General features: G+C 51.8%; 71 protein-coding genes (2 of these 71 cut by a window edge). 7 read left to right on the forward strand and 64 right to left on the reverse strand.

The genetic code is table 11. The annotated features are described in order from the left end of the window. The 23 genes from ACW44H_RS08745 to ACW44H_RS08855 all read right to left on the reverse strand — a co-directional run. On the reverse strand, positions 1–479 hold the 5' portion of the coding sequence (locus tag ACW44H_RS08745; protein ID WP_457508523.1) for a hypothetical protein. Its footprint begins 145 nt before the window's first position; the window shows 479 of its 624 coding nt (coding positions 1–479); the start codon lies at positions 477–479; its stop codon lies off the left edge, out of view. After that, on the reverse strand, positions 480–863 hold the full coding sequence (locus ACW44H_RS08750) for a hypothetical protein (protein WP_457508525.1): 384 nt from the start codon (positions 861–863) through the stop codon (positions 480–482). Beyond that, entirely contained in the window at positions 863–4,075 is a 3,213-nt protein-coding gene (locus ACW44H_RS08755) for a tape measure protein (protein WP_457508527.1), read from the reverse strand. The genes ACW44H_RS08750 and ACW44H_RS08755 overlap by 1 nt, the downstream gene beginning before the upstream one ends. Next, complete coding sequence (locus ACW44H_RS08760) at positions 4,072–4,278, reverse strand: hypothetical protein (protein ID WP_457508529.1); 207 nt, start codon at positions 4,276–4,278, stop codon at positions 4,072–4,074. Before ACW44H_RS08760 ends, ACW44H_RS08755 begins: the two co-directional genes overlap by 4 nt. A 134-nt stretch (positions 4,279–4,412) precedes the next feature. Beyond that, a complete protein-coding gene (locus ACW44H_RS08765) occupies positions 4,413–4,742 on the reverse strand; it encodes a hypothetical protein (RefSeq protein WP_457508531.1) in 330 nt (109 codons plus the stop codon). An 85-nt stretch (positions 4,743–4,827) separates the two neighbouring features. After that, a complete protein-coding gene (locus tag ACW44H_RS08770; RefSeq protein ID WP_457508533.1) occupies positions 4,828–5,355 on the reverse strand; it encodes a hypothetical protein in 528 nt (175 codons plus the stop codon). 11 nt (positions 5,356–5,366) lie between these two features. Beyond that, entirely contained in the window at positions 5,367–5,759 is a 393-nt protein-coding gene (locus ACW44H_RS08775; protein ID WP_457508535.1) for a phage tail terminator protein, read from the reverse strand. A gap of 12 nt (positions 5,760–5,771) precedes the next feature. Further along, the gene (locus ACW44H_RS08780) at positions 5,772–6,257 is read right to left on the reverse strand and encodes a hypothetical protein (RefSeq protein ID WP_457508537.1); all 486 of its coding nucleotides are present in this window, start codon (positions 6,255–6,257) and stop codon (positions 5,772–5,774) included. Further along, on the reverse strand, positions 6,233–6,589 hold the full coding sequence (locus ACW44H_RS08785) for a hypothetical protein (protein WP_457508539.1): 357 nt from the start codon (positions 6,587–6,589) through the stop codon (positions 6,233–6,235). The genes ACW44H_RS08780 and ACW44H_RS08785 overlap by 25 nt, the downstream gene beginning before the upstream one ends. A gap of 37 nt (positions 6,590–6,626) precedes the next feature. Beyond that, entirely contained in the window at positions 6,627–7,340 is a 714-nt protein-coding gene (locus ACW44H_RS08790; RefSeq protein ID WP_457508541.1) for a hypothetical protein, read from the reverse strand. After that, the gene (locus ACW44H_RS08795; protein ID WP_457508543.1) at positions 7,333–8,115 is read right to left on the reverse strand and encodes a hypothetical protein; all 783 of its coding nucleotides are present in this window, start codon (positions 8,113–8,115) and stop codon (positions 7,333–7,335) included. Before ACW44H_RS08795 ends, ACW44H_RS08790 begins: the two co-directional genes overlap by 8 nt. A 3-nt stretch (positions 8,116–8,118) precedes the next feature. After that, positions 8,119–8,559, reverse strand: coding sequence for a hypothetical protein (locus tag ACW44H_RS08800; protein WP_457508545.1), 441 nt, complete (start codon positions 8,557–8,559; stop codon positions 8,119–8,121). A gap of 80 nt (positions 8,560–8,639) precedes the next feature. Next, the gene (locus ACW44H_RS08805) at positions 8,640–9,530 is read right to left on the reverse strand and encodes a major capsid protein (protein ID WP_457508547.1); all 891 of its coding nucleotides are present in this window, start codon (positions 9,528–9,530) and stop codon (positions 8,640–8,642) included. A 16-nt stretch (positions 9,531–9,546) separates the two neighbouring features. Further along, positions 9,547–10,449 (reverse strand): DUF6651 domain-containing protein, encoded by a 903-nt coding sequence (locus ACW44H_RS08810; protein WP_457508549.1) that lies wholly within the window; start codon positions 10,447–10,449, stop codon positions 9,547–9,549. Positions 10,450–10,503: 54 nt separating this feature from the next. Next, complete coding sequence (locus ACW44H_RS08815; RefSeq protein ID WP_457508551.1) at positions 10,504–12,009, reverse strand: phage portal protein; 1,506 nt, start codon at positions 12,007–12,009, stop codon at positions 10,504–10,506. 76 nt (positions 12,010–12,085) lie between these two features. Beyond that, positions 12,086–13,330, reverse strand: a complete 1,245-nt coding sequence (locus ACW44H_RS08820) for a terminase large subunit domain-containing protein (RefSeq protein ID WP_457508553.1) — start codon at positions 13,328–13,330, stop codon at positions 12,086–12,088. After that, entirely contained in the window at positions 13,330–13,944 is a 615-nt protein-coding gene (locus tag ACW44H_RS08825; protein ID WP_457508555.1) for a hypothetical protein, read from the reverse strand. Before ACW44H_RS08825 ends, ACW44H_RS08820 begins: the two co-directional genes overlap by 1 nt. A gap of 305 nt (positions 13,945–14,249) precedes the next feature. Continuing rightward, a complete protein-coding gene (locus tag ACW44H_RS08830) occupies positions 14,250–14,519 on the reverse strand; it encodes a hypothetical protein (RefSeq protein ID WP_457508557.1) in 270 nt (89 codons plus the stop codon). Beyond that, positions 14,516–15,418 (reverse strand): hypothetical protein, encoded by a 903-nt coding sequence (locus ACW44H_RS08835; RefSeq protein ID WP_457508559.1) that lies wholly within the window; start codon positions 15,416–15,418, stop codon positions 14,516–14,518. The genes ACW44H_RS08830 and ACW44H_RS08835 overlap by 4 nt, the downstream gene beginning before the upstream one ends. Further along, complete coding sequence (locus tag ACW44H_RS08840) at positions 15,408–15,836, reverse strand: hypothetical protein (protein WP_457508561.1); 429 nt, start codon at positions 15,834–15,836, stop codon at positions 15,408–15,410. Before ACW44H_RS08840 ends, ACW44H_RS08835 begins: the two co-directional genes overlap by 11 nt. Beyond that, positions 15,833–16,486, reverse strand: coding sequence for a nucleotide-binding protein (locus ACW44H_RS08845; RefSeq protein WP_457508562.1), 654 nt, complete (start codon positions 16,484–16,486; stop codon positions 15,833–15,835). Before ACW44H_RS08845 ends, ACW44H_RS08840 begins: the two co-directional genes overlap by 4 nt. A 7-nt stretch (positions 16,487–16,493) precedes the next feature. Next, entirely contained in the window at positions 16,494–17,225 is a 732-nt protein-coding gene (locus ACW44H_RS08850) for a ParB/Srx family N-terminal domain-containing protein (protein ID WP_457508564.1), read from the reverse strand. Then, positions 17,182–17,841: a ParB/RepB/Spo0J family partition protein gene (locus tag ACW44H_RS08855; protein ID WP_457508566.1), complete on the reverse strand. Its 660-nt coding sequence runs from the start codon at positions 17,839–17,841 to the stop codon at positions 17,182–17,184. The genes ACW44H_RS08850 and ACW44H_RS08855 overlap by 44 nt, the downstream gene beginning before the upstream one ends. Positions 17,842–17,952: 111 nt before the next feature. Here ACW44H_RS08855 and ACW44H_RS08860 point away from each other — a divergent pair, with 111 nt between their 5' ends. Then, the gene (locus ACW44H_RS08860; protein ID WP_457508568.1) at positions 17,953–19,551 is read left to right on the forward strand and encodes a DEAD/DEAH box helicase; all 1,599 of its coding nucleotides are present in this window, start codon (positions 17,953–17,955) and stop codon (positions 19,549–19,551) included. 11 nt (positions 19,552–19,562) lie between these two features. Next, on the forward strand, positions 19,563–19,844 hold the full coding sequence (locus ACW44H_RS08865) for a hypothetical protein (protein ID WP_457508570.1): 282 nt from the start codon (positions 19,563–19,565) through the stop codon (positions 19,842–19,844). Positions 19,845–20,159: 315 nt separating this feature from the next. Here ACW44H_RS08865 and ACW44H_RS08870 read toward each other — a convergent pair whose 3' ends face one another. Continuing rightward, positions 20,160–20,420: a hypothetical protein gene (locus ACW44H_RS08870; protein WP_457508572.1), complete on the reverse strand. Its 261-nt coding sequence runs from the start codon at positions 20,418–20,420 to the stop codon at positions 20,160–20,162. 143 nt (positions 20,421–20,563) lie between these two features. Here ACW44H_RS08870 and ACW44H_RS08875 point away from each other — a divergent pair, with 143 nt between their 5' ends. Next, positions 20,564–21,214 (forward strand): hypothetical protein, encoded by a 651-nt coding sequence (locus ACW44H_RS08875; RefSeq protein ID WP_457508574.1) that lies wholly within the window; start codon positions 20,564–20,566, stop codon positions 21,212–21,214. Between the two features lie 154 nt (positions 21,215–21,368). On the opposite strand, the gene ACW44H_RS08880 is transcribed toward ACW44H_RS08875, so the two are convergent. The 6 genes from ACW44H_RS08880 to ACW44H_RS08905 all read right to left on the reverse strand — a co-directional run bounded on the left by ACW44H_RS08880 (position 21,369) and on the right by ACW44H_RS08905 (position 28,506). Next, the gene (locus ACW44H_RS08880) at positions 21,369–24,095 is read right to left on the reverse strand and encodes a DNA methyltransferase (RefSeq protein ID WP_457508576.1); all 2,727 of its coding nucleotides are present in this window, start codon (positions 24,093–24,095) and stop codon (positions 21,369–21,371) included. A gap of 1,503 nt (positions 24,096–25,598) precedes the next feature. Beyond that, on the reverse strand, positions 25,599–25,898 hold the full coding sequence (locus tag ACW44H_RS08885) for a hypothetical protein (RefSeq protein WP_457508578.1): 300 nt from the start codon (positions 25,896–25,898) through the stop codon (positions 25,599–25,601). Positions 25,899–25,954: 56 nt separating this feature from the next. Further along, positions 25,955–26,758, reverse strand: coding sequence for a hypothetical protein (locus ACW44H_RS08890; RefSeq protein WP_457508580.1), 804 nt, complete (start codon positions 26,756–26,758; stop codon positions 25,955–25,957). 488 nt (positions 26,759–27,246) lie between these two features. After that, complete coding sequence (locus tag ACW44H_RS08895; protein ID WP_457508582.1) at positions 27,247–27,549, reverse strand: hypothetical protein; 303 nt, start codon at positions 27,547–27,549, stop codon at positions 27,247–27,249. A 354-nt stretch (positions 27,550–27,903) separates the two neighbouring features. Continuing rightward, the gene (locus ACW44H_RS08900) at positions 27,904–28,137 is read right to left on the reverse strand and encodes a hypothetical protein (protein WP_457508584.1); all 234 of its coding nucleotides are present in this window, start codon (positions 28,135–28,137) and stop codon (positions 27,904–27,906) included. Positions 28,138–28,173: 36 nt separating this feature from the next. Beyond that, positions 28,174–28,506: a hypothetical protein gene (locus ACW44H_RS08905; RefSeq protein WP_457508586.1), complete on the reverse strand. Its 333-nt coding sequence runs from the start codon at positions 28,504–28,506 to the stop codon at positions 28,174–28,176. 271 nt (positions 28,507–28,777) lie between these two features. On the opposite strand from ACW44H_RS08905, the gene ACW44H_RS08910 reads away from it, so the two are divergent. Continuing rightward, positions 28,778–29,050 (forward strand): hypothetical protein, encoded by a 273-nt coding sequence (locus ACW44H_RS08910; RefSeq protein ID WP_457508588.1) that lies wholly within the window; start codon positions 28,778–28,780, stop codon positions 29,048–29,050. Between the two features lie 1,243 nt (positions 29,051–30,293). Here ACW44H_RS08910 and ACW44H_RS08915 read toward each other — a convergent pair. From ACW44H_RS08915 to ACW44H_RS08960, 10 genes are all read right to left on the reverse strand, one after another. After that, positions 30,294–30,707, reverse strand: a complete 414-nt coding sequence (locus ACW44H_RS08915) for a hypothetical protein (protein WP_457508590.1) — start codon at positions 30,705–30,707, stop codon at positions 30,294–30,296. Between the two features lie 136 nt (positions 30,708–30,843). Beyond that, positions 30,844–31,497 (reverse strand): hypothetical protein, encoded by a 654-nt coding sequence (locus ACW44H_RS08920; RefSeq protein ID WP_457508592.1) that lies wholly within the window; start codon positions 31,495–31,497, stop codon positions 30,844–30,846. Positions 31,498–31,675: 178 nt separating this feature from the next. Beyond that, positions 31,676–31,945, reverse strand: coding sequence for a hypothetical protein (locus ACW44H_RS08925; RefSeq protein ID WP_457508593.1), 270 nt, complete (start codon positions 31,943–31,945; stop codon positions 31,676–31,678). An 891-nt stretch (positions 31,946–32,836) separates the two neighbouring features. Beyond that, complete coding sequence (locus ACW44H_RS08930; protein WP_457508595.1) at positions 32,837–33,178, reverse strand: hypothetical protein; 342 nt, start codon at positions 33,176–33,178, stop codon at positions 32,837–32,839. A gap of 86 nt (positions 33,179–33,264) precedes the next feature. Further along, positions 33,265–33,543 carry a hypothetical protein gene (locus ACW44H_RS08935; RefSeq protein WP_457508597.1) on the reverse strand — a complete coding sequence of 93 codons (279 nt, stop codon included), beginning with the start codon at positions 33,541–33,543 and terminating at the stop codon, positions 33,265–33,267. Between the two features lie 194 nt (positions 33,544–33,737). Further along, complete coding sequence (locus ACW44H_RS08940) at positions 33,738–34,181, reverse strand: hypothetical protein (RefSeq protein WP_457508599.1); 444 nt, start codon at positions 34,179–34,181, stop codon at positions 33,738–33,740. Then, positions 34,178–34,576 carry a hypothetical protein gene (locus ACW44H_RS08945; RefSeq protein ID WP_457508601.1) on the reverse strand — a complete coding sequence of 133 codons (399 nt, stop codon included), beginning with the start codon at positions 34,574–34,576 and terminating at the stop codon, positions 34,178–34,180. Before ACW44H_RS08945 ends, ACW44H_RS08940 begins: the two co-directional genes overlap by 4 nt. Next, a complete protein-coding gene (locus ACW44H_RS08950) occupies positions 34,573–34,812 on the reverse strand; it encodes a GrxA family glutaredoxin (protein ID WP_457508602.1) in 240 nt (79 codons plus the stop codon). The genes ACW44H_RS08945 and ACW44H_RS08950 overlap by 4 nt, the downstream gene beginning before the upstream one ends. A gap of 13 nt (positions 34,813–34,825) precedes the next feature. Further along, positions 34,826–35,065 carry a hypothetical protein gene (locus tag ACW44H_RS08955; protein ID WP_457508604.1) on the reverse strand — a complete coding sequence of 80 codons (240 nt, stop codon included), beginning with the start codon at positions 35,063–35,065 and terminating at the stop codon, positions 34,826–34,828. A 12-nt stretch (positions 35,066–35,077) separates the two neighbouring features. Next, the gene (locus tag ACW44H_RS08960) at positions 35,078–35,476 is read right to left on the reverse strand and encodes a hypothetical protein (protein WP_457508606.1); all 399 of its coding nucleotides are present in this window, start codon (positions 35,474–35,476) and stop codon (positions 35,078–35,080) included. 63 nt (positions 35,477–35,539) lie between these two features. Here ACW44H_RS08960 and ACW44H_RS08965 point away from each other — a divergent pair, with 63 nt between their 5' ends. After that, positions 35,540–35,905: a RyR domain-containing protein gene (locus tag ACW44H_RS08965; protein ID WP_457508608.1), complete on the forward strand. Its 366-nt coding sequence runs from the start codon at positions 35,540–35,542 to the stop codon at positions 35,903–35,905. A 185-nt stretch (positions 35,906–36,090) separates the two neighbouring features. Further along, positions 36,091–37,614, forward strand: coding sequence for a B12-binding domain-containing radical SAM protein (locus ACW44H_RS08970; RefSeq protein WP_457508610.1), 1,524 nt, complete (start codon positions 36,091–36,093; stop codon positions 37,612–37,614). Positions 37,615–37,740: 126 nt separating this feature from the next. On the opposite strand, the gene ACW44H_RS08975 is transcribed toward ACW44H_RS08970, so the two are convergent. From ACW44H_RS08975 to ACW44H_RS09055, 17 genes are all read right to left on the reverse strand, one after another. Beyond that, positions 37,741–38,043 (reverse strand): hypothetical protein, encoded by a 303-nt coding sequence (locus tag ACW44H_RS08975; protein ID WP_457508612.1) that lies wholly within the window; start codon positions 38,041–38,043, stop codon positions 37,741–37,743. A gap of 167 nt (positions 38,044–38,210) precedes the next feature. Then, positions 38,211–39,059 carry a hypothetical protein gene (locus tag ACW44H_RS08980; protein ID WP_457508614.1) on the reverse strand — a complete coding sequence of 283 codons (849 nt, stop codon included), beginning with the start codon at positions 39,057–39,059 and terminating at the stop codon, positions 38,211–38,213. 93 nt (positions 39,060–39,152) lie between these two features. After that, complete coding sequence (locus ACW44H_RS08985) at positions 39,153–39,458, reverse strand: hypothetical protein (protein WP_457508616.1); 306 nt, start codon at positions 39,456–39,458, stop codon at positions 39,153–39,155. Positions 39,459–39,483: 25 nt separating this feature from the next. Continuing rightward, positions 39,484–40,038, reverse strand: coding sequence for a 3'-5' exonuclease (locus tag ACW44H_RS08990; protein ID WP_457508618.1), 555 nt, complete (start codon positions 40,036–40,038; stop codon positions 39,484–39,486). Between the two features lie 15 nt (positions 40,039–40,053). Further along, the gene (locus tag ACW44H_RS08995; protein WP_457508620.1) at positions 40,054–40,485 is read right to left on the reverse strand and encodes a hypothetical protein; all 432 of its coding nucleotides are present in this window, start codon (positions 40,483–40,485) and stop codon (positions 40,054–40,056) included. Between the two features lie 89 nt (positions 40,486–40,574). Continuing rightward, complete coding sequence (locus ACW44H_RS09000; protein WP_457508621.1) at positions 40,575–40,937, reverse strand: hypothetical protein; 363 nt, start codon at positions 40,935–40,937, stop codon at positions 40,575–40,577. Between the two features lie 9 nt (positions 40,938–40,946). Then, positions 40,947–41,561 carry an AAA family ATPase gene (locus ACW44H_RS09005; protein ID WP_457508623.1) on the reverse strand — a complete coding sequence of 205 codons (615 nt, stop codon included), beginning with the start codon at positions 41,559–41,561 and terminating at the stop codon, positions 40,947–40,949. A 9-nt stretch (positions 41,562–41,570) separates the two neighbouring features. Then, positions 41,571–42,065: a dihydrofolate reductase gene (locus ACW44H_RS09010; protein WP_457508625.1), complete on the reverse strand. Its 495-nt coding sequence runs from the start codon at positions 42,063–42,065 to the stop codon at positions 41,571–41,573. A 68-nt stretch (positions 42,066–42,133) separates the two neighbouring features. Next, the gene (locus tag ACW44H_RS09015) at positions 42,134–42,388 is read right to left on the reverse strand and encodes a hypothetical protein (protein WP_457508627.1); all 255 of its coding nucleotides are present in this window, start codon (positions 42,386–42,388) and stop codon (positions 42,134–42,136) included. Next, positions 42,388–42,861, reverse strand: a complete 474-nt coding sequence (locus tag ACW44H_RS09020) for a hypothetical protein (protein ID WP_457508628.1) — start codon at positions 42,859–42,861, stop codon at positions 42,388–42,390. The genes ACW44H_RS09015 and ACW44H_RS09020 overlap by 1 nt, the downstream gene beginning before the upstream one ends. Positions 42,862–42,949: 88 nt before the next feature. After that, a complete protein-coding gene (locus ACW44H_RS09025; protein WP_457508630.1) occupies positions 42,950–43,246 on the reverse strand; it encodes a hypothetical protein in 297 nt (98 codons plus the stop codon). Next, complete coding sequence (locus ACW44H_RS09030) at positions 43,230–43,565, reverse strand: hypothetical protein (RefSeq protein ID WP_457508632.1); 336 nt, start codon at positions 43,563–43,565, stop codon at positions 43,230–43,232. The genes ACW44H_RS09025 and ACW44H_RS09030 overlap by 17 nt, the downstream gene beginning before the upstream one ends. A 291-nt stretch (positions 43,566–43,856) precedes the next feature. Continuing rightward, the gene (locus tag ACW44H_RS09035; protein ID WP_457508634.1) at positions 43,857–44,552 is read right to left on the reverse strand and encodes an HD domain-containing protein; all 696 of its coding nucleotides are present in this window, start codon (positions 44,550–44,552) and stop codon (positions 43,857–43,859) included. After that, a complete protein-coding gene (locus ACW44H_RS09040) occupies positions 44,549–45,064 on the reverse strand; it encodes a hypothetical protein (RefSeq protein ID WP_457508636.1) in 516 nt (171 codons plus the stop codon). The genes ACW44H_RS09035 and ACW44H_RS09040 overlap by 4 nt, the downstream gene beginning before the upstream one ends. A gap of 27 nt (positions 45,065–45,091) precedes the next feature. Continuing rightward, the gene (locus tag ACW44H_RS09045) at positions 45,092–45,361 is read right to left on the reverse strand and encodes a DUF7352 domain-containing protein (RefSeq protein WP_457508638.1); all 270 of its coding nucleotides are present in this window, start codon (positions 45,359–45,361) and stop codon (positions 45,092–45,094) included. Between the two features lie 101 nt (positions 45,362–45,462). Further along, positions 45,463–45,858 carry a type II toxin-antitoxin system VapC family toxin gene (locus ACW44H_RS09050; protein WP_457508640.1) on the reverse strand — a complete coding sequence of 132 codons (396 nt, stop codon included), beginning with the start codon at positions 45,856–45,858 and terminating at the stop codon, positions 45,463–45,465. Next, positions 45,855–46,103 (reverse strand): type II toxin-antitoxin system Phd/YefM family antitoxin, encoded by a 249-nt coding sequence (locus tag ACW44H_RS09055; protein ID WP_457508642.1) that lies wholly within the window; start codon positions 46,101–46,103, stop codon positions 45,855–45,857. Before ACW44H_RS09055 ends, ACW44H_RS09050 begins: the two co-directional genes overlap by 4 nt. 327 nt (positions 46,104–46,430) lie before the next feature. Here ACW44H_RS09055 and ACW44H_RS09060 point away from each other — a divergent pair, with 327 nt between their 5' ends. Then, positions 46,431–46,931 carry a hypothetical protein gene (locus ACW44H_RS09060; RefSeq protein ID WP_457508644.1) on the forward strand — a complete coding sequence of 167 codons (501 nt, stop codon included), beginning with the start codon at positions 46,431–46,433 and terminating at the stop codon, positions 46,929–46,931. Positions 46,932–47,160: 229 nt separating this feature from the next. Here the strand turns inward: ACW44H_RS09060 and ACW44H_RS09065 are convergent, their stop codons facing one another. The 7 genes from ACW44H_RS09065 to nrdA all read right to left on the reverse strand — a co-directional run. Then, on the reverse strand, positions 47,161–47,658 hold the full coding sequence (locus ACW44H_RS09065; RefSeq protein WP_457508646.1) for an RNase H family protein: 498 nt from the start codon (positions 47,656–47,658) through the stop codon (positions 47,161–47,163). After that, entirely contained in the window at positions 47,655–47,855 is a 201-nt protein-coding gene (locus ACW44H_RS09070; RefSeq protein WP_457508648.1) for a hypothetical protein, read from the reverse strand. The genes ACW44H_RS09065 and ACW44H_RS09070 overlap by 4 nt, the downstream gene beginning before the upstream one ends. Continuing rightward, entirely contained in the window at positions 47,845–48,237 is a 393-nt protein-coding gene (locus ACW44H_RS09075; RefSeq protein ID WP_457508650.1) for a hypothetical protein, read from the reverse strand. Before ACW44H_RS09075 ends, ACW44H_RS09070 begins: the two co-directional genes overlap by 11 nt. Before the next feature lie 98 nt (positions 48,238–48,335). Next, positions 48,336–49,415, reverse strand: a complete 1,080-nt coding sequence (gene thyA / locus ACW44H_RS09080; RefSeq protein ID WP_457508652.1) for a thymidylate synthase — start codon at positions 49,413–49,415, stop codon at positions 48,336–48,338. A gap of 178 nt (positions 49,416–49,593) precedes the next feature. Further along, positions 49,594–50,382, reverse strand: coding sequence for a pyrophosphohydrolase domain-containing protein (locus ACW44H_RS09085; protein WP_457508654.1), 789 nt, complete (start codon positions 50,380–50,382; stop codon positions 49,594–49,596). A 139-nt stretch (positions 50,383–50,521) separates the two neighbouring features. Then, positions 50,522–51,682, reverse strand: coding sequence for a class Ia ribonucleoside-diphosphate reductase subunit beta (gene nrdB / locus ACW44H_RS09090; protein WP_457508656.1), 1,161 nt, complete (start codon positions 51,680–51,682; stop codon positions 50,522–50,524). 25 nt (positions 51,683–51,707) lie between these two features. Beyond that, positions 51,708–53,438 carry the 3' portion of a class 1a ribonucleoside-diphosphate reductase subunit alpha gene (gene nrdA, locus ACW44H_RS09095; RefSeq protein ID WP_457508658.1) on the reverse strand. 639 nt of this gene lie beyond the right edge of the window, so the window shows 1,731 of its 2,370 coding nt (coding positions 640–2,370); its start codon lies beyond the right edge, outside the window; it ends in the stop codon at positions 51,708–51,710.

A 53,438-nucleotide genomic window follows, 5' to 3' on the forward strand; every position in this document is an offset into this window, starting at 1 on the left:
CGATCTTTACGCTGAGTCCGCCGCGGTATTCGCTGAGCAAGCGGGTTTTCCATGCCGAGCGTGAATGAAACGGTATAGCCACCCGTGTCAGCGCTGGCGGTGCGCACAGAAAAGGTCTCTGCGAACTCAGGCGGCTGGTTCATATTGCCGGTGTTGAGGAAGAACAGCTTCACCTTGAAGCCCACGCCACCTCGATACATCTGCATGTAGCGGATAATGACCCCAGTGCGATCAAAGAATGACAGCGACGCCTCGGAAGGGCGGTCAATTTCACTCTTGGTATCGATGTTGAAGTCAGTAGTGACGTAGATTTGACCTTTGTAGTTGATGTCTTCGTTGCCATTACGGCAAAGGTGGATTGTTTCGATATGATTCCCGGTGCGGTGATCAATGACGTCAATCGCAAGCATAGGAACGAACGCCTCCAGGGAGGCGATTCGGTTTTTATCGATAACGGTGGCGATGGATAAGTGCTTCACTTACACCTCTCTCAACTTGATGCCGTGGACGTCCCACCGCTTGTTCAGGCCGTTGCCTTTGTAGACAAAGGACAGCGGTTCCTTGAACTGCACTAGGATCAACTCGTGCGTCTGGGGATGAACGTAGAAGAAGGGCAATAGTGTTCCGCCGACGTCTTCCTCGAACTCCTGAAGTTGCTGTTTCTGGCTGTCTTTGAGGTTGGTAAACGCGGTATCAAACAGCCGACGCCGCTTTTGCTTATTGCGAGGCCGAGAGATCGTGTAACCCGCCTCGCTTTTATTGCCTACCGTGTTGTCTTCCTTCGACTCTTTGAAGTGAGCAGAGTCTTCCTTGGTAAGAATCGCGTTGACGCCGAAGTTCGGCATGGTTGGATACTGACTCATTATTTGAACGCTCCCTTCATTGAGTCACGGAAGCTGCCGGGGCGATTAACCGCCTTTAGCACCACATCAAGAACGTAGGATTCGCCATCAAAGCGACCACCGGCCTGTTCAGCCTCAACGGGCTGGCCGGATTGGTTAATCAGGTTGAATTGGATGTTGGGCGCACCACCGCCACCACCCTGCATAGTGACCGGGATTGACCGACCGTCTGGCAGTGGGACGTAGGCTTCTGGCGTGCGACCTTCACCGAAGATGGAAATCTGCGGAGAGTTGGCAATGCCGCCCTTTTCGTAGCGGTTGAGAGCAGCCGGCCCCCACTGAGTCATGATGTTGCCGTTGGCACTGGCAGTAGTGGGTAGGGTGGTGGAAATTTGCGAGGCAAACCCCTGGGTATAGCCCGACGTGGAGCCAAACATGCCGGAAAGCGCAAACTTACCCATGTTCATCACCTCGCTCATAGGCTGAACCAGTGACTTTTGCAGCTCTATCCGAAGCATCTGCTCAAGCACATAATCAACCAGATTGCCAAACTCGAACTTGCCTTCTTTGGCAAACCGCACGATCTCATCGATCGCCGTGTCCGAGGCGCCTTTCCACATGGAGGCCCAATCAGCTTTGAACTCGCGCATTTCACGCATCATCGACGCCCAGCTAGATTCGGCATCGATCACGATCTGGTTCATCGACTCGGCATGGTATTCCTGCAAAGCAGCGGCGTATTGCTGAACCTGTGCGGGGTCAACGCCAGCCACCTTCATTTTTTCCAGCAGCTCTTCGTATTCCCGAACCTGCTCGGCCAGTTCCAACTTCTGAACGCGCATACGAGCAAGACGACCTTCTTCAGTCTGGCCAAGTGCGCTGGCTGTCTGACTAAGCATCTGCATGTAAGCCTGCTCGCCACTACGCTCAGCTCTTTTCAGACGCTCCAGGTTGCCAAGTTCAGTAGCAGTCTCACGCGCTTGGTTTGCCAGTTGGTCGAACATACTGGCTTCACTGGGCTTAATGGATTCGCGAAGCTGGCTGATGCGCTCTTCCAAGCCCTCAAGGTGCGGGTTTGCTTCGTCTGCTTTGGCCTGAACCTGCTCCATACGAATCGCAAAGCCATTGACCAAGCTCTGCATGGCCTCAAGGGCGCGCTTTGACTCCTTGACCGCTTGAGGCACGCCACGAGGGGGCTTAACGATGAATTCGTTGGCCATGTTCGTGGTGACGATCGACTCCGCCTTGATGCTCTCGATCTCGGTGCGTTTTGACTCAAGCGCTAAGAGGGCGGCTTCAATTTCAGCGAGTTTTTGTTGGCCGATCTCGGTAGAGACATTGCCTAAACTTCTGCGACGCTCTTCTAGCAGCCGCTCTTCACGGTCGATAATTTCACGCTTCTGGTTGTAGGCGGTCTCAATCGCCTGAACGACCTGATTGTGAATATCTTGCAGCTTGGAGGCGTCGCCATTGGCTTCCACGCGCATCTGCTCAAGCTGAATGCGTGTAGCGTTGTATTGAGCGCTGATGGGGTCGAAGAACCCTTGAATCATACGGTCAGTGGTGGCCTTCGAGCCTTCCACCAAACGGAACTGAATACCTCGCTGACCTTCCTCGATGGCAACGCCGTATTCGTTCAACTGATTCTTGATCACGCCATTTCGAGCCATCATGGCTTCGACGGTAGACTGTGCCTCTTGGCGAATGGCGTCAGAGGTGGTTCTTCTGGCGGTGTGGATTGCCCTGGTCATTGCATCATGGTTAGAGGCGTATTCTGCCTGTAGCTCTTCGGATGAATCGCGCAGCTTATCGAGGTCAGCATTGGAGGCGATCATGCCCCGCGTGCGGATGATGCTGTCAGCCAAGCCATCGAGATCACCAGCCAGGCCGAGTAGGGCATAGCCAGCCGATGCAATGATTGAGATACCCATGCCGATGGGGCCAGCAAGGCTCATGAACGCCATGCCTAGCCGCGGCAGATTGGAGATCAGGTTGCCTGCGCGTGCCGTTGTCCGCGTGAAAGAGCCATCCAGGCTGCTGAGCTGGTTACGGAATTGCTCGTTGCGCTGGCCGACCTTATCCATGTGACTGCGGTAGTCACCCAGGGCCATACCCAGGATGCCAGTCGATGTGCCCATGCGACTCATGGCGGTGGTAATGGCAGCAATACCCATCGCGACACGGCTGGTCACGAAGTAGAAAACCATCAACTTGCCGACTTGCAGAATCAGCGATCGATTTTCATATAGGAATATCGCCATTGTCTTTAAGCCTTGAGACAGCTCAGACAAGGCGTTGCTGATTTCCGAAGCGAATTGCTTGGCCTCTGAACCAACCATCCATTGGGATAGCTCGTCCATCATTTGCTTCATGGTGTTGAAGTAGCTGGTTCCATCGCCGGTATCACCCGCGATGTCTTTCAGGAACAGCTTCCAGCGGGTTTCCATCGACTGAACGATACCGTTCCAGGTCGTCATCATACGGACGCCCGAGCCGTCGAAGGTCTGTGCCATTTCAGCCAGCATCTTACGAATGGCGGTCTGGGACTGGACGGTGCCGGTTTCAATTTTGCCGACCAGTTCAGCGACAGTCATTCCCATTGAACGCGCCATGATCTGCATGGCTGACGGGACGGCCTCACCGAGCTGTTGGCGTAGCTCTTCCATTGAGATAACGCCTTTACCCGTCATCTGCTGGATGGCTACTGAAGCCCGGTGGAGAATGTCAGAGTTGCCGCCGAAGTGGGCGACTGCATCCGTCAACGCCTTCATGCTGCCGTTCATCGGGTCCATACCGACGGTGCGGAACTTAACGAAGGTGTCGGTCAGCGCTTCCATTCTGAAGGGGGCGTTTTGAGCAAAGTCGGTGATGAACTTGGAGGCGTTTAGCGCATCCAGGTCACGCCCAGCTTGTGTTGTCGCGGTCGACATACCACGCATCATGACTTCCAGGCGCTCAATTTCGCCTGCGGCATCCATGATGGTCTTTTGCCAGCCGAAAGTAGCTCTTACGAGCGTGCCAATAGCTTGCTCGGCAGTGGCCAGAATAATAGTGAAGTCGCGGGTAGTGCCGAGAATTCCCTCGATTGATGTGTCGAGTTCCCCAACACCGCCCTTAGCAGATTTTGCCTGACGCTCGAAACGATCAAGAATTCGACCGGCACCCTTCATGCCTAGCTCGAACTCTTGCCCGTCCAGCGACAGGACTAACGTAATATCGTCACCGCTTCTCATCTGAAACTCCCAAGCGCCTTCAGGCGATCAATGGCGCCCTTATCCATCTCAGCGGCGTGGCGAAGTGGCTGGCCGATCTCGCTTTCGAGGTCAGCAATAAGCCCCTTCACTGCGTCCGCATCAGAGGACTGGGCGACGAGTAGGAGGCGCAGTTGTCGCCGGTCTTCTTCGGCGTGGACTCGGGAGATATTTCGATCGAGCATCCAGAACGTTTTAAGGGGCAGGCCCAAGACGCCCGGATGGCTCATTGAGTAGAAGCGCATCACGCGGGATATGAAAAAGCCGAGGTCAATGGCCTCGATCCCCGGCTCTCCATCGTCTTCCTGACCTGCCCGCTTTACTTTTTTGCCTGATCTTCGTCGAGCTGTTCTTCCAACGCAGCGGCATTGATGAAGTCGAGCAGTGTCTTGACCTGACGCATGGTCATTTTGTCGAGGACATCGGCAGTGATCGTGGGGATCATCCGCATAACGTTCCGGCGATAGGATTCGACCAGCTCAGCTTCAGTGATGCCGCCAGCTTTGCTCTTGGCTTCCATCGTCTTTTGCTCAGCGGTCAGGGCAATGAAGTCACCCAAACTGATCTCGCAGATGTCGTAAACTGACCCCTGAAACTTGAACTGCTTCAGGACATTATTTAGGTCGTCGAGATTGAGAATTTCAGCCATCACGTTGTCTTCCGTTGTGAAATGAAAAAGGGGGCTTAGTAGCCCCCTATAATAAGTAAGTGATGACTTACTTACCAGCGAAAAATTAAGGTGTAGTGACGGGATCAGGATCAGGCGTAGGAGTCGGAGTCGGTGCAGGACTTCCGAAGGTGCCCAATACACCCAATTCATCCGGGTAGACGGTGAATTCGACGTTGTAGACCCGCTCTTCGTTATGGCGGTATGCAAAGCTAAAGTTACCCGCCGTGTTCGCCTTCAAGAAGGTGATCGGCTCTTCAGCGCTTCCACCAGTCGTCGGGATCAATTGCAGGGCACCTGCGCTATCGATCAGCGACAAGCCGATACCGTCTTTGACGATAAGCTGTCCGTTTTCTACGGTAGAGCCCGGCAGGGCCAGACCCAGCAAGTCGAGCTTGGTTTCGGCCAAAGGCACCGTCACTTTGAACTGACGCTTGGTAATAAACTCATCGACAGCAGTTTCGCCGTGTTGGTCGACAGTGATGGGGTAGGTGCTGGTTTCCACAGACACCTCGACACCGCCTTTGGTTAGACCAAGAGCGACGGACTTGAAGGTGACGTCACAGGCACCCAGTTTGATGTTTTCACGAGACATTCTTGATCTCCTTAGATCGTTTGGTCTACTCGGTAACAGCTAAACTCGAACCTCACCGCGAACTCCCGCAATCCACCCTTCGAAACGGGATACGCGGTAGGCTCATTGGTTGGCCGAACGTAATTGAAGTGGTAATCGCCAAGCACGCGATTGACCACGTTCAATACCTGCATCGCCTCGCGACACAAGTCGAACCCTGCTTTTGGGTCGCTGTGGCGGACGACGACTTCAATCACGTCTTTGTAGTAACCCGGCAGCTCATGATCGATCTCAAAGCCAGGGATTGGCGTATCGATCATGATTGCTATATGCGCGGTGTCGGGTATGAAGTTGAAAAAGGTAGGTATCCCATTGACAGCGATGGGGCTCGCTTTAATGCAATCGATAATCGCCTTCTCAATCACGCCTGATCTCCATCATCCACGCCTAGCGGCTTCCCGCGCTGCAAGCTCAATCTTTCGCCTGTAGATCGCCTTAACGAAGGCGGCAGACCGGCTAAAGAACCCAGGTCCAACCGACAAGGAAGCACCCATTGAGCGAACCGAACTGTTCTTCTCCTGAGATCGCTTGCCCAGGCCAGAAAATTCACCTGTTTCGAGGCGCTTGGCGTAGGTTTGAACTCGCTGACGCTTAATGCCGGTGCGTGTCCTTACATTGCGACGCGCATTGGGGTCGACATAGACTTCATACGAGGTTCTGCCATTGATACCGGCCCGAGACAGGCGACGAATGCGAATGGATCGCTCCAAAGCGCCGGTTTGGAGGTGCGTTTGCAGCTCAACACGACGCTTCATTTCCTTCGCCGCTTGTTCCATAAGGGCGTAAACGCTGCGATTCGTCCGGTTAACGATGTTATCCAGGCGAATTTTGGTGGCATTTATGCCTCTGATTTCGAGACCCATATTTTCAGTCCCACCTCGTTGTGGTCATGACGACCCATAATGTTCAACCTGGGCTGAATGCTCTCGACTTCGAAGCTGTAACCCATCACCTCGACCAAATCGCCCATGGCGATAGGCAGCGTTGGGGGAAGTAGCACAATGCTATTTGCCTCAACTTCTTGGCCGCGTCCTCGGGAGGCTGAGCTGTCAGCGCGAACCGAGGTTTGCTCACTGATCACCTTGAGCCGGACGACACTGCAAGGGTGGCGTTTTCGCTGGGTATGTTTTTCTCTTCCCCAGTCATCAAACCCAACCCGCTTACTGACGAAACAAAAGGTGTTTGGTCGAAACATGACTCATTCTACCTATATCACGTAATAAAGTAAGCACTTACTTACCTTGAGGAAGCAAATACCTTGTCGCCTGCGGGTGAAACAGACTAACGCGTCCAATTTCGTAATCAGCTCGCTCAATTACCCGAACCGCATTGCCATCAAAATCGATGACCGCAAAAGCTTCTGCATCTGAGCTAACCAAGACTGTGTCTGTCAGTATCGCGATTCCCAGTCCACGCACTAAGAGCTTCGTAAAACGCTCTGTGTGCTGTCTTCTTCCGAGTGCATCGCGAGATATAGACGATGTGATTTCGACGCTCTCACGCGCTCTCAGGAGTGCTGCTGACGCATCCCAAGCGTTTTCATCGCGCATTGATCGAGCAACTAACGCGATTCGCTTCATATCGAGTCGGAACTGCTCTACACGGGACTCAGCGTCGCGGTGAAGGCGATCTGCGGTGAAGGCGATATGTCGATCAACAAGCTGTCGAGCCTCTTCACTGATGGGCGCCTTGAGAATTTCTTCTGCCAAGCCAACGGAAAGGGCGGCAATGCTACGACACACCATCAACATGGCGTTTTGGCGAACGGTCAGGGCGTTATCGAAGTGACTATCTGCCTCTTCGACCATTGTCTTCAGCGCTGTATGTCTCGCTTTGGCCTGACTGAAGGCTTCATCCCTGGAGCCAAGCAGTGCATCGGCGAACATGCGCTCAAAACTGACCGAGTAGTTGGACCACTCATCCAGAAAATCAAAGCGCTCATCCACGGCAAATACTCCATCGAGCGCTCATCCAGCGATTTAACTGCCGGTAGGCGCGTGAGCAGACTTCGGTAGTGACGGGTTTGCCTGTGCGGAACATTTGCGATGTTTCGCCAACGGAATCCGACAAGATGCCTTCCTGACGTTTGCTCGCTGCTGAGCTGCCGTAACCGAGAATGTCGTCGGCTTCGAGAATCTGAGCTGCGGTTAGGTCGTCGATAAACTTGGCTGGCAACAGGGCAAAATCAGCCTGGGTCATATCGTCAAACAGATGCTCGCCTTCTTCGAGGTCGAATTCGGGGAAAGAAGCCTCCACGTCACGATCCAGGTCGAAGCGTATTTTCTTGATGCGGTAAGCCGCCTCGATTAATGCCTTGTGACGCTCTTCATAGCTTGCTGATTCCCAGTTACTTACCTGGGGAATGTCCATGGAGCGAAGCGCCGCTTCATTGACCGACTGAAAAGACTCACCGGGGATAGTCAGGGTCGACAGGTCTTGGACAACAACCCGCTCGACGATCTTCTCCCGTAGAACCTCATCATTGGTAACGACCAGGGTGATAACCAGCATCTTGCGGCGAGCGCCCGCTTCTAGGTTCGTAAGTGTTGCGTCGATAGGGATACTGACGCTGGTGTCTGTCGGGGTGACAGGCAGGGTCGTATCCGTTACGAGGATGACGCCAGCCTGATCAGTAATCCCATAGGTTGCACTGGTGGGTGATGTCACCAGCGAAAGGTCGAGAGTTAGCGAAAATGATTGTCCGGCGTCATAGGTTTGCATGCCTTACTCCCCTTGAGCAGCCATGATCTCGCGGATCAGCTCATTGATTGAGCGACCCTTGATGCCAAACGAATCACCTACCAGTCGCAGACCCGCGATTCCTTCCTTGTCGGCAATGTCGGCAAGTTGATCGTGGGTATAACGCTCAGTGGGGATTGGCTTGGTCGCCGTCTTAGCGACAACCGACTCAGTGCCTTTGCTGACGCTTTCAGCAAACGCGTCGTTTTGAACTGTGGCCCGAGCAACGGTCATGTTCTTGGCGTTGATATGGTCGACAGCGGCGCCGACTTGATTGCCTTCTAAGCTCACAACACGCATTGCGGCACCAATCATAGAGACTTCCTGACTGGTCAATTCGCGATCACTCACGCCATTGGTAAAGTTGATTTGATAGAGCAGGCCGGTATAGGTGGTAAGCGACGGCTCAACGATACGAACTTTCATAGCATTCTCCATTGGAAAAGGGGCAACGAGTTTCCCCGCTGCCCCTGTAAGTCACTTGTTACTTACTACTTTGGACGCAATTAACCTACGCGAACTTTGTCCAGGGTAGCCAGGGACTTAGTAGACTTCAGAGCCAAACCGGTATACCACTTCACGCGGTAGCGGATGGCGTCTTTGTTCTGGATGGTGCCGATCTTCTCCATGCGAACACCCGCAGAGGCGCCACCGAAGATACCGTGCAGACCATCAGTCTCGTTCAGACGAGCGGCGACGATAGAAGAAGACTTCACACCGGCATTATCCAGAATCGGGAAGAAGTCGTTGGTCAGGATCGGCACGCCGTTATGAGTCAGCATCGGGCGACCGAAGTTGCTCATCATGATGTGCGCGGGCTCAAGACCGCCAGTGGCACGCAGCAACGCACGAAGAGCGCGAATGTGTGCGGAGGTCATGAAGATCGCATCAGCACCATTCGGCACCGCGTCCAACAGCTCATCCAGCATAGAGAAGGACAGGGCGTTTTCGCCTGTGTCGATCTTCTGGTCAGCGTGAGCCAGCTTCAGCACACCGTCGAACTCTTTGGCGTTTAAGGCGGAGTCGCCTTGAGCCAGAGAACGGCGGAACTTGCGGGTGATAGCCTTCGCCTTGCCCTGGAGCTGAATAGCCACCTGATCTTGCAGATCAGACTGGGTTTCCGCCAGGAACTTGTCGATGTCCACGTCGCCAGCAAGAATGCGCAGCTTGGTTGACACTTCTTCGAAGGTTGCTGCACCTTCTGGCACCGGATCATAGGGGCTGAGGAATTCAGCTTCGCTCAGACCTTTTTCGCGGTTGTAGTCGTAAGACTTGCCGCTGGTTCCCACGAAGGGGAGAACTGCAAGCAGGTCTTCCTTGTCGATGATTTCTTCGATAATACCGCGCTGAAGATCGGCTTCAGACAGCTTGGCGGCTTCTTCGACTAGCAAAGGCATATCAGTTACCTCTTACTCATTCAGAATCTAAATTGAATGAGGCAAGACCAGCCGAAATACGTCCGACTCCTGGGGAGACGGTTTTCTCGGGCGCCCCTGCCTCGGGCTTTGCAGAACCAGTTCCAGGCTTGGCTTTGGAACGGATCAGCGAATCACGCTCAGGGTCGGCATCAACCAGCTTGCGAAGCGCCGTGTCGAAGCTCATCGGACTACCATTGCCGTCAACCAGCATGGTTCGCTCCTTGGCACCGGCAGGCTTGTCGTAGCCGACAACCTTCCCGTCTTTCACCTCGAAGTGACTGCCGTAAATGACGCGAGCCTTGCTCGAAGTCAGTAGCAGCTCTTCGCTGATGAACTTTGAGTTGCCGAAGTCAGCACCGACGGTCATGTCTTCCAGGCTCTTGACCATCGCGGCGTTGGCTTCACGCAGCTCTGCAATTTCGGTGTCTTTAGCGCTCAGCACGGTTTGGTGCTCAGTCGCCATCATGTCTTTCAGGCGATCCCACTCGCCGCGTTTCTCCAGATCGTCTTTCTCGCGCTGAGCGGCTTCCGCTTTGCGAGCGTTCTCGGCTTCGAGAAGGGTCTTAATCTGGTCGGGTGTGACTTCACCGAACGCCTGTAGCTGGGTTTCGAGTTCCTTGATGCGCTCTTTGCGCTTCATGGTCTCTTTCAGTAACTCGGCTTCTCGGTCAGTGGGTTTTTCACCACCTTCCTTCGGTTTGTCGCCTTCAGCGGGCTTCTCGCCTTCGCCACCTGCGGCTGGTTTCTCACCTTCGCCACCTGCGGGCTTATCGCCTTCGCCGGAATTACTACCTGCGCCTTCACCACCAGTAGCGGCACCACCGCCACCACCTTCGCCTTCGTTACCAGCGGCTTGATGGATTCGTGCATCGGCTAACAACTTCAGATACCAGGGCATTGCTTACTCCTTAATGGCCTATCTCTTGGCCAATCGGTTTTTGCGAATCGCCTATCACTTGGCGACCCACTGAGGGTTGGTGGAATTTTCTTTACCTTCTGACTTGCCCAGCGGGGGAGTCGTCGGTAAAGCGTCATCAGCACCAAAGGTTTCAAGTTCCTTCTCAATCTCTTCACGAAGATCGGCTTTGAGTTGAGGGAAGAGCTTGTCTACCAGTGTCCGCATCTGCTCACGCAGAACGGTTTTAGGTGCGCTCATCAGGACTAGGCGTTCGCAGATAGAGAATTCATCCATCAGGCCACGCACGTCATAGGACTCGGGGTATTTCACTGGCTGGAAGTCATCGCTTACTTCCGCGTCAAGACCTGCGTAAAGCAGGGCAAGGCGTGCCAGTTCATTCTCAGCCTGCTCCAGAGAGCGAGACTTCGCCGCCAGCAGGGAGTTGACCCGCTCAAAGTCGTAGGCTTTCGCCACACCTGAGCTGTTGTCGATACCCTGGCTGTTGTCCTCTTTGGTGCGTTCGCCCGCCACACCGACCGAATGGTAAATCTCGTTAATAATCTTCGAGATCACCTGAATGATCAGGTTGGCCTGCTTGACATCCGGTGACAGGAAGAAGGGCTGGCCGCCATTTTCACCGTCAAACACGAACACGCGCTTAGTGCCCATTGCGACCACTTTCTTGTAGTCGTCATCACCGGGCATAAGATTCTGCGCCGGGATCGCGAGCTGCGAGAAAGTCTGGTCTTGGATAATGGCGTCCAGGTTCGACAGGTAGTTAGCTACCGCTCGATCCAGATACGCCACGTCGTTAATCAGCGCCGGAGAAGAATACTGTGACTCGTGGTTTCCCAGTGCGTCGAGCGGAATGGCCGGAACGATGCCCAGACGGTTTACGCCTGTGGAGTGCAGGGCGTGTTCGATTTTGGTGCCCGACGCCTTTTCCTCGATCAAGAACCACTCGGTCTTAGTCCAGACTCTCCAGCGTTTGCGAATGCAGCCGCTTGAGTTAAACGGGTCGTCATCGTCACGCACCGGCTCGTAGATCAACACCCATAACAACTCACCGTCTTCTCCATAGCCCATATCGAGCATGTGAGTAGGTGGGACGATATAAGCGTAAACCTGGCCACCCTGTTTCTTCTGGTCAGCGATCGATACCGCATCGCCTTCCTTCAAGGTGCTATCAACGATTAACCAAATACGGCCAAAGGTGGAGGCTTTGATGTCTGCCTGCCGCATAAACTGCTGGATCGTCTGCCCGTCGCGAGTAGTCCGCTTCCAGAACTCACCGAGCGCCTGGGGCGGCTCTTCCTGGCGTTTCACTTCGCCACGGAAGACATACTTGTTGACGAGGTTGACGATCTCGCGAGTATGGTTAAAGCGGTAGGCACGTTCGAGGCGATCCTTAAATTCCTTGTTGCCTTCTTTGTGGTAGCGAAAAATATTATCGCCAAACCACTTCCGGCCACCGTTGTAGGTTGCCTCAAGGAATTTCCAGTGTTTGATAAGGTCGTCGTATTCAGGGTGACGACGCTTAATCGCTTCGTGGTATTTCATGCTATCCACCCAATGGCCTTAGTGCCGTATTCAAGCATAGGCACAGAAATAAGTAAACACTTACTTACTAGAATGGTCAAATGGAAACTCCTATTATCTGACGCTTGCGAACCGGACGCTCAATTTCGATGCAATATCCCGCTGCGTCAGTGGGGTGTTCGACGCCTGCTGCTTTGTCGATGTCACGGCCGCCTGGCTTGTAGAGGGTCTGCTCGAAACCGGCGATGGTTTCGCGACACGTCTCGTTGACGAATAAACGAATCTGACCCGATGCCGACATCAGCATTGAGTTGACTGCGTTCACGCGATCCGCGATTGGTGGGTGCTTACGCTTGAACTTGATGCGCTTGAAACCACGGTCACGGAAAATATCAATATCCGTTTCACCCCTGGCATGCTGACGTTGGCCGCCCGCAGGGTCGGGGTAAATGGTGATAGCGTGCTGCCATCGCCACAGTTTCTTCTCCAACGCGTCACAGACTTCAGCGGTGTTTGAAGACGGCAGAATGATCTCGTCGACTACCCAAATATCACCGTTAGGCTGCGGCTGCATGATCACCGAAGACATCGGGTCGATGTTGAAGTCCTGACCTACCCAAATCGGCAGTAGGGGATTGAACTCGTAACGCCCGACGTGCTTGTTTCGATCGAACGGGTAATAAACTCGGCCGCTCATGGTATTGAACGAGGCTTCGTATTCCTGCTCGAAAGACTTCGGGTCCATATCGGCCCTCGCCGCTTCGATCTCTTCCTCTGGGATGAACGGCGAAGTGGACGTCTTGAACTGCCATGACTTCCACTGGCCAGCCAACTGCATTTCGGGGCGCTGACCGATCTTCCACAGCTCGTAGAGATAGTTGAACGCCTTTGGGGTGCCGATGATCATGGCCCCACCGCCCGTAGACGACAGAGTAGGGCGGATAACCTTCACCCAGACGTCCGCCTTCATATCCTGAAATTCGTCCAGCACCACGAAGTCCAGGGCAACACCACGCAACGTATCGGGGCGATCAGCGCCTTTCAGGGCGATCTCGGTCTTGTTCCGAAGGGTGATCGTCAGCGAAGAGTGGTTGATCTTCTTGATCCACTTCTTGGGAATCGATTCGAGTATTTCGTCCCACATGATCTGCTTGGCCATGCGAAAGGTCGGCGCGATATACCAGACGCGTGACCTATTGCGCTTGGCTGCACGCAAGATCATTGAGCGCGATAGCTGAGTCTTTCCCCAACGACGACCTGCCACGACAACCTTGAAGCGGTGAGGCGAGGCATACACATCCATCTGCTTTTCGTGCAGAGAGATGTCGACCACAGCAGCCATCAGTCTTCCTCCCCTTCGACCACGAGGTCATCCAGGTCTTCTTCCAGGTCTAATTCGGGGTCTTCCAAATACTGAGCGGCGTCACCGATCTCGATCTCATCGTCTAGGTTGTTGCTTTTTAGCTGCGATTCGCGGATTTTAGCGACCTCATCGGGCGTTAAGCTGCGAACCAAAAGCTCAGGAATCTCTTCGTCTTCGATGCCTTGCTTATCGAGACCCAATACCGACCATTGATTAGAGCGAATCTTGTCGATGGCAATGGCTGCCATCTGTATCGCCTTCAGGTCTGCCTGAGCGCTGAACAGCTTCTTGTCCTGATGCGCCTTACCGATCGTCGCAACGGTCAGCTTGTGCAGCATTTCCAGGCTTTTGAAATAAGATTCACGCGCCTGCTCTGAGCGTTCAGCCCACTTGTCGACGTTCTTGGTCGCCTTCTCGATAATCTCAGCCTCGACCTTCTTGTCGATGGCACTCTGGCCCTTCTTCACGCCGTCTTTTGCGAACCGACGTGACAACGTTTCCCTGGCCACGCCGTATTTCTCGGCGATCTCGTCCAGGGTGAACTCTCCGGTGGCCCACATTGCACGCGCTTCCGCCCATTGCGCAGGGGTCATCCGTTTCTTTACTTCACTCATGTATATAACGCGCTCCATATCGCTCTGGTTTGCGTTCTAAGCGCGTTCCCGAGTGCAGACGTAGCCTTTGAATGCGTCGCACGCGAAAAGCGCTCAGGCAGCGTTTCTGATGAGCAACAAGGCGCAGTGATGGGAGTAGTTGGTGGGCGGGCCGCGTCGCGGATTTTCCGAAGTCCTATCCTTGGACTTGTTGACGCGGTTTCCCTATATCTCTGTATTACTGTTTATGTATATCTCTCGGATGAGTGTTTTATTTAGAGGGAGTGAGGCATTCAATACAAAAACTATGCCTCTAACCCCAGCATGGTTTTTCCGAATACCGTGATTGAGAATGTCCGCCGACTACGCCCGCGGCGAGTAACGGAATTCCCCTTCGAGACCATGCCCTTCTTGATCAAGGCGCGGATGCTGAATTGCATCGACTCCTTGCTGGTCTCGTAGGGCAGCTCGGCAAGCAGTTGGTCGAAGTCGATGTCTTCTTCCTTGGCCTGCTGATGAGCATGAATGGTGGTGATGATCTGCGTTTGCTTAGCGGTAAGGCGATAAATGCTCATGGCAGGTAGCTCTCTCCGGTGACTTCAGCGAGTCGGGCCAGATTCAAAGGTTCATCGGTCTTCTGTAGGTCGAAGGCGATCAGCGGGATGCGTGTCGGTAGCACCCGCCCGAAATCGGGGTTTTTGTAAGCGCCGTAGAGAGGGCTGGTAAAAATTAAGCCTTGAATCTTGGCGATCAGTTCCCGCGGTGTGTAATCCAGGTCTTCCAGCGTTCGACCCAGGTTGCGCCCGGTTTTTTCCAGCGATGAACAGGCGTAATAAAACGCCGTCAGCTCGCGCATGGCTTTGTTACGAATGGCCGGCTTCATAGCCTCGATCTCGGCGATCAACCCTTCGGTATCGTAGGGGTGGCTGTCGAGGTAGCGACCGATCATCTGGACGCCTTTGCCGTAATTCTTGTTTTGCACCGGCTTGGCGAACTGGAAGCCCGCTTTCATGGCAAAAGGCGAGAATTTCGACATGGCCGATTGAATCTCAATGATCTGGCGAGGGTGCATGCGGGCTGCCAGATTGATCATCCGGTAACTCACGCCCACACCGCGATACAGCGTATCCACCACTGAGCGATTAACGATGGCAAACAGGTCGTTTACGAACTTGCCGCGTGCGGTATTCGTCAGTTTCGTGCCCCCGGTAGGTTTGATCTTCGGGAACATGCGGTGACGAGGCTCCAACAGCAGCTTTGGATAAGCCATCACCACCACGCCAATCAGCTTTCCATCGAGCGTGCAGCGGTAATACTTTTGCCCGAACGAATCCGATTCGGTTTTGTAGTGAAGATCATGCAGCGACAGCCAATCCTCGCGATCACCTGGCTCTACCACCATCCGTTCAAGTGCAGAGAAGTGGGCCGGGTATTCCCCGGCTTCAGGTCGGCGGATTCGCGTCTCAGTCGTCATAGCCAAACTCCGGCAGACCGTAGACCTTGTTACGAATCTGACTGACCAAATACCCTTGCGTGTAAGCGAACGGCTCATGGTTATCAGAGGTAAACTGCACACCGTGATAATTGAGGACATCCACGGTCGTGTGCAGCGCCTCGTGCCAAATCGTCTCTTCACGGTATTTGTCGCCGTTAAAGCCGATGCAGTAAGTCGCGTCTTCTTCGACTGACGCGACAAAGGCTAGACCCAAGGTGTTTTCATCAACGCTATGGGGTTCAAGCACGTCGACACCGAAAACAAAGGCGGAATCCTCCACCAATGTCTTCATGTTGGTGAAAATCACGACGTCTCGACCATAGGGCTCTACGCGGATAACCACGCCCTTAACCTTTTTAATGCGCCGCAAGTGAGCGGGGGTGAGCGTCGTTTTCATTCTTCGTCTCTCCGCATGGCCACTTTCGCCTTGTAGTATTTCTCGATCACCAAGCTAGGCTTGAGATCATTCACAAGATCGGTGTGGGTCGTAGCGACAATGACAGTGGCACCCAGCTTGCGGGCGGTGCGCTGGACGTTGAACGACACGACACTGGCGGTCTCCCGATCCAGCACCGCGCAGAACTCATCGGCTACCCATACATCAGCGTTGGATTCGATGATCTTGGCGAGCTTGAACCGGTATTTCTGGCCGTCAGATAGCTGGCTTGGGTTACGCACCAGAAGATAGGCGTCGTTGAGGCCCGCCAGCGACAGCAGACGAACAGCGTCGTTGGTGTCGGTGCCGATCTGATCCACCAGGGGTTTATCCAGCAGCTCCACGTCATCGATGCTGACGACTTTGTAGCCACGCTCTTTAAGCGCCGATGCCAACTCACGCAGAACCAGCGATTTGCCCGAACCGGATTGACCATTGATGTAAACGACATCACCTGGCGTAACGTCGATGGCCAGGTTGTCGTAAATCACAAAATCGCGCTCTTCCAGGCCCAGGCCAAAGGCTTCCGCCACTTCAAGCACTCGCTCGGTCTGCATAACGCGTGAACTGAACCGCTTATCCACCACAATGGTTTCAGACTTATCCATCATCGCTTACTTACGCCTCCGGGCATGCCAAGTCGATGTCACAGCGCTCAATGAAGGCCACGAAAGCATCGAGACCAGAACGCTTAGTGCGGTATTCCACCTCGGCCATAAATTCAGCGAACAAGCGCTGCTTATCCGCCGGCACTTTCTTGAAGCCCAGCAGCTCAGTGACAAGCACTTCGTTGGTCTTGGCGGTCTCAACAGCCTCTTCGTGCTTACGGTGTGACTCGGCCATTTCCTCTTCGAGATCGGCGATCACCGTGTCGGCGTCGAAGCCAGCGGTCAGGTCTTCCGTCAGCACCGACCACTCTTTGTCGTCGAAGCCCACCAGCGGGTCGTCGCTGAAATTCATCAGCTCCGCCAGCTCTTCCTTCATCATGACCACGTCGTAGTCGAGGCCAACGCTCTTGTTTTCCTCAATACGCCAGCGGCGCACTTGGTCATCATCGAGATCACCACGGACGACGACTGGCACGCGCTCAAGACCCAGTTGCATCGCAGCTTCACGACGACCGTGACCGGCGATGATCACCATGTTGCGGTCAACCTGAATGGCGTTGCCGTTGGAGAAGCCGTATTTGCGGATCAACGCCTTGAGGGTGTCGATGTGCTTTTGCGGGTGCTTCTTAACGTTCTTTTCGTAGGGAATAAGGTCTTTCGGTGGCAGGTAAACAATCTCCTGACCGCCATCGCCACGCTCACTCATCGTCGTATTCCCCCACAAGGTGAACCAAAGCGTCACCGGCATTGGTCATCGAGTCGGACTCGCTGAAACCTTGCTCGGCCATAATTCGATTCATCACGCGCTGAACCCGGTCGACGTCATCCATACCGACTTTGAACCGCAGCACTTGATGAGTCTGAGTCGGTGTTTCGCGCTTCTCACTGGTCACCGCTACATCTTCGAGGTCGCTGTTCAGCTCATCGTCGAGAGCATCGAGGTCGATATTGGTGGTGGTCAGCAGCTTGTCCATGTCCTCACTGGAGTAGGGCATGAATGACGCCAGATCGACGTCCACCGACAACTCATCGAGCAGGGCAGCCAGCTCAAAGGCGTCATCCTGACCGTAGCGACCGTTATCGAGCAGCATCAGCTCTTTGGCCTTGTCGTCAGGGAGGAAGCCCAGGTTATGGACGGCCACCTTCTCGATACCTTCCTCAATGGCGATCTCTACGCGGTGTTCGCCACCGATGATCTCCAGGCTGCCGTCGTTCAGCTCGCGAGCAACAATTGCCCCTAGCAAACCGTTACGGCGTATGCTGTTACGCAGCTTTGCTTCGTTCTCCGAAGACACCTTGTTGGTGTTCCAGGGATTTTTCCGAAGCAGCTTAGGATCAATTTCTGTTACTGCGCTCATTGTGATAAACTCTCTTGTAATAAATCGTGCCGAGTCACGTTTTATCGCTAACTAGGTAAGTAACCGCTTACTTACGAAATATAAGGCAATTTCTGCTTGGAGGCCAGCTTAATGGGCTCAGTAATTCGAATCGCTAGGAACGCCAGGGTTGCTCAGCTCGTTGATGCCGACCAGGACGTGAAGACCATTTTGCAATCGATGTTGTCGTATGCGGTGGCGGGGTCTCAATACACCGAAGCTGGAAAGAGCGGTGCATGGGATGGAACCAGCACGTTCTTCGAGTGGGGCACCGGTCGCTTTCCCGCTGGCTTTACAAAACCCGTGGTCACTGAGCTAAACAAGCGCGGTTATAACGCCCAGCTTATTCAGAAGCCCTTGCCTGCACCGCTTGGCCCTGAGTTGCCCGAGATCGACCCCTTCGGCTATACCCCAGAATACGATTACCAGCCTCGGGCTGTTGATACGCTGGTTCGTGAAGGGCAGGGGATCATGCAGATTGCCACAGGGGGCGGTAAATCCCGGGTGTGTAATATCGCGGTGTCACGCATTCGCCGCCCGACTCTTTTTCTCACCACTCGCTCAGTGTTGATGTATCAAATGAAGCGAGCGTTCGAAGGTGCGTTGAATTACCAAATCGCAAATGGCGACAAGTTTTGGGAAGGTAAGAGCGTTGGGGTGATTGGTGATGGCGAGTGGAATCCACGTCGAGCGATCACCGTCGGCATGGTTCAAACATTGGCTGCGCGGTTAAAGGAGCCGGATCGTTCGAAGTCGAAGGAAGAGCAGGTCAAACAAGCCAGGATTCGCGAGCAGACGTTGAAGTATTTGTCTCTGGTAGAGTTCGTGATTGCTGAAGAGGCGCATGAGGCAGGAGGCGACAGCTATTACCGGATCATGGATCACTGCAAGAATGCGCATTACCGGATGGCATTAACCGCTACGCCGTTTATGCGGGATGATCAGGAAGCGAATATGCGCTTGCTGGCCTGCACCGGCCCAGTGTTAATTCGCGTCACTGAAAAGATGTTAATTGACCGCGGAGTATTAGCAAGGCCATATTTCCGATACCACGCAGTCAACTACGCTCCTGATCGGGCTGGCCTGACGGAAATGAAGGACGCGGCAATTAGTAATACCCGCCTTGGTCGCTCTACAGGGTGGCAGCGTGCGTATAAACTAGGAATCATTTATAACCAGCAGCGAAATAACCTGATCGTGCAGGAAGTTGTTCGCTCAGTGAGTCTTGGTCTGCCGGTTATGTTGCTGGTGTTGCAGAAGAATCACGGCCGACTGTTGCAGAAACGGCTGGAGAGTGTTGGAGTTAGAGCCAAATTTGTATTTGGCGACTCTAACAAAGATGAGCGTCAGAAGGCACTTGATGAATTACGTGATGGTGTAATTCAAGTGCTAATTGGATCGACCATCATGGACGTCGGTGTGGACGTCCCGGCAGTTGGGTGTGTGATACTGGCCGGAGGTGGGAAAGCTGAAGTTGCGCTTCGCCAAAGAATTGGACGTGGACTTCGGGCTAAAAAGAATGGACCGAATGTTGCGCTAGTTATCGATTTTATCGACAACGCCAACTTCCATTTAAGAACTCACTCTTTAGAGAGGCTTGCTATCGTTCAAAACACACCAGGATTTGCTGAAAATATAATTTACGGACCCAGCGACTTTGATTTAGTGGGCATGGGCATTCTTGCTGCATAGAGGCTTCAATCGTGAATCGCAAAACCATTTCTGTAAATGTCAACTTTGACGCAGATACACACCGGAAACTTAGACTGCTGGTAAGCAAGAGTGGTCTAACTAACAGCGAGGTGGTAAATGCATTGGTAGAACAATTAGAATTTCAAACCGCCCAAGAAATGTTGAATTCGACAGTAGAGAAAAAGAAAGCCGCTAAATTAGAACGCCGGAAGCTCAAAAAACAAGTCGAAGCACTCGACCCAGAAGATGTTAAACGCATTCTTTCGTTGCTCAAAAAAGAAGACAATCGCTAGTTAAACCATAGAACATAGAAAAGGGCGCATAATAGCGCCCTTTTCGTGCTGTCTAATAACTGTTATCCGAATCGCCTTCGCTGCATTAAACGCAGCGTTAAGTTAATTATCGCCAGCGTTTTAAAGAGCCAGCGCAAGCCAAACGTTACGATCGCCATAACAATCAAACCGACGAACCAATATGTCCAATTCACCACCGGAATACCGAACACGTTGCTCAACACAAAAGGCGGGGCGGCTAACATGACTACAAGCAAAAAAAATATGACCACCACCATTGCGATCAAGTTTAAAGCGCGAAGCACTGTCAGAGTTTTAGAGGACATAGTCGTGGCTCTCTTCGATATGGTAAAGCGCTGCGGCAATCTTATCAGCGGTATCGCTTAGTTTATCGCGACGGGCAACTACGATCTGCTTGCGTGCCATTAACTTCTCAATTTCAGCAGTGAGTAAGTCGACGGTATCGTCGGCTTGGTCACGGGCATTGTTGAGTTGCTGTAGGGTGGCGTCGGCATCACGGAAGGCTTTGTCGGCCAGAAGTTCACAAGATTGGCGTTTTGTGGTGAATATAGGCATCGTGAATCCATCATAAGTAAGCAATTACTTATTATGTTACCCGTTATAAGGGAGACGGGCAACAGAGACCGGTCTTAATTTTTGTGCGACCATCCACATTATTGGGTTAAAGCGCTGAATCAATTAATCAAAGGGAAGAGAGTATGAATAAGGCTCTGGGTTGGCTGGTCGTTGTCGCTATTTTGGCTATCGCATTTACGGCTAGGTTCTGGATGAAACATGTGACGGGCCTGAGCGTAGATGAGATGGGGGAGAAGGACTGGCTGAATATGGCAGATTTCATGACTAACATGCTGACACCTTTGTTGGCCTTTTTATCGCTTTGCGTTTTGGCCTGGACGTTAAAAACGCAGAACCAACAGATACACGAAGCCAAAAATGCCAACTCAATCGTTTGGCTGATTGCTCATATCGAAAGGATAGAGGTCGAAATCCTACAGGCGCTTAAGGAGACCGAACTAGAAGGCTACGAGGCGGTTTCATTTCGCCGTAAAATGGGTAGCGCTTATGATGCGTTCATAACTAAGACTATGAATATCAATGAGATTGCAAATAATAAAAAGTTGGTTATTCCTGGGAATAAAAGGCATCAACGATACAAAATGAGAGAGGTGAGTAATAAAATCATGATTCTTAAAGACCTGCTTGAGGACTATGAGATGTTAACAAAAGATGACAAGCGCAGGAGAGGGATTCACTCAACGTTCAATGAGCTTCAGAAACAATTATTGAAGCAGGGGTATTTGAGTGAGGGAATTAGCGGCCACAAAGGAGGGACGGTAGGTATAATTTAAAAACAACGACTTGTCAGACTTGGTATATAACTGCACGCTTTGGCAGTTGCTTAATATGCAACATAGTTTTATAAGGTATTAATGATCCAAAGTTGATTGTAATTATAAAAATCTGAGTATTGGTAAGGAAACGGGGCAAACGCCCCGTTTTTTGTTAGGAAATTTTATCCTTGTAAAGCTCAAATAAATAGCCGACTCGCTCAGCTTCCGTTTTGAACTTCCGCTTGCCGTAAGCCGCATCAACAGCTTTGTCATTGGCTTGGTGTGCTTTGCGGAGATCAGAGGGCATTGCTAACGGATCATAAAGATCAGCCAGCGTGGCTTCTGGATGATTCAGTCTAGCGTCGAGTATTTGCTGTGCCGTTTGTTCTACCTTGGAACGTTGAGCCTCTGTAGGCTCTGGCCAGACGAAGTTGTTGTAAACGATAGAGCTTGAATACCGATAATCACTTTTCAGTCTTCCGCACACTGTGCGAACCCAAGCCATGTGCATGTGTGAGCATAAGACGCCAAAATGAAAAGTCGTGGCGTTAGGGACAAATTGGACTGTATTGCTGCAAATTACATCTTTATCAAAGAATGCCACGGGTATATATGGTCTTCTTTCAGAGGAAACCTCTGGGATTGCAAGATAGCTAGAATCCGGCTGCGCGGTCTGACGGAAAAGCATTGGGTAATCGGCAAAGTCGCGAGTAGACTTGGCTTTGCTTTGAAGGCGGAAGTCTCTAACTTTTTCGACGCGCTTTTTGACTGTTGGCATTGACCGGAGATCGCTAGGGCTAGCGTCTTTCAGCCAAAGGCAATACCTCTCCTTTCCATTTATAAAGTCGCCCCCGCCGGTATATCGTTTTACAAATTTCTCTGACTGAGGTTCCTTTTGAAGCAGTTCTTCTTTTTCAAGGGGAGAAAAAATGAAGTTGCCTCCGTCGGTTGGCTTATTTCCCCATTTCATTGCAGGGACATCACTTATGGGCTTGCTGAGATTTCGAACAACAATATCAGGCCCATTGGCTAAGTAAGGATTGATATTGCTTGCAGGAACCGGGAATGGGTCGCTCTTGGGCGTTTCGTATTCAAATATAACTTTCTTAGCTGAGCTTGAACTTGAAAGTGCAAACCCTACGATAACGCAATGCACTGCCGCAATGCCCTTGGCCTCACTAGACCACTGGAACGTGCGGTGGGCGAAGTTGATCTTGACACCTTCTTCGATAAGCCGAGACCAAAGAATGCCAGCCTGCTCGCCCTGTGTGATGGAGTTTGTCGATACCAGGGCCGTCTTTATAGTTGGATTTTGCTTCATGTAGGCGGTTGCCCGAACATGCCAGTTGGCAACAAAGTCAATCACTCCTGCGCCCTTGATGCATGCCTCTTCCATGTTACGAGCATGGTCCTGCTTCTGTTCCGCAGACTGATAGTGATGCCCCAGGAACGGGGGGTTGCCGAAAACATAGTGGCAGTTGTTCGGGTGAATTATTTCCGCCCAGTCGATCTTCAATGCGTTGTCATGAACGATGTTCGCAGACTTTATCAGCGGTATTCTCACAAAAACGTTGCCAAACTCGACACTAACCATTTCGTTCATTTGGTGGTCAATCAGCCACATCGCCACCCGTGCGATCTGCGAGGGCCACTCTTCTATCTCAATGCCATGGAATTGATCGACATTGACTTTGACATAGTTGTCGATGACGTCGAGAAGGTGAAGCGTCTTGATCTCCTTTCCGTAGAGTCGACGAATCACTTCCAGCTCAAGTAGCCGAATTTCTCTGTAGGTGATAACTAGGAAGTTGCCGCAGCCACAAGCTGGATCGAAAAAATTCAGGCTAGCTAGCTTTTCATGTAACGCATTCAATTTGGTCTTATTCTTTCCGCACTTCTCCAGCTCTTCTTTAAGGTCATCAAGGAACAGTGGGCTAATAACCTTCATGATGTTCTGCTCAGAGGTGTAGTGCGCTCCAAGGTTGCGTCTTGCATCCTTATCCATAATGCCTTGAAAAAGACTACCGAAGATCGCTGGGCTGACTCGCCCCCAATCTATCTCACAGCATTCAATTAATAGACGTCGAAGATTAGTGTCAAAAGCGGCTGTGCGCAGCCGTTCTTTAAATAAGCCCCCGTTAATATACGGGAACGAGTTGACCTGGTCGTCTCGGGTCTTGAGACGCTGTTCTTCCGGCGTATTTAAGACATCAAAAAGCTCATTGAGTCTAGCCGCTAGGTCAGAGCCATCCTCGCTTGTGCGTTGATCGATGAAGTCATAGAAAGCTCCACGAGGACTGAAGATGCCTGTATCTTCAGCGAACAAGCAGAAGAGGATACGAACTAGATATACTTCCAAGTCGTGACCGCCATACCCTATCTCTAAAAGACCGTCGTGCAGCTTTGCAAGTTTGTCAGCAGCCTTGATGTTTACGGGGTCTTGTTCGCGGAATTTGCGCTTTTCGTATCCTGCTATGAAACCAAAGTCGTTGATCCTATCGGGTAGCTCAGAGAGAGAAAATTCCGTTTCAGTGCTTTCTTCTAAATCATGGACCCTGAATTTCTCAAAATCCGAGACGATCACGTAGCGAGGCAGCTCCTCATCTTTCAGGCCATGAAAGTAGTCAATCGCCTGAGTGTAGGCGCGATCAAGGTCTTTGCCTCGTGATTTGTGCTCTGCGACCAGTATTCCTGGCCAAAATAGATCGATATAGCCGTTTGCTCCATCGAGCTTTTCAACTCGCTTCTCGAAGGTGGCTATTCGCTTACGACTGACACCAAAAACTTTAAAAAATTGATCCCAAAACGTCTTCGCTTCAGCGCTCTCCGAGGTCTCGTCAGCCCATTCCGAAGAAAACTCAATGGCTCTGTTGCGGATTTCGTTCCAACTTAGCGGCACAACCTTCCCCTACGTTTAATTTATATACTATTAATCTTAACCGATTTCTTCTTTGTAGCCCTAGTCAAGAAGTATGGCTGAAAGGATCAGGTGAGGCGGCTTGCAATGATGCAAAAGAGCTACTTTTGCGTCGCTCACGGTAGACAGGGTGAGTAAGGGCCGATGTATCTTTCATATATACGATTTTCATTGCCAGTATATGGGAGAGGGGAGGCAAGAGGTGTCGATAGCTGTTCGGTCTTCAAATGTGCTATTTGAGAAGGTAATAATTCGGCGTCATACGAGTTCGGAGGTATGAAAAAGCCCGCCAGAGCGGGCTTCGGTGTTACATGGACAGTGGCCATTGTCTCCAAATGAGGAGGGCAAACTCTGCAAGTCTAAACACCAAGTCTATGTATTGGAAGACTATTTCGGCTCTGTTCATAGCGCAGCCTCCCCAATATGGAGTGATGACTTTGAACCAAACATGCGGCAAAAAATGTTGATTTCTTCGCTATTACTATTGAAGAAATAAATCAAAGGGGGTAATTTAGCCATGAGCTAATTCCTTATTAGTTGAAGAAGTGAAGGGTTGAAGGCATCTCACTGCCTGATACCAACCCAGTCTGACGGCATCTCACTGCCTGAAGCTATCTAAGAGCGCTGTTCTTTCAGAGCAGCGCTTTTTTAATGCGCCCGATACGCTCAGAGTAACTTCCCTCAGACATAACGCATACTATATATGGACCATAAGAAAATCAATTCAAGCATATGTGGTATTTTTCATCCACAGGATATTGACAGCTATTACCCAGCAGTATCCCAACCTACCAAAAACAGTCACGATAAAATATTGAGCCAAATCGTCTTACCAATCTCAATCACGATATTAAATCCGTTCTCAACATGATCTACGTTCGCGAGCAAAGTCTAGGTATCATCGAGGTTCACGTTTTTAGTTTTAGGCTGCTGAATGTTTATCTCCTTTTGCCGATTGAATGAGCATAATGCTCGTCTTGCTCATGAAGTATAACCTTGCCCTCCCTGTATATGAGGCTGTTTTTTTTATTCTTTTCTTCCATTCCTATATAAATCAGAGCGTTACCCTTTTGCTGGGTCTCCGCACGCTATAGGCTTACCAAGGATCACCGTAGGTATGGGAATCGAAGCTTGGTGCAGCTTATCGCTTACGCTTTAGGGGTGACGTAACACAACCCTTCATGGCTTCGGGATCACCTGTATAAGGGGGCTGCTCTGGACGTCTGGGCCACCTGTATAAGGGGGAACGATGGGAGGGTCGGCACAGTGGCGGCTATGCCCAGGCGTCCGGCAATTATTTCTAGGGGTTCCCTTATCTGCGGTCGATTCGCATCCGCTGTCTTAATCACTCGCAAGCACTGCGCAGCGTTTTAGCGTCGCGTCTTATATCGCTCTATTTGCTCGCGTAGGACGCGGAAGAGTAACAGCGCTACATTGTGCTAGCTTGAACGCTTGCGCAGCGTGTAGCGCTGTTTTGAGTGCTTGTTATGCTGTTATGCTTTGCACGTTCTCCAGCGTGCGCGCAGTGTCATAAATATAGCTTTCCACGTCGGCAAAGTTAGCGCTTAAATTTGCGCATTTATAATTATAAATAAGGGCAAACTTTAAAGCATCTAAACGTGACTGGCATTTAAAGCTATTGCAGATATATTCTTTTGACTTGTGGCTTATATCATTATCAAACATTAAATAGCCAAACTTGATAACGTTGTCGCCATCTATTTCTACAAAAGATACGTTGTTAAATAAACACCATATTCCTGATTTAATTTGGCAGCGGGTCACTTTAAACACTCCAAAAAAAAGCGAGCTGTTAAGCTCGCTTATTTGTTTAAGGCTTATTATAAAGCAATGAAGTCTTTATAAATGGCGCTTTCCTTGTTTAGCGTCATGGGCACTTGGTTAGAACGTGATGCGCTTACCATGCCCAATTCAGCCCCAAACTTTTTGAAGTAGTTCGCTTGGGTAGTCGTGCTATGTTGCATAATGCGCGCTACTTGATCGACGGTTATTTCATCCTTGTCGTAAGTCTTTAAAGCGGTTTGTAGTGAAGCGAGCGCTTTATCTAACTTGCTAGCATCTTTATGGGCGATTGCGGTCAATGTCATTTTAATACGTTTTTTATATTCGCGTGACTGATTTACCGCATCCGAAAAATTAATCTCGCGCTTAATAACGTATTGCATCGCTTTGGTGTCTAACTCCAAAAGACTAGCGTTATATTTAGCGTGGGTTACTTCTACGCTTAAATCTTTATAGTCAATTTCTTGCTTTTCGCGTTTATGCTCAAAGTTTGCTAAACGACTATTTGCAGCTAACAAGATATTATCTTTTGTTGCTTTAATAGTTTCATTTTTCGATTCGATTTTAACGCTTGCTAGCTTTTCGCTTAATTGTTTAGCGTTAGTTTGCAGCGCTTCTTTTTTAGGATTGATAATGGCAACAACTGATTTGGCGATGTTTACTAAATCTTTCATTTTTAATACTCCGATAGTGTATTTGGTTTTTATGCGCTTATTGCGCTTATTGACTTGATTGTTAAAGAGCGTTTGCGCTTCCGTGCGCTGTCTTGCTTTCCATGTAGTGAATATTAAACGTGACGCGTCACGCTGCATAATTGTAATTTTCAATACGTGACGCGTCACGCGATAAACCCTCACTATCAGTAAGCTGTTACTTACATAAGAGCGCGTGAGCGTGCGCGAATAGCAGACCGCAGAAGGGCCGACAAGCGCTATTTTCATGTTTAGGAAATTTATATGGGAGAGCGGAAATTGATAGCGGGATTTGTGTTGACGACCGCAAGGCAGCGTGAGGCATTTTGATGAGGGAGTCCCGCAACCGCAAATGAGGTAAGCCCGCAAACAAGGTTAAGGCTCAACCGCAAATGAGGGTGAGGTAAGCCCGCAACCGTGGTTAAGCCTCAACCACACATGCGGCTGAGGTTTACCCGCAACCGTGGGCGCGGCGCACCCGCGTTCACGCGTGCCATGGCTCGGTATACCGAAATGTAGATAGAGCCTTTCTCAATTTGCCACGGCTATTAAGCGCTAAATGTAGGTAGAGCCTTTCTCAGTTTTTCCGTGGCAGTCCGTTAACCAACGTCAATGCGCACCGAAGAACGTTCCGGTGATCAATGCGTAAGCCGCTGGATCGCTGACGGGTCAGGGCGGTTAATTGGCCGCGGGAACTGCCTATCGATCCACATGGCGAACGCTTCCGGCGTATTCATCGACTCACGGTTACGGATAAGATCAGCCACAAACGCAGCGTCAATCATGGAGTCGCCGATAATGATCACTTTGTATAACCTATGATTGTGATAGCAGCACACCGAATAGGCTTCCCCGTCGGGTGTATTAACCCGGACGACCGGAAACGACACGGGCCGGAAGCTGGTGTGATATTCGGGCGGAACAACAACGAAGGCGGTCATGGGTGGCTCTCTCACTGTGTGCGTTTTGTCAGTATGTCGTGACTGACAAAGGCATGCGGGCAGCCTGGACTAGAAAGACTGCTCTTACCAGAAAGCCTGGCAGCCTGGAGACCGTTAGACCGCGGCTGCCTATAACGCGCTATGAGCCTCGGTAAGAAAGACCCATGGCGATGTATTGCCTCGGCTGAGAAAACGCCGTGGTGGACTCACAGAGCGCTGTATAAAACGGCTTCGCGATATAAACCTAAATAGAGCCTTTCTTGATTCGCCATGGCACGAAAGAGAAACAAAAAAAGCGCTCTGGGAGAGCGCTCATGAGCTGGGACCACGTTAGACAGAATGGCCGTTACTCGGTTAGCTAATAAAGCCTCGGATGATCCAGCGAACAACACGTCCGGCGAACAGAACGGCGACGGGAACAAGCACAGCCAGCAAAACCACCTGCACAAGCTCGAATAAGTTGCCGTATCCCTGCAAAACTCCACCAATGGCAATAAACGCCCAAAATCCAGCCCACACGATGCTTATTGCCACCCAAAGCCGTGTCCAGCCGGTTGAGGTCAGTATCTTTTCAATTTTATCGTTCACCTGGCTGTCCCTACTTTTTCATTAGTTTTATAGCGCTTAATCGTTATAAACCAACATGACCGCCTCATCGAGTGTTTTGACGTCTTTCGTGCCTTTTTTTAAGCCGAATACAGCGTAAACATCGTGCCAGTCGTTATAAAACACTTGCTTGCCTGCATGAGAGAACACCTCTTCGTAACGGTGGAACGCCTTGCTCTTTTCCCAGTTTTTGTCTTCTCTCTGCGTCCAGGCGATCCGGTGTAGCTCCTGGCGACGCTCGATGTCCGCGCGTATCTTGTCCAGGTCAACACCCATCATCCAGGCCATCTGCTCGACCGTTTCCATATCGAGTTGAGCCGGGTCGAAGTCGGTCATAAATCGATTGATCATGTTCACAAGGCAACTCCCTCATGTGTGTGCATTAGTGGATAACAATGACGACATAGTGCTGGAACGCACTCAGGCACACACTGATAAAAACTACAGTGGCAAAAAGCCTCGTGGTGTTCAAGTTTGTAATGCCAAAAAGAATGGCTTTTATCAGTAAGTGGTAGTTGATACAACCAGCGTTTAAGGTCACGACAAGCCGAGAGCCGTGGTAGTCTCAAACCATGGTTGTAAGAGAGAAGAAAATTTTCTGCTCAGTAGAGAGAGGTAAAAAGTGCCGGACGAACTCAGCACAAAGCTCAGCCGAAAGGCCGAGCAACCGCCACGGCTATTGATTACTCGCAAGACAAAACACGGTAAGCAATCGCGGTCGGTCACTCTGGCCGAAGCCACGGCAATATGGAGCCGCGGGGAATACCCAGCCACGTTCGAAGACGTCATGACCGAGGCGGAATTCCGGGGCAGAGAACAAGAGCTGACCGAGGCGATCGATGCGTGGCTGCAACTGTTAGGCGCTGACATAGCGGAGCCGCGGTTTGATTTCTAACCCGTGGTCTCAGCCGTGGCTAGTAATCCCGTGGCTGCTGTATAAATCTAGGCAGAGCCTTTCTCAATTGCCGAGACCTCGATACCGCGGCGTCTTGATAAATCGATCTAGGGCCGTATCACACCGAGGCTCAGTGGCAGTGGGCAGAAGACCCAAGGTCAGACGGTTAGGGGAGGCGATGGCAATGGCGGCACTCGGCCCCACTTTCCCTCTCCCTTCTACCTACTGCTCTCTCCGGTTTCTCTACCTCTCCGACTGATCTACAGGCTAATGGTCTCTCTACTGGTTTATTTCTCTCTGTGATTACTACTCCGGTGATTCCTTATCCTCTACAGGCTGATCTCTCTCAGGTCAGGTAATGGTCTCTCTGGTTTGTCTCTTAGGGATTTCGTTCTCTCTTACCGATCCGGGTTGTTTCTCTCCTGATCCGGGGATTTCTTCTCTCTGGTTTCTCCTTACCGAGTTCGAGTGGCTTGGAAAAGTTTTCCTCTTTTTCATGGTGTTTCGGGATTTGGCAGGTTTGCGGCTGAGCCTTGTGAAAAGTCTTTCTTTGTTTCGTGGCGTTACCGGATTTCTGGGGAAGCCTGGATGGCAGAGGTCGTGGCCAGATCAGGTAGCCTGGGAGCGGGGAGACCGTTATCTGCGGGAAGCCTTGTCTGGTCTGTTACCGGGCCTGCGAGGGGTTAAACCCTTCATCCGAGGATCAGTGGAAGCTGAGGCGAAGTTGTTGTATTGAATGCCTCATTCCCTCTATATAAATACTCATCCGAGAATAAACATAAATAACATTACTGCACAGAAACGCCTTGAATGAGCTGCTATCGGAAATGCGGAGTCGGCGGCTGCCTGGAGTGGGGGAGACCGTCTCTCTGGGTGTGGTCCGAGCTGCTATCCAGCTTTGCTTCTCTCTGGAAAAGTTTCACCCTTTATCGTGCTGTTCTCGGAATCCGGGGTTGGAGTCAGCGCGTCAATATCATCGGGATCGCGTCAGATTTTCTCTCTGCGCTGTTTTCGTTGTCGAGTTATACGATGACGAGGATTTGATCGGGAAGCGTCTCAGAAGCGCATATAGAGCGTTTCCCAAAAGCACAGATTGCGTGACGTTTCCGTGACTGTCGGAAATCAGCGTTTGATCGGGGTGTGACGGTGGGAAAAGCCCCAGGTGACGCTGCTTGGTGGGGTATGTGACGCTCCTTATAGTTTGATCACCTGAGTGCTTATACTTGCATGCCGAAACGTCACATTACATTTCTTCCTTTAGAATATTTTGCGTCACATGAAAGGAGTAGGTGAGGGTGTAAATAATGCCAACGCACCTATCGGTTGTGCCTTGAAAATAGGGCAAATAATCAGAATTCAGCCAGCTATTTAGGTTAGCGCGTTCTCTTAGCAGCTCCCGGTGACGCTCGAACATGCTGTAAACCAAAGTGTTGGTGTTATTTCGAATTAAGTCCTGAGCCTTTACTTCGAAGTTGTCAGTGGCGACGGGCATAATTTCAAACACCTCTCGGCACTCTTGCTTCAGGTTTTCGATCCTAACGCCTGTTGTGTATAGAGAAGAAGCCATTCGTGCCATCAGGTCGTTCTTAGTTAATTCGGCATGTGCAAAGGCAGGTAGCAGGCAGAGTGACAGCAGGCAGGCGGTTTTCTTGAGCATGCAGAATTTCCCTTGAGGTCAGATTCCTAAGTTGGCATTAAGCCTACTCGTTTTTGACGTTGACCGCATGCGCAGAGATGGGGCTCCGTAGCCACCCAAATAAACGGTGCCGAAATACGCCTCTGACTGGTTGTGTTCAGTCCTCATTGAGAATTTGCACTAAGAAAGGGAATTCTTTGCAGCAGACCTCGTCAATCTCCCTTCTGACGTTACCATGAGCGGCGCTGTCATGGGTTGCGACTGTCAGGTAGTAGTTCTTACCCTCATGCTTGGCAAAAATGATCCACTCGCCAGTTAGCGCCTGTCTTTTGGCAAGTCGTTGTCGGTTTCCGTTGATAGCATCCTCAACAAGCGCAGGAATGTCTTCAGGTGTCAGGTATCGCAATTCACCGGCTTCATTTGCTTCCTGCATTTTCTGTTCAAAAAGAGGGATGCCGCACTGATTGAGCCCTTTGTTTACGTTCATTGCCAAAGAAGCCAATCCACTTTGCTGATAGTGCTTGTGCCAGAGACCTCTTAGCGGTGGGTGGCGGTTCTTAATTGGAGCCTTGAACTTACCTAGTTCGTTGTTTTCTAACAGCGCAATTTCATGGACTACCTGAGCGGGGTTTTGGACACCAGAAAGGGCGCCTCCTAATAGGTTTACAGCCAGCAAGATACTGTAACGGCCAGGGGCCACTTGCTCCAAACCGATCTGCTTTGAAAACTCCCTAAGATCGACATCGGAAACCTCAGTTGCGCGACCTGTGTCGTCCTCAACGATTGTTGCGCTAATGCTGACATTGGGCATAACCACCTCACTCAATTTATATTTTCTACACTATTCAGTTACCCAATAAAAAGATCAAGAAAAAGCCGCCAGGGGCGGCTACTTGTCAGAATTACATACCTTTAGGCGCTTTGCGTAAGTCATGCAGAGGCGATAAACAATACGAACCGCCTTTTAGATCAGATTAGAATTTACCGGCTTAGCGTTCGGCGGTGAGCCACTGAAGTTCGGAACTGGTGCGGCTGTTTTCTCGCTCGAAAAGCTCAGCGATCGCCTCGTCGGTCATGTAGCGCTCTTTCAGCTCGCCCTTGATCTGGTTAAGGATTAACTGCTGGGCGCGCAGCGCACGTTTTGCCTCATCAGCATCGGTCGCCTCATCAGCACTGTTCATACGATCTTGGTGACGGCGGGTGATGAGAAGCTGGCGGCGGAGCCGGTTTACTACTTCATGAGGAATGCCTGTCGACATCGGTATCTCCTGTTGTTGGCGAAAATGCGGTTTTTCTCTGCTTGATGACCATTCACCGTGATTTAGATACACGAAGGTCAAGATGGGGTTGCTGACCTATCCATCATGGTCGTCTTCATATGACACTGTTCTAGTAAGTAAGAACGGAGGGAGTCGGTAATATCGCATGACCGTTTATCGGGACCGATTTCAGTAAGAGCTTATCCTTACCTGTGGCTGGCCAGACCACCCTACGCATCAGCGTCAGCATTACCCCGTTTATCGACCCCATGACAGACTCCAGTTGCCAAGGTGTCACCGCCCCATCGTCACCCTCGGAAGGGTCGCACCCGATCGTTTCCAACCTGATGCTTGCAGCGGTCATACGATTTTCCGAATCCTTCCCCTGTGGTGCGCGGCGGTAGGGGCCGCTCCGAAACTGTCCTGAAAGACTGGCCAGCGCTTGGCCGATGCCGCTTTCTATGATTCGGGCGATAGTAAGCGGTGACTTATTGTCTATCAAGACAATATAGGCAGACAAGATGTGATCGTTGCTATTTTTTGGGAAGGACTCTTATACTTGGGGCATTAGAGGGGAAGACCGAGTAGGGAGATCAACACTTTCGGAAGGTAAGAGCCTCTATTTCAGTGTGTATTTTGCCTGGAGCATAGCATCGGCTGCCACGGACTCGGCGACTGATCACTACCTCTGGGCTTATTTTGGCCAATAATGGTAAGTAAGCATTGACTTACACTAGCAGGGGTGGTATCGTAAATCATCTTGAGGGTTTGCCATGACCCCCTGTTCTTGCCATGCTGTTCCTAAGTAACAAAAGCCCCTCTCCCCGTGGGGCTATTTTTTTGCCAAAAAAAGAGACGTCATAGACGCCTCTCTTCGTGCTGGGCTCTTAGTCAATCAAAAGCGGCCATTGTCCTGACGTAACAGGCAGCCAAGTGATTCAGAAAGTGGTGAACGTTCCCGTTGTGGAAGTCGATCTGAGTAAGAACGTTCATCACGGTAAGCTGCTCATTGGGAGGCGCTTGATGGATCAGCTCAATCACCGTCTCGGTTCCGATCAAGTGAACACCGTCGGCGGCCTGGACTTCATAGAGGCGTGACTGCAACGCCTTTTCCTCGAAGAACAGCTTCAGCCATTTCTGCGTTTGAACAGGCTCTCCAATCATGACGTCCTCGGCTCGGTGGGGTGCTAGGTTCATTGTCTGCGTCTCTTGCTGTTGTGTGCGTAACGTCATGATGCGACACGCTTAACAGGCACTCTATAAACAAAAATGCCCCTCGAAAGAGGGGCGTAGAGATCGAACATGGAACTACAAAGGAATCATGCTGGAGAACCGGTATCGGCCTCTGGAACATCAACGACATCTGGCCCGACAATGGCGTCTTCACCCTGCACACCAGGAGCTTCCATGCGCAAAATACCGGTTTCAAACAGCAGACCTAAATCGACGATATTGGTGCGACCCTGATCATCAGTGACTTGGAACTGGTCAAAGCCTTGCTTGCCAACTTGCTGACAGAACAGGTGTGAGGCTTCGATGGGGTTACGGGCCTGAACGGCGCCTGACAATGTAACGCGATAGACGCGGTCTTGGGACATGGTGCGGGTAACTCCGATGGTGAATTCTTACCTCTATCTTATACTAAGTAAGCACTTACTTACCAGTCATGCAGGCAAAAAAATAGCGACTCGTAAAGAGCCGCCTAATATCGGAATATCAAACGAAAGATCGCTTGATGTTGCGTATGATAAACGAGCGTAGCAGGGCGGACAACTGCCCCGACGCTGGCTGTCTACTTTCCTGACGTGGGACGAACGCAGGGTAAGCCTAGATGCTCCATGAGGTCGCACATAGTCTGCTGTGAATGAAACCGTCCTTTGGCTTTGGCAAAGCGGACGGCGAGTTCCGCGGTCTTCACCGTCTTGCGCGCCTCGCTGATCATGGTAGGGAAGTCGCGATCGGGACTGAGCACCATGCGGATGTCTTCGAGGTAGCGCATTATCTGGCGTTCATCGGCTCGGGTCTCGGCGAGCTGTTCCTCGACCGCCTTGAGTTCCTGCCGGGTGACTTCGTTGCGCCGATCGGTGTCCTCGACTGCCTTCTGGATCGCCTCAGCGACGATACAACTGATTCGAGCCTGCTTCTGTGGCCAACCACCTTTGAAGCTGCGGGCGGCGGGTAGATTGATGACTTCACGAGCTGCCACGAGAGCGAGTTGGTCAATGTCGGCACTCATGGGCTTGTCTCCAAAACATGGGCGTAACGCTCAAGGTCTTCTACGCGACAAAACCACTTAACTCCCTCCGGGGTCATGGATTCGCGGGTAGCGATCACCGCTTGGCGGATTGCCTGAGCTTTAACATTGGCCAGACTGGCGGCTGTGGTCTCATCCAAGACCTGCTGCATGGCGGGGCGAGCCTTCTCCGCCTCCTTCCACGCCTGACCATCGTCGCCCATCAGCATATCGTCTATGCGATAGACGGCGGATTGCAGTTGATGGCGTAGCCGGCCGTTCTGAGCCTCAAGCTCATTGACGTGATTGAACAGCGCTTCGGTGGTATCAGTGTCGATCCAGGGGTATTTCTTCATTTCCTGCTCGTATTGCTTGGCAATATCACTCTTCTGACTCATGGCTGTGCGCTCAAATGAGCTTCAAACTCAGAAAAGCCGCCAATATGAATGCCATCGATAAACACCTGGGGCACCGTCTCAACCGGTTTGCCAATTGCTTTCTGAAGATCAGCCTTTGTGATCCCTTTCTCGACTATATCGATGTAGCAGCACTCTACCGATGGCAGTGAGTTGGCCAGGGCTTTCGCTTTATCGCAGAAAGGGCAGTTCGCTCTGCCGTAAATGGTGATAAACATAGCAGCTCTCCGGTTACATGAAGTGGATCATCGCCTGAGCGATGGTGACGTTGTGTTCTTTGGCGTATGCCTCGATCTGAGCCATCTTGAGCCCGTTCTCGATAGCCACACGCGTCTGCTTGGTCTGCTTAGCGTTGCCACGGATTTCAGCCTTCTTGCTTCCACGGCGCCGCTTCGAGCCCTTGACTGCATAAACGCTGTTATTCAGCAGCGCCTGGCTCTCGTTGTGCTTTGGTTTCTTACGTCTTGGCATGGTTTTATTTCCTCACGCCTCTTCATGTTCTTGGTGTAGAGAGGCTTGCGTTGCGTTACTGGACAGAAAACCGGCAATGCGATCGATCTCGGCGTGCAGGTCATCGCTATCCAGTGCCCGACGTAACTGCTGGGCGATCTGGTCTTTCAGCTCAGCGGCGAAGGCACTTTCGTAACCCAGTAGATTGATGTATTCGCGGGCGAAAACATCTGGGTCCATGGGGTGTCGGTAGGTCTCGCTCTTCTCAGCAATCAACATGCCAGCGGTGATGTGTCGTTTTCCTTCGCGGGTCTTGATGTAGTAGATCGGCTGCTGTTCGTTGCCCGCCACAATGTCGGCCAATTTGGGCGTGAAAGGGGTAATCCGAATAGCGCGGGGTCGCCGAATGAAAAGGTTGTCGATGTCGGTCATGGGTGTCTCGTGGTATAGTAAGTAACAACTTACTGATTATCTCTTACACATAGAGGCGTCGCAATGGAAAAACAGCTACCAAAGCCAGCGTTTGAATTAGACGCTATTGCCCGCGTTACCCATGAAGTGAATCGAGCGTATTGCCAAGCTCTGGGCGATGACAGTCAGCCTACCTGGGAAGAGGCGCCCGATTGGCAAAAGGACTCAGCTCGGATGGGTGTCTGCATGCACCTAGCTAACCCCAATGGCGGCCCTCAAGCTGGTCATGAAAGCTGGATGCGTCAGAAATTGGCAGAAGGGTGGGTATACGGCCCCGTTAAAGACCCGGTGTTAAAACAGCATCCGTGCATGGTGCCTTTCAGTGCATTACCGCGTGAGCAACAAGCCAAAGACTTCATCTTCCGAGCCGTCGTTCTAGCGCTCGCTTAGTCCTACCAAAAAGCGCCAGGGAGGGCGCTTAAAGGGCGAGTCACTGCAAAGGTTGGCGATCGCCCACTCAACCGCGAAACCCCAAGAGCTTCTGTGTCACACCGAGGGCCGACATGGACACTGTTCTATTGAGTAGCTGTAACGATGCCAACGCTAGCAACGGATACCTGAAGCATGGCGCCCCGATGCGTCTGGCCACCGAGATCAGGCGCATGGGTCGCACCTGCAAAGTGATCGACTTGTTCACCAAGCTGAACGACAAGGCGTGGGAAATCCTAATCGACAAATATGTGGATAAAGACACCCGCTTGATTGGTATCTCCACCACGCTGCTGTCGACCTACTTCACAGGTGACGACCTGGAGCGTGAGGTTTACTTCTGGGGAATGCCTTATGAAATATTTCGTGAACGCATTGCCATGATCCGCCGTCGTGCTCCGAATGCGCTGATTGTCGTTGGCGGCAGTCAGGTTGGGATAGAGACTGCTGCCACGCTGACGGACTACATCGGCATCTTCGACCTGTTCATCAGCGGGCAGGGCGAGGGGCCGATCAAGGCGATCATCCGGCATCTCTACGACGGCACCGACCTCAAGATCACCCGGGCTCATGATGTGCCGTTCGTGACGCAGGAGTCCTACCCTAACCATAACTTTAAAACCTCAGACATCGTGTGGCTGCCTGAAGACCTGATGGAGTATGGCGAGGGTGCTGTCGTCGAGGTGGCACGCGGCTGTGTGTTCAAGTGTTCCTACTGCACCTACGACCTGATCGGCAAGTCCTGGGGTGACATGGTCAAAGACCCTGGCGTGCTGCGTCGGGAGCTGATGCGCAACTATGAAATGTGGGGCACCACCCACTACATGATCCCAGACGACACCTTCAACGACTCGATCGAGAAGGTGCGGATGCTGCACAAGGTCTTCACCTCGCTACCCTTCCAGATCGAGTTTGGCACCTACATTCGCCTCGACCTGTTCATGCGCAACCCGGACATGGCCAAGCTGCTGCTGGAGATGGGCATACGTGGCGGCAATCTGGGCATCGAGACGCTGAACAAGAAGGCCGGACGACTGATCGGCAAGGGCATGGGTGAAGAGCGCGTCAAGGAAACCGCTGCGCAGGTGCGTGAGGTGTGGGGCAATAAGGTCGTGATGCGGGCCAACTTCATCCTCGGCTTGCCGGAAGAGGATGAGGACTCGATGTATCGCACCCTGGAATGGCTCACCGATCCCGACTGCCCGTTCCACTACGCCGAGTTCAATGCCTTACGCATCGACCGTGACGCGCCCAAGAGCAAGATGGAGTTGGAGGACATGAAGCGGCTCGGTTACACGTTCGAGAACCGGATGCTGTGGAGCCGCAAGAGTGACGGCATGTCATATCGACGAGCACAGGCGTTGAAGCTGGAGTTTAAGAACAAGATTTACCAGTCGCGACCCTACGCTGCAATGGTGATGGCCTTCGGTGTGCCTGATCGCAACAACGTGGGTATCTCGACCAGCGAGATTACTCGGATGCTCGACGCCAGGGTCGATCTGGTTACGTCACGCGGAGAGACCAAACCCCTGGGTCGGATGATGCGCGAGCGAACTCGTCCCCGCACTGATCACTACATTCGCCGCCTTGTCACCGAAGAGCATGAGCCGCAAACGCTACTACCTTATGGCGTTGAGCCAGTGAAGCTGATCTCGCTTCCAGGTGCATAAATCATCATGCTCTATTTTCGCGTGTAAGCGCTTGGAAGTCTGACGTATACGACGACTTACTTCGAACTGGGAAACGTCTCCTGCGTGATTTCTGAGCGCTTCCCAGTCGATTCATCAGCGTTGTTATTATTCGTCAACTTCATGCTTGGGGCGTGTCGCGATCCATCCAGTGATTTCGTCACTGGGGCTGGACAGCAATAAGAATTGGGTGATGCAAGAAGGGGCGTCTTCAAAGCAGTAACGCCGCTTGAATGGCGAGGTTTCTGTCACGCCGACACAGATAGCCAGCGTAAACATGAGGCGCTGTAATCCAATGTAGGTGCCGTCCGGCAGCCGTCTTGCACCTACGTATTCATGCTCGTTCCGCATGACCCGGGTGAAGTCATCTTGCTCGCCCTCTGGGAAGAGAAAATCATCGGTTGCTTCCATTGCATTCTCTTAACATTTTGCCGTAAAAATGGGCACCCGAAGGTGCCCTCGCACACACAGCCACTTTACGCTGTATTCTGACGGCCAGTAGCCTGCCTCCTGGCTTCACCCTAGCATAAAGATGAACTCAGCAGACGGGGGCAGAACCCCCGTCATTAGTGCGTCTCTCACTTGCTGGTAATTTCCTTGTAGCGTTTGATCATGGCGTGATCGCCGGTAGACAGATCGCCCATCGAATCGATCAAGCGGAAGGCTTTCAGGATCGCCATCACCTGACCCGTCTGCGCGTTGGCCGTGCCCTGCGTGTATGCCTTGCCAGGGTTGGACATATAGGCGTTGCGTAGATCGACAGAACTGATTCGCTCGTTCTCGACCAGGAAGTCGAATGCTAGGCGGGTGTAGACGCTCAGTGAGGTGCCGCGAACCCACCAGTCCATGAGGTTCACGACTTTCTCGCGAGTCTTCTTGGGTAATTCCGCGCAGTCCGCCAGTATCTCGTCGCGCAGTGATTCAGCATCCGCCTCGCTCATGCCGCTGGTTAGCTTCCAATGTTCGATGGTGGGGCTGATCTTGCCGCTGACTACCGCTGCGACATCGATCGCTTCGCGAGGCGCAGAGGGTTCGTCGCTGGATTCCTTCTTTGCCTTCGCCTGTTTCTTGGCTTCTGAGGCCATCGTTTGCTTGGCTTTCTCCACTTCATCCTCGGGAATAGTGGCCTCTTCCAAGCGCTTTTCCCGCTCAACTGTCTTGAGTTCAGCTTCGAGGTCATCCATGGACACCTCTTCCTGAGCTACTTCAGCAGGTGCCGCCTCAACCTCGTCAGCTTCTTCAGCCTCAACCTCATCCAGCTCGGCAATCAGCTCTTCCTGAGCAGCTTCCAAAATGGCGTCGGCATCGTGTTCCGCTTCAGCCTCTACCTCAACAGCTTCGAATTCCAGGTCTTCGAGTGAACCAAGACCTTCAACGTCAGCGAAGAGAGCATCCAGGTCGTCCATCTGAGTTGCTACGTTAGCCATGATCGTTCTCCTAGTGGTTTTGTGTGCTAATTAAATATTTCTTACAAGTTGAATTTTACGCGCATGATCGTGGCGTAATACGCTATTTTCTAGTTATTTAGCGGCACTTTGTTCGAACGTCACAGAACTCAATCGACCTTTCGCAGCACAGAGCAGCCCGTCAAAGACCAGCACCAATACCGCGACTGGGCCAACGATAAACATGCCGTATAACGCCAGCAGAGCGGTAACTAGATCGGAGTCAGCCAAGTGTTCTCGTAACATTAGCCACGAGACCTGGACGGCACGGATAATGCCGAGAGGAATGCTAAATAGCAGCTTGATGGCATTCACAGCAGAGACGCGGTAGTTGCTACCCATTTCAACCGGGAAGGCCCGGAAGGTGAGCTGGTTTGGCATGTCTTTCTTTTTCATAAGTCACCAATTACTTATCAAGTGGGGTAACAATAAAGCCCGGATACTTGTTACGAGCCGTAAAGAAGCACTGCATCATCAAGGCTACATCGTAGATTGCCGCGTGAGCTTTGCTGAGGTCGTAAGTGAAGCCGAGTGACTGGGCCAACTCTTTAAGACTGGGTGGTTTGCCGTCAGGCGTTGCCCAGTTACAACCAATCATCGTGTCGTAAATCTCGACGTCCGGCAGGTCAATACCAACGCGATCCATTTCCGTCAGCAAAAAGGGCAGATCGAACCCGATACCGTTGTGGGCAATGACCATATCCACACGACCAAACAGCTTGGCGATCTTCGGAGCTACTTCTTCCCAGGTGGGCATGCCTTTCAGTTCATCCAGGCTGATGCCATGCACCTCTTGAGCCTTCGCATCGATGCTGCGCTTGGGGTCAATGCGCTGTTCAAACTTGCCTAGCGCCTTGCCCGTATGGAAATCATGAACGATGCAGCCAAACTCAATGATGCGGTGGCCCTTTTCCGCAGACAGGCCAGTGGTTTCAAGGTCAAATCCGAGCACTGTCGGCATGACAAACTCCTTTTCTCATAGGGGCTCAAAGCCCCCGTCGGTGATTTCTTTAATCGTGGCTTTCATTCGGTCACGCGCAATTTTGGCCGGCAGCACTTTGTCAGTCAGATCGATACGCCTTTCGCGCTTAATGTCACCAGTGGCGGTGCGCATGATCACGCTGAGGCTGTCGTCGTTGCGGTGTATCGAAACCAGCGTGTAAGGGTGTTTGCGAATAGCGTGATACTCGAACGGCACACGGTCATCTTCGATGCGCCGAGCCTCTTCCAGCATTTCACGCCAATCCTCACCCGCCAGCCCTGATACACAGGCCCAAAGGGTGTCGAGCATCAGGTTCATTTCGCGGTGCGTGATGCGGCCGGTGTCGTAGTGGTGGAGTATGCGGGTCATTTCATCCATGGCCTTGCGCTCCAGTTCGTCTTCGACAGTAGGTAATTCGGGAAGCATTGGTGCTCTCCTGCGTGTCTCTGTGAGAGCTATTTTCAGACGAAAAGAAGCGGGGATCAGTGTCCCCGCTGCGTTCAAATCGGACGTGTTTAGCGACCACTAACGTCGCCTGATACGGTTGAAACTGAGCCGCCTATCGCGTTGCAATCGACATCACCGCTGACTGTCTTCACATTGCCTAGCACGTTCTCAGACACCTCGACATCACCGCTGACCGTCGTCACTTGACCTACATTGCCAGTCACCTCGACATCGCCGCTGGCAGTATCGAGACGTTCAACGTCACCATTGACCGTGATTTGTATGTCACCAATCAAAGTGTCTGACTGCGATACGCCATCGACGACGACCTTGCCCCGCGCATCAATGCTGACACTGCTACCAACAAAGTCACGGCCATCGATGATGATGCGGCTTTTGCCCTTGCCACTGTGCATTTGGAAGATTTTCATGATGGGCGCTCAGTGAAGGGTGGATTCGAGGCACTTCTGACGCTGCGCTTCACCAATGATCAGTTCGATCTTGTCGATGCGTTGCGCCAAGGTGCTATGCGTGTCGGGCATGAAATTAACCGGGCACTTCATACCGGAACTCAGAACCAGTCCGCGAATGAGGGTTTGCAGTTGGAAATTCCACGACCACGAAAAAGCCCCTTTGCCTGGATTATCAGGGTCGGCAGAGGTCTCGAAACTGTTGCCTACGATGATCGTCTTGTCGAAGAAGGCTGCCTGGGCGCGATAGCACTGATCCACGATAGTTTTTACCGTTTCGCTCTCGATGTTAGATACCACATGGGGCATGTAGGAGAGGGTATAGGCGGCCACGTCGAGGAAGGTGCGGTCAGCGATGAAGTTATCCTCATGCTCGCTAAACAGGTTGATGCAGTGAGACACCATGTTCTGTTGCACTTCTAAACGGCGAGCAAAGGGAATGATCTCATTGGGGGAGACGCCGAAAGCCCGATTAACATCAGAGAGCTTGACGTCGATATAGGTCATGTTCCACTTCGTCGCAACGGCTTTGGCCAGGGTGGTTTTGCCGGACTTGTGGGCACCAGAAATGCCGAAGCGATTCATATAGTTTCCTCAGAGAAGGTCGGTGCGAATGAAGGTGCGAATGTCGGCCATGTGATTCAGCGGTTTGCAGTCGACATTGACGTAATTGGACTGGCTGTCCATGTTAGGGAAGAACGTGTCGGCATCGGCCGCCGTGTCGTGGATATAGGTCAGGATGATTTCGTGGCACAGAGCGCTTTCGATCACCTGCTTATAGACCTGAGCGCCGCCAATCACGAAAAGATGATCAACCATCGAACGCTCAGCGTTCTCCAACGCCACCTCGATGCTGCCGACACGGTTCCACTCAGTTGTGAAGATCGATCCGCCGCTAGCTAAGATGTAGTTGCGACGGTTTGGTAACGGTTTGCCGATTGACTCGTAGGTCTTGCGGCCCATCAAAACAGCGTGGTGCTCAGTGGTTTGCTTGAAGTGACGCATGTCCTCCGGCATTTTCCAGATCAGGTCGTTGTTACGACCCAGTTCCCAGTTACGACCTACAGCGGCAATAGCGGTGATTTTCATATTGTTACCTAAGTAATCGGTGACTTACTAAGCGGGGCGTAATAGCCCCGCGCATTAAAAGCTGCGGTCTAGTTCAGCAATCCACGATCCGCTAAGCGCTGGTCCAGGGCGCGTTCGCGAGCAACAACCGCATCCCGTGCCACCATGCCACTTGCGGCCGAAAGTTTATGCAGATGCTTCCGAGCAAGGATAGACAGCTTAATTTCATTTTCAGAGGCTTCCATTGCCTCCCTATTTTCACGAGCGATGGCGGATATTTTGCCGCGCCAATTGGCATAAAAGTCGCTGGTGTATAGGGGCTTGCCTAATGTGCGAATATCCATCAGGCGTGCCCCAAAATTTCAGCCATCGCTTTAGCGATCGACTCACGGTCGACCACAACAATGTGGTTGCTGAGGTCTTCAACCAGGCTCTTAACGGCCTCTGCCATCCCCGGCTCGATGGGCATGTAGGGAACGCCGCCTTTGCTACCTTCGCTCCACTTCTCGATGTGGCCGTTGAGTTTGTTTAGCAGCATGAATGCGGCGCCTAGTTGCGGAGCAATTTTCTCAGCTAGCACCTTCTCCATACCTTCCAAGCGCTCAACCTTGCTGGCCAGCTCAGCTTTCTCATTGGTGAGCTGACGCTGCACACCGGCTTCATCAATGAAGGACTGAACCAGCTCGTCATGACACTTGGCCAGCTCGTTGAATTCCGCATTCTTTTTGGCCAGCTCGTTGTTGGCTTTGAGTAACTGGAGGCGTAAGCGGCTCTCTTGAAGACCGCAGGCGCGATGGGAGATGATCATTGTGGTCATGTTGTGTTTCCTCGTTTCAGTGTGTTTGCTCATTATTGAGCATTAAAATATGGCAGTCAGTAAGTTGTTACTTACTGTATTAGACCAACTAAAAGCCGCGATCAATGCCTAGCTGGCGTAAGGCTTCGCGTTCATTACTCAACGCCCGGTCCAACTCCAACCGAAGGCGAGAGAGTTCGCATTGACAGTGGTGCTTGAGGTAGGTGACAAACTCTTCAGCCGCCTCCGAAGCATTGCCCTCAAAACACAACTGCCCATTCTGCTCAAAAAACCTTCCGTGCGAACCAATGTGCATCGAAAAGCCGGGTATTGATAAGTGAACCATCGGGGAAGGGTGCCCAAATTTCTGAATATCCCGAGTTAATACGCTATTCATGTCGGTCATCACGGATGATGTCTCCAAGGCTTTCAACCTGCTTTTCTAAACTGGCAATGGTTTGTTCCATGCTCTTAATTTGACGGATAAATATGTCTGAAGGTTTACCCTCTTCGGTGCGCGCCTCTTCTGGGTCAATGTCCAGCGCGTCGCTCACTTTAATCAAGGTCTCCCAAAGCGCGTCGACTTCATCGGTGCGATCGGTAGCGGCTATCAAAGCGCGTGCGAAGTCGAATACATAGGGGTTGAGGTCTTCGCTGCCGTCCGGCTGTGCCTTGAGCTTAAATCCGTTGGCCAGGGCCAGATCGCGAATCTGTTCGTTAGTCATCTTTGCCACGTTCCTTCTGATAGTTAGCTTGGGATCGCGACGGCCATGAAGCTCGCAGTAAGCCTTAACGTAGCCAGCCATTTCGAACCCATGACGGACGGAGGGTGTGTTCTTGGACGTTGCTATAACGCAGCCACACTTTCGTCTACTCATCCCCGATTATCCTGCGCTGCTTTGTGTTCAAGCATTATTGCGGATACTCAAAAGGGGCACGATAGCCCCTTCTTGAATCAAGTATAAGTAATTGGTTACTGCCATAGCAAGACGCACGAAGGTAAATAATCGCGCCTTTCAGTAGGGAATGAAATCGCGAAGTATCTCATCATCGGCATTTCGAACCTCGTAACAGACACCCATTGGCTGTTTGCCGATAAAGTCCCACGCTTCTTTTGCTGAATATACCGTTACCTTCCGCCGACCGTTAATGTAAACCCGGTGAGTCATGGGGCGACGGCGCTCTTTTTCCTCTTTGACCTTGTCGATGCTGTCCATGCAAATCTGCATGGCTTCGGCATAAAGAACCGCGTCACCTTTATCCATCACCCGAAGCAACTGCTGTTTCTCTTGGAGGTAGATCGTGGCGAAGTCCAGGTCGTGTTCGACGATAGACTTGGTGTTGTCGATCAGGTCAGCCAGCTTGATCGTTTGAGCAGAAGGGGAGGCGCTGGCCAGCTTCTCACGCTCCACGCTCTTGCGAGCTGCCCGGTTGCCATCGGCTGAGGTTTGAAAATCCGACACCCATTCGACCAGCGCTGCAACTTCAAAGCCGAACTCTTCACTAATCGCCTCGATAGTAACGTGCGTGTCTTCCACGACGTCATGCAGATAGGCGGCGGCTATCATTTCCGGCGTGCCACCTGCCTCTTGGACAATCTCGGCTACACGGAAAGGGTGGGTGTGATAGGGCTCGTCGGTATATTTCCGACGCTGGTTGATAGCCAGGTGAGCCGCCTTAGCAAATATCGCTGCGCGGGAGACGATGTTCATGCCACTTCCTCTGCGGTTTCCAGTTGAATAATACCAGGCGCCACGCCCTCGATTGCGTTCAGGTGCCGAATACGAATGCCTTTTGTCTTGCTGCTGCGAAGATGGCCATCGTAGGCAGCCAGCAGTGTGGCTTCCCTATCATCTACCGCTGCAAAATGAGCAATCCTACGTGAAGAATTACGCACCTCGAAAAGCTGTAGTCGTTTGTCAGCCCGATTGGTTCGCTCAAGGGCGTAACCCAGGCCATCGAGTTGAACGTAGTTACGCCACAACATCGGCCATTGACGCTCGGCCATATCACGCGGACTGCGATAAATGCTGGTTGACGCCCACCAGCCGCCACTTGCGAAGCCTCGACTCCAACAGGGTGGGCACTTTGCTCGCTGCTTACCGCGACTTTGCTCGCAATTGAAAGTATCCACCAGCCAGTCACCGCCGCAGTGAGGGCAGCACTGCATGAAAGACTCCGGCATGTAGGGAAAGAACCGCGCTTCTTCGATTAAGCTGCTCATTTTAAATCCTCTTAGGGATATATTGGTTCATGACAGCACTACAAAAAGATGCCAGACAAAGCCAGCGGGCGTCTGCACGCTGCCCAAGTAGGTCAATTTATCGTTCGGCTCTGTGATGAGTTGCCCAGTGGCATAGATACGAAACCGACGAGTCACAGCCGGAGCTTCCAGGTCGAGCTGAATCCAGAGACAGGTGACGCCATGTTGATGGCCCACATGCAGCACAGTGGCGTCTGCTGGTATTTGGAACTCCGACTGTTCAGCAGTCATTGAGAACTTATGAATGGTAGATGGCATGTTTGCTTCTTAGTGTGTGTGTTGAATTGTCATTATCAGCGCATAAGAAAAGGGGCTCAAAGCCCCTTAACGTTACAAGTATAAGTAATTGGTTACTGCCTTCACAAGTCCGAAATAAGCCTCACGACCCGGCCAGTAGAGTCATACCGCTTGAGCGCTCTGTCGCCGGTCAGCAGCGTCATTCCCTCAACGGTCGCCTGCGCTATCAGCAAACGGTCGAAGGGGTCTGCATGATGCTTTGGCATGTTCTGAACAGGCAGCGTGTGCTGAGGCAGTATGGGCATTGTTTTGATGAACGTGCCTTCCAGATTCTTCATCACGCCACTGGCATTAATTCTTAGCTTGCCGTTGCCAGATTTGATAGCGATTTCCCACAGCGAGACTGCGCTATACCGAACCTCTTCGGCGTCATCGAGTGTCATGCTAACCTTGGAGTTAATACGTTCATCACCGGCCAATAGCCAAATGATAATGTTGGTGTCGAGCAGTAGTCTCATCCCAGGTTATCCTCGTGAAAGCTGGCCAATTCGTCGCCTTCCAGGGGAGCGTCCCAGCCTTCGGCGTATTCGATTTCATCTTTCATGCACCCCAGTAGCTTCAGAGCATTCGACTCCTGCTCGATAGGCACCAGACGCACCATTGGCTTGCCGCGTTTCGCAATTATCACTTCATCACCTGCCATTGCCTTCTCGATCAGCTTTGAGAGTTGTGACTTGGCGTCGTGAATGTTGACGTCCACCATAACCTCCAAACTAGCTAAGTAACTTAGCTAAGTGTAATCGACTCTTCCTGGCTACGCGAATCCTCTTCCGCCGGAGTGACGTGGTTGATCCAAGCACCTATGCCGTTTTTTTAGTGTAGGCAAATAGCTCGTCCCAGTAATTATGGTAACGAGGTGAAGTTTATTTCTAGTTAATACGGTTAGAAATCATTAGTTTTATTAATATTTAATTTATATGTTGAAATAATACATTTCGTATTAAAAGTATAGTAAATAGGGATAATTTACCTTTAAGTGAAGGTGTTGTTGCTATAATGAATGATGTTTGTCATTTAAGCGGGGGGGGTTATGAATACTTGTTTTTATGGTGACAACCGTTACTCCGAAGGGACAGAAATTTGCCAGCAAGGTCGTGTTATGAGGTGCATAGGGGGGGCGTGGTCAGACACAGGAAGAGATTGTCCTGAAGGCTTTATCGAGGAAGAAGAGCGAATTCAAGAAATATTGAAAGATATACCAACTTCTTTAGAAGAGCGAATTAAAGAATTATTGAAAGATATACCAACTTCTTCAGAAGAGGGGGAGAAAGAAAAGAAATATTCTTTAGATACTTCTCATGAGAGCATTAGTCAAGCTGGTCGAAATTACGTCCTTTTTGCTGAGAAATGGAGCCTGACAAATTATGGGGGTTGGGTAACTGGCGTAGGGGCTGAAACAATGGGAGAAGTTTGCGGAGGTTCTTTCGCTCCATTTAAAATACCTTCAGGGAATATTTACTACATAGACGATGAATTTCAGCGATGCCCAGATAGGTTACTTTCTTACAAAGAAATTAGATACCGCGGGTAGTGGAAACACTTTAATGCAGGCGGAAATAAACCAATGAACCAGCTACAGCTTGCTCATAAAGGCGGTATTTACGTCTTTTCGCTTGCTGTAGCTTTGTTTCATTTTGCACTCGGTATATGGCTTTGGCTGTTATACGAGTGCTTGTTACCCACGCTCACTCCACGAGTGGCCGCTTATTGAGTTGAAGCGAGTGACGGTGGGAATCGCTCACGGATAACAACGGTGGTCATCACGCAGTTTCCTTGGGTGCGTATTCCGATTGGCATTCCCCGGAACGCTTAATGATGGCGTCGCGAAGCGCTCGCATATTTCGCTTAGCCTCAGAGTCACACCAGGTATTCACAGCAGATCGGGCACACTTCACGCCCTGATGACCCTTGACCCACTTCAGCTTCACATACTTGGCACCCAGGGCAGTCAGTCGCAATGCGCGGTCGCGGATAGCGTCAATTGCCCCAAGACAGTCCGACTCGATCACCACGATTTGATCTTTGAGGTCTAAACGAGTCTCTAAGTGAGCCAGCGCTTCCTCCAATGCGATGATCTCGGCGTTTTGCGAATCCTTGACCCCAGGGAGCGCTCCAGAGAGGCGTTTGGTTTCAGGTGGACTTCCAAGTTTCATCCAAACTGCCCAGCCTGTAGCGAGCGTATTGGGGCAATGAGAGGCATCGCAGAACACTGTCACGAACTTGGCCCGGCGCTCAGCAAGATTCTGATACATGGTCATTTCATAAGCTCCACAGGATGGCTGGGCTCGTCTTCGCGGTCACGACCTTTGTAATACAGCTCAGCGTCACCTTTCAGAACGTCGTGGAACGTGATGCCCTCTTCAAGAACGCAGTAGTAGATGCCGGTCGTCTTATGCCGACACAGCGGCCTGCCGAACCAGTCAATACCGCAGGCTTCAAGTTCATTAATTGTCATTGTTGTTCTCAGCCTCCTTACGAATAGCAATCTCACTTGTAAAAACGGATGCCCACATTACACCCAATTGGATATTGGGTTTAACGAAAGAATGGCGACCGTCGGCGATCATCTTCATCACGTTAAGGATGTATACGCTGTCCATTTCCTCGACCAGCATTGCACCGCCACTCTTCGACTTGGATAGCCAGCAGCGGAGTTCGACGGCCTTGATGTAGCCAGCGCTGTCGTGCTTTAACTGCTTGGCAAGCTCCAAGCGGCGTTCCGCGTCGGAACTCCTGGCAGCCTTTTTATCGATCGACGCGAAAGACGGTGCGGCAGTAGTGGGAATCACCGGTTGCTTAGTAAATCCGGCGAGCGCACCCCATGAAGGGTTATCCATTGGTAAACTCCTGAATTAGCAGCGCTTTTGCTGCAAAGATATTTTCGATCAAATAGCAGAGGGGAGACAGCGCGACGTTGCGGCCGCGCTGCTGATCACTAAACGGCGATGGGTGCCTTAATAGCGGGTTGAAAGCTGTAGTCGAAAACGCTGATGTCGTGGAAGGTGTATTCGCTTGGGTCATTTACCTGACGATGAAGCACCACGTAGGGCGAACACTCGACAACCTCGCGTGGCAACTGCTCAGCGATCTGGTCAATGTGGTTGGAGTAGAGGTGCGCATCGCCGATGGTGTGAATAAACTCCAGCGACTCCATGCCAACGCACTTGGCAATCATGTGAGTCAGCAGCGAGTAGCTGGCGATGTTGAACGGCACACCCAGGAAGAAGTCTCCGCTGCGCTGATACAGGTGACAGGACAAGCCGCGAGTCGCTGGAACCAAGCGATCCAGCAGTTCAGGCGGTATCGAGTCTTTGTTGGTCAGGTGCCCAGAGATAAACAGCTCGACTTCGGCTTCTGTCAGCTCGCGAGAGTCGTCGCGGTCTATCTGGAAGGCACGCTCACGGGCAATCTCACAACGCTCGGCGTAGGTCAGCTCACGGCTGTAGAACTGGACAAAAGAGTGGCAGGGCGGTAGCGCTTGCTCTTCGACCACCGACGGATTCCAGGCAGTCAGGATCAGTCGACGCGAGTCGGGATTGGTGCGAAGTTGATGAAGCAGGTCGGCGATCTGGTCGATCTTCCGCTGTATCGTCACTAAACCTTTTGCTGGATCGAAGGCGACTACCTCAAAGCCAGGGTTTTTGGCGGCAAAGTCGCTCAGCGTCCACTGGTCAACGTTCATTACCCGGGTGTCGTCCCACTTACGCCATTGCACGCCGTATACCGGCCCTAGATCACCATTCTCATCCGCCCATGAGTCCCAAATACCGACCTTGTTCTCTTTCAGGTAAGCGATATTGCCTTCACCACGAAGGAACCAGATCAGCTCATGGATGATCGACCGCAGCTTCAGCTCTTTGGTGGTCAGCAATGGCAGCTTGTCAGCGGTAATATCGAAGACCATTTGCTGGCCAAACAGGGAAACAGTGCCCGTTCCGGTGCGGTCGCCCTTGGAAGCGCCGAATTCCAGTATTTGCTCAGCCGTGTTGAGGTAAATATCGTCTGGCAGTTGCATGTTAAATTCCTACTATTAGGTTGATGATCGGAGAAATATCAGCAGCGGTAAGCGTCAACATCACCAAGAACACAACGCCTTTGAGTAAAGTCACCAATTCCTTATCCTCGTTAAAAATATAAGTAACGTGTGACTATTATCGTGGAGCGCACTAAGGCACTCCACGTTCTTTAAAGGGTTAGTGGGCGGGAACCAGAGAGGTGAGGTCGGCTTTGCTGTAGTTGGGGTTCTTCACCACCTTGCCGTTGTCGATGTTCTTCACCACCCAGCGCATATCGTCCATGCGGCGGAACATCAAGCCATCCAGCGAGCCGGTGAAACCTGCACTCTTCATGTATTCATGGCAGGCGTCTTCGTTTGGAAGAGTATCGGGAAGCAGCTTGCTCATGTTGGAGCGGTGAATCTCAGACATGACCGCCAAAGGATCGGCGCCAGTAACCACTTTCATCGAGAAAATGAACGACAAAATCAAACCGACGCTTGGCTCGACGGTTGTAAAACTAACTTCACTTTCTGGCAGCTCGTGAGTGGCGTCTTTGGCAATTACGCTTGTGATTTCAAAGTTCGCCTGGATGAAGACGTTGCGCATCCAGCGCGCCCAGCCACCAGCACTTTCAACCTCGCTCAATGTGTAAGCGATGTCTTCTTCGATGGCCATAGAGGCGATAATCTCACTAACGACCTCACCTAAACTTTCGCTGGTCACGCCGCATTCCACGATGTTTCCCAGGGAGAAGTAAATTGAATCGCCCAGCGCATCGACGACCTCTACCTTGTCGGTCGCCAGACTTGCTTTCGTGCCTTCCAAAAGCTCTTCGAGTAGGTAAGTGTAGCGTTCAACGCCACGACGCTCAGGCAGCGTCATAGAAGGTTCTACGCCCACCGGATGGCCATAGACTTCGTGGAACTCGCGCACCATCTCAGCAGAACGAACGATGGTATCAACGATGGATTGTTTGGTGATCATGTAAACCAGTGACCTCATTTCAGTGTGCTGTCAGTCGTATTGCTGACACTGTCATTTTCCGCTGCGCTGTGTAGGCATAACAGCGCATAAAAAAAGGGCGAAGCTCTGAGGCTACGCCCTTTAGTAAGTATGCCGTTACTTATACCTGTATGTCGAGAGCCACTTTGCGAAGTTTTTCCAAGTCAAGGGTGGGGTTCACTCGACCAAGCAGATACGAGCTAATCTCGGCCTCCTGCGGGGCTACCTGAACGTTGCCGCTGTAGAGGTATTTATTCACCCACTGAACTTGATGAGGCTCAGCAGTCGGGAACAGGGCAGGGATGCCGCCGCCCAACATCGTTTGGTTGGTGACGTTAGCCAGGAAGCCTTTGATGTGAGAGACGTTCAAGCCCGGTAACGTGCGTCCATTGGCAAACAAATGTTCCGCCCAAGCCACCTCCTGATCGAAGCACTCTTGGTAAATCTGCGTCACTTCCGGCAGCACCGCATCAAAGTCCGCCTTCCACTCAGCGCCTTCCTTGCCGGTGGCAATGGTCTTCAGAACGTCTCCGATCGCCTTACGGTGGAGCGCTTCGTCACGGGCAATAAAGCGGATGATCTTTGAGTTGCCCGCCATCACGTTCAGCTTTTCCGTAAAGGCGAAAGAACACAGGAAAGACACATAGAACCGCACGCCTTCCAGTGCATTGACCGCTGCCAGCGCCTTGATGATCAGTCGACGCATCAAGCTGGGGTCGATCATGACCCGCTCATTGCGCGAAGGAACCACATGGTAGCCGTAGCCATAAACCGAGTAGATCATGCCGATCTCGATCAGCTCGTCGTAGGCTTGGGTTAATGCTTGAGCGCGATTGATGATGTTCTCGTCGACCACGATGGAGTCAAACACTGCCGCAGGGTCAGGGAAGACGTTGCGGATAATGTGGGTGTAAGACTTATCGTGAATCGCCTCGAATGCCGGCCAGACGACGGTAAACGTCTCAAGCTCAGGGATTGAGATCAGGTGTCCAAACGCAAGCATCGGAGCGCGAGCCTGGACCGAGTCGAGTAGCGACTGATACTTCAGGTTGGCCAAGAAGATATAGCGCTGGTCTTCTGTAAGGGTGTTCCAAAACTCCAGCTTGTCCCGGCTCAGATCGACCTCTTCAGGACGCCAGAACTGGGCGAACTGCTGGTCAGTTGCCTTATCCAAGAAGCGATACTTGACCCGGTCATACCGGGCCACGTTGAGACCTGAACCGAGGAACATCGGCTCAGTGGTTGCATCGACTTGTTTGGCGTTAAAGGTGGTATAACTCATCGCTTACTTACTCCTTGGGAGAAAATTAAAGGGCACAGGCGCCGCTATCACAGCCAACTTCGTCATTGGCGATTGCTTCCCACTGCTGTTGTTTGAGGCTTTCCAGCTCTTCCCTGGCGGATGCCTCGGTGTTCTCTACAGAATGGGATTGAGCCCCTTTCTCAGTTTTTTCCTCATCACCCTGGCCATCGCGAAGGTTTGAGTAGTAGGCCGTTTTCACACCCCAGCGATAGGCAAGCAGAAGCTCTTCAGTGATGACCTGAAGCGGAATCTGACCGTCAGCGTAGGAATCGGGGTTGTAATTGGTATTGGCAGAAATCGATTGGTCGACGAACTTCTGCATGATTCCCACCAGACCCAAGTAGCCACGATTGTTGGGTAACTCCCACAACGTTTCGTAGACACCCGCCAGCTCTTCGTAATCCGGCACGATCTGACTGATGGTGATCTCGGCATTGCCTTTAACGGACACCAGCTCACGAGGCGGCTCGATACCGTTGGTGCTGTTGGACACCTGGCTGGATGACTCACAAGGCATCAATGCGGATAGGGTGCAGTTACGCATACCAAAGCGCAGGACGTTGTGACGAAGGGTTTCCCAGTCCATGTGCAGGGGTTCGTCGTGCAGCTCGTCAACGGCTTTCTTGTAATGATCGATGGGCATCAGACCGCGTGAATACTTGGTCGCGTGGAATCCAGGGGCGACACCGAAACGCCGTGCTAAGTCGACGGAAGCCTCGATCAAGTAATACTGGAATGCCTCCATAAACGCGTGAGTGATGTTGTTGCCGGAGCCATCGCTGTAGCGAGCGTTGTTCTTGGCCAGCCAGTTGGCGAAGTTGGTGATGCCAATTCCAAGCGGACGATATTTCTTGGTAGCGTTGCGAGCCGCAGGCACCACGTAATCTTGATAGTCGAGCAGGGCGTCGAGGAAGTTGACCAGCACACGAACGACACGGCGAAGCTGCGCCAGGGATGTGATTTTGCCCATGTTTACGCCCGCCAAGGTGCAGAGCGACACTTCACCATTGGGATCGTCAACAGTCAGCAGCGGCTTGGTGGGAAGGGTTATCTCCACGCAAAGGTTCGACTGACGGATCGGGGCGATCTCTGGCAAGAATGAACTGTGCGTGTTGCAGTGGTCGACGTTCATCAGGTAAAGCCGAGACGTCTCGGTGCGCTCTAAGAGCAACTGTGTGAAGACCTCAACCGCGCTCATGGTCTTCTTGCGGATCGTGGTGCTCTTCTCGGCGTTTTCGTAGAGCTTGATCCACTGTGCGGTGTCAGCAAAGAAGGCGTCGTAAAGCCCTGGCACTTCATGCGGACTGAACAGGGTGATTTGCTCGCCGTTCTGAAGACGCTGCCACAGGTAGCCGTTGATCTGGAAACAGTGATCCATGCGGCGGACTCGGTTCAGCTCAAGCCCCTTGTTGTTCTTCAGAACCACTAGGTTCTCAAACTCCAGGTGCCAGATTGGCCAGAACATGGTCGCAGATGCACCGCGGATGCCGCCCTGTGAACACGCTTTCACCGATGCTTCGAACTTCTTGGCAAAGGGCACTACGCCAGTGTGATACGCCAAACCACCGCGCACTTCTGAGCCTTCAGCGCGGATCATTCCCAGGTTGCCACCTAAGCCAGCACGGGCGGCGCCATACAAACTGGCCACGTCACAAGCGGCATTGATTTCAGCCAAGGAATCACCGGCCTCGACGACCACACAGCTTGAGAACTGACGAAGCGGCGTGCGAACACC

Source organism: Vreelandella sulfidaeris Esulfide1, assembly GCF_054072535.1.

What these genes read in the sequence shown, in the direction of transcription:
- ACW44H_RS08770 (WP_457508533.1), bottom strand. Translation starts at nt 5,355, where the DNA reads ATGTCTCGTGAAAACATCAAACTGGGTGCCTGTGACGTCACCTTCAAG.
- ACW44H_RS08820 (WP_457508553.1), bottom strand. Translation starts at nt 13,330, where the DNA reads ATGGCTGCTGTGGTCGACATCTCTCTGCACGAAAAGCAGATGGATGTG.
- ACW44H_RS08805 (WP_457508547.1), bottom strand. Translation starts at nt 9,530, where the DNA reads ATGCCTTTGCTAGTCGAAGAAGCCGCCAAGCTGTCTGAAGCCGATCTT.
- ACW44H_RS08950 (WP_457508602.1), bottom strand. Translation starts at nt 34,812, where the DNA reads ATGTTTATCACCATTTACGGCAGAGCGAACTGCCCTTTCTGCGATAAA.
- ACW44H_RS08990 (WP_457508618.1), bottom strand. Translation starts at nt 40,038, where the DNA reads ATGCCGACAGTGCTCGGATTTGACCTTGAAACCACTGGCCTGTCTGCG.
- ACW44H_RS08780 (WP_457508537.1), bottom strand. Translation starts at nt 6,257, where the DNA reads ATGGGTCTCGAAATCAGAGGCATAAATGCCACCAAAATTCGCCTGGAT.
- ACW44H_RS08905 (WP_457508586.1), bottom strand. Translation starts at nt 28,506, where the DNA reads ATGATCAATCGATTTATGACCGACTTCGACCCGGCTCAACTCGATATG.
- ACW44H_RS08825 (WP_457508555.1), bottom strand. Translation starts at nt 13,944, where the DNA reads ATGACCCCTGCGCAATGGGCGGAAGCGCGTGCAATGTGGGCCACCGGA.
- ACW44H_RS08840 (WP_457508561.1), bottom strand. Translation starts at nt 15,836, where the DNA reads ATGAAAACGACGCTCACCCCCGCTCACTTGCGGCGCATTAAAAAGGTT.
- ACW44H_RS08945 (WP_457508601.1), bottom strand. Translation starts at nt 34,576, where the DNA reads ATGAGTCAGAAGAGTGATATTGCCAAGCAATACGAGCAGGAAATGAAG.
- ACW44H_RS08895 (WP_457508582.1), bottom strand. Translation starts at nt 27,549, where the DNA reads ATGACCGCCTTCGTTGTTGTTCCGCCCGAATATCACACCAGCTTCCGG.
- ACW44H_RS08960 (WP_457508606.1), bottom strand. Translation starts at nt 35,476, where the DNA reads ATGACCGACATCGACAACCTTTTCATTCGGCGACCCCGCGCTATTCGG.
- ACW44H_RS09045 (WP_457508638.1), bottom strand. Translation starts at nt 45,361, where the DNA reads ATGCCATCTACCATTCATAAGTTCTCAATGACTGCTGAACAGTCGGAG.
- ACW44H_RS08835 (WP_457508559.1), bottom strand. Translation starts at nt 15,418, where the DNA reads ATGACGACTGAGACGCGAATCCGCCGACCTGAAGCCGGGGAATACCCG.
- ACW44H_RS08955 (WP_457508604.1), bottom strand. Translation starts at nt 35,065, where the DNA reads ATGCCAAGACGTAAGAAACCAAAGCACAACGAGAGCCAGGCGCTGCTG.
- ACW44H_RS08965 (WP_457508608.1), top strand. Translation starts at nt 35,540, where the DNA reads ATGGAAAAACAGCTACCAAAGCCAGCGTTTGAATTAGACGCTATTGCC.
- ACW44H_RS08815 (WP_457508551.1), bottom strand. Translation starts at nt 12,009, where the DNA reads ATGAAATACCACGAAGCGATTAAGCGTCGTCACCCTGAATACGACGAC.
- ACW44H_RS09015 (WP_457508627.1), bottom strand. Translation starts at nt 42,388, where the DNA reads ATGGATATTCGCACATTAGGCAAGCCCCTATACACCAGCGACTTTTAT.
- ACW44H_RS09060 (WP_457508644.1), top strand. Translation starts at nt 46,431, where the DNA reads ATGAATACTTGTTTTTATGGTGACAACCGTTACTCCGAAGGGACAGAA.
- ACW44H_RS08975 (WP_457508612.1), bottom strand. Translation starts at nt 38,043, where the DNA reads ATGGAAGCAACCGATGATTTTCTCTTCCCAGAGGGCGAGCAAGATGAC.
- ACW44H_RS09075 (WP_457508650.1), bottom strand. Translation starts at nt 48,237, where the DNA reads ATGGATAACCCTTCATGGGGTGCGCTCGCCGGATTTACTAAGCAACCG.
- ACW44H_RS08765 (WP_457508531.1), bottom strand. Translation starts at nt 4,742, where the DNA reads ATGGCTGAAATTCTCAATCTCGACGACCTAAATAATGTCCTGAAGCAG.
- ACW44H_RS09065 (WP_457508646.1), bottom strand. Translation starts at nt 47,658, where the DNA reads ATGACCATGTATCAGAATCTTGCTGAGCGCCGGGCCAAGTTCGTGACA.
- ACW44H_RS08855 (WP_457508566.1), bottom strand. Translation starts at nt 17,841, where the DNA reads ATGAGCGCAGTAACAGAAATTGATCCTAAGCTGCTTCGGAAAAATCCC.
- ACW44H_RS09040 (WP_457508636.1), bottom strand. Translation starts at nt 45,064, where the DNA reads ATGAGCAGCTTAATCGAAGAAGCGCGGTTCTTTCCCTACATGCCGGAG.
- nrdB (WP_457508656.1), bottom strand. Translation starts at nt 51,682, where the DNA reads ATGAGTTATACCACCTTTAACGCCAAACAAGTCGATGCAACCACTGAG.
- ACW44H_RS08760 (WP_457508529.1), bottom strand. Translation starts at nt 4,278, where the DNA reads ATGCTCGATCGAAATATCTCCCGAGTCCACGCCGAAGAAGACCGGCGA.
- ACW44H_RS09005 (WP_457508623.1), bottom strand. Translation starts at nt 41,561, where the DNA reads ATGAATCGCTTCGGCATTTCTGGTGCCCACAAGTCCGGCAAAACCACC.
- ACW44H_RS09025 (WP_457508630.1), bottom strand. Translation starts at nt 43,246, where the DNA reads ATGACCGACATGAATAGCGTATTAACTCGGGATATTCAGAAATTTGGG.
- ACW44H_RS08830 (WP_457508557.1), bottom strand. Translation starts at nt 14,519, where the DNA reads ATGAGCATTTATCGCCTTACCGCTAAGCAAACGCAGATCATCACCACC.
- ACW44H_RS09000 (WP_457508621.1), bottom strand. Translation starts at nt 40,937, where the DNA reads ATGAAAATCTTCCAAATGCACAGTGGCAAGGGCAAAAGCCGCATCATC.
- ACW44H_RS09020 (WP_457508628.1), bottom strand. Translation starts at nt 42,861, where the DNA reads ATGACCACAATGATCATCTCCCATCGCGCCTGCGGTCTTCAAGAGAGC.
- ACW44H_RS08995 (WP_457508620.1), bottom strand. Translation starts at nt 40,485, where the DNA reads ATGCTTCCCGAATTACCTACTGTCGAAGACGAACTGGAGCGCAAGGCC.
- ACW44H_RS09030 (WP_457508632.1), bottom strand. Translation starts at nt 43,565, where the DNA reads ATGACTAACGAACAGATTCGCGATCTGGCCCTGGCCAACGGATTTAAG.
- ACW44H_RS08800 (WP_457508545.1), bottom strand. Translation starts at nt 8,559, where the DNA reads ATGAAAGTTCGTATCGTTGAGCCGTCGCTTACCACCTATACCGGCCTG.
- ACW44H_RS09010 (WP_457508625.1), bottom strand. Translation starts at nt 42,065, where the DNA reads ATGAAAATCACCGCTATTGCCGCTGTAGGTCGTAACTGGGAACTGGGT.
- ACW44H_RS08980 (WP_457508614.1), bottom strand. Translation starts at nt 39,059, where the DNA reads ATGGCTAACGTAGCAACTCAGATGGACGACCTGGATGCTCTCTTCGCT.
- thyA (WP_457508652.1), bottom strand. Translation starts at nt 49,415, where the DNA reads ATGCAACTGCCAGACGATATTTACCTCAACACGGCTGAGCAAATACTG.
- ACW44H_RS09055 (WP_457508642.1), bottom strand. Translation starts at nt 46,103, where the DNA reads ATGGTGGACGTCAACATTCACGACGCCAAGTCACAACTCTCAAAGCTG.
- ACW44H_RS09035 (WP_457508634.1), bottom strand. Translation starts at nt 44,552, where the DNA reads ATGAACATCGTCTCCCGCGCAGCGATATTTGCTAAGGCGGCTCACCTG.
- ACW44H_RS08795 (WP_457508543.1), bottom strand. Translation starts at nt 8,115, where the DNA reads ATGCAAACCTATGACGCCGGACAATCATTTTCGCTAACTCTCGACCTT.
- ACW44H_RS08970 (WP_457508610.1), top strand. Translation starts at nt 36,091, where the DNA reads ATGCGTCTGGCCACCGAGATCAGGCGCATGGGTCGCACCTGCAAAGTG.
- ACW44H_RS08810 (WP_457508549.1), bottom strand. Translation starts at nt 10,449, where the DNA reads ATGCCCTGGTATCTGAAGTTGTTAGCCGATGCACGAATCCATCAAGCC.
- ACW44H_RS08935 (WP_457508597.1), bottom strand. Translation starts at nt 33,543, where the DNA reads ATGTCCCAAGACCGCGTCTATCGCGTTACATTGTCAGGCGCCGTTCAG.
- ACW44H_RS08925 (WP_457508593.1), bottom strand. Translation starts at nt 31,945, where the DNA reads ATGTCGACAGGCATTCCTCATGAAGTAGTAAACCGGCTCCGCCGCCAG.
- ACW44H_RS08920 (WP_457508592.1), bottom strand. Translation starts at nt 31,497, where the DNA reads ATGCCCAATGTCAGCATTAGCGCAACAATCGTTGAGGACGACACAGGT.
- ACW44H_RS08940 (WP_457508599.1), bottom strand. Translation starts at nt 34,181, where the DNA reads ATGAGTGCCGACATTGACCAACTCGCTCTCGTGGCAGCTCGTGAAGTC.
- ACW44H_RS08985 (WP_457508616.1), bottom strand. Translation starts at nt 39,458, where the DNA reads ATGCCAAACCAGCTCACCTTCCGGGCCTTCCCGGTTGAAATGGGTAGC.
- ACW44H_RS08930 (WP_457508595.1), bottom strand. Translation starts at nt 33,178, where the DNA reads ATGACGTTACGCACACAACAGCAAGAGACGCAGACAATGAACCTAGCA.
- ACW44H_RS09050 (WP_457508640.1), bottom strand. Translation starts at nt 45,858, where the DNA reads ATGAGACTACTGCTCGACACCAACATTATCATTTGGCTATTGGCCGGT.
- ACW44H_RS08875 (WP_457508574.1), top strand. Translation starts at nt 20,564, where the DNA reads ATGAATAAGGCTCTGGGTTGGCTGGTCGTTGTCGCTATTTTGGCTATC.
- ACW44H_RS08870 (WP_457508572.1), bottom strand. Translation starts at nt 20,420, where the DNA reads ATGCCTATATTCACCACAAAACGCCAATCTTGTGAACTTCTGGCCGAC.
- ACW44H_RS09085 (WP_457508654.1), bottom strand. Translation starts at nt 50,382, where the DNA reads ATGATCACCAAACAATCCATCGTTGATACCATCGTTCGTTCTGCTGAG.
- ACW44H_RS09070 (WP_457508648.1), bottom strand. Translation starts at nt 47,855, where the DNA reads ATGACAATTAATGAACTTGAAGCCTGCGGTATTGACTGGTTCGGCAGG.
- ACW44H_RS08845 (WP_457508562.1), bottom strand. Translation starts at nt 16,486, where the DNA reads ATGATGGATAAGTCTGAAACCATTGTGGTGGATAAGCGGTTCAGTTCA.
- ACW44H_RS08785 (WP_457508539.1), bottom strand. Translation starts at nt 6,589, where the DNA reads ATGTTTCGACCAAACACCTTTTGTTTCGTCAGTAAGCGGGTTGGGTTT.
- ACW44H_RS08750 (WP_457508525.1), bottom strand. Translation starts at nt 863, where the DNA reads ATGAGTCAGTATCCAACCATGCCGAACTTCGGCGTCAACGCGATTCTT.
- ACW44H_RS08915 (WP_457508590.1), bottom strand. Translation starts at nt 30,707, where the DNA reads ATGCTCAAGAAAACCGCCTGCCTGCTGTCACTCTGCCTGCTACCTGCC.
- ACW44H_RS08755 (WP_457508527.1), bottom strand. Translation starts at nt 4,075, where the DNA reads ATGAGAAGCGGTGACGATATTACGTTAGTCCTGTCGCTGGACGGGCAA.
- ACW44H_RS08860 (WP_457508568.1), top strand. Translation starts at nt 17,953, where the DNA reads ATGGGCTCAGTAATTCGAATCGCTAGGAACGCCAGGGTTGCTCAGCTC.